Source organism: Geodermatophilus sp. SYSU D00710 (genome assembly GCF_054050195.1).
The window spans coordinates 1-44,721 of sequence record NZ_JBJGYX010000037.1; the positions used below are offsets into that span (position 1 = coordinate 1).

The 44,721-nt window shown below is 76.7% G+C and carries 44 protein-coding genes; 23 read left to right on the forward strand and 21 right to left on the reverse strand.

The features are described from left to right. Nucleotides 1–29 precede the first annotated feature (29 nt). From ACI78U_RS16385 to ACI78U_RS16395, 3 genes are all read right to left on the reverse strand, one after another. Nucleotides 30–2,240, reverse strand: coding sequence for a BTAD domain-containing putative transcriptional regulator (locus tag ACI78U_RS16385; protein WP_456876401.1), 2,211 nt, complete (start codon nucleotides 2,238–2,240; stop codon nucleotides 30–32). Nucleotides 2,241–2,362: 122 nt separating this feature from the next. Continuing rightward, the gene (gene mftD / locus ACI78U_RS16390) at nucleotides 2,363–3,637 is read right to left on the reverse strand and encodes a pre-mycofactocin synthase MftD (RefSeq protein WP_456876402.1); all 1,275 of its coding nucleotides are present in this window, start codon (nucleotides 3,635–3,637) and stop codon (nucleotides 2,363–2,365) included. A gap of 149 nt (nucleotides 3,638–3,786) precedes the next feature. After that, nucleotides 3,787–3,930, reverse strand: coding sequence for a hypothetical protein (locus tag ACI78U_RS16395; RefSeq protein ID WP_456876403.1), 144 nt, complete (start codon nucleotides 3,928–3,930; stop codon nucleotides 3,787–3,789). 293 nt (nucleotides 3,931–4,223) lie between these two features. On the opposite strand from ACI78U_RS16395, the gene ACI78U_RS16400 reads away from it, so the two are divergent. Genes ACI78U_RS16400 through ACI78U_RS16410 form a run of 3 tightly spaced genes read left to right on the forward strand, consistent with a single transcriptional unit; the run spans nucleotide 4,224 to nucleotide 6,801 of the window. Next, nucleotides 4,224–4,910, forward strand: coding sequence for a dienelactone hydrolase family protein (locus ACI78U_RS16400; RefSeq protein ID WP_456876404.1), 687 nt, complete (start codon nucleotides 4,224–4,226; stop codon nucleotides 4,908–4,910). Further along, nucleotides 4,907–6,007 (forward strand): CaiB/BaiF CoA transferase family protein, encoded by a 1,101-nt coding sequence (locus ACI78U_RS16405; RefSeq protein ID WP_456876405.1) that lies wholly within the window; start codon nucleotides 4,907–4,909, stop codon nucleotides 6,005–6,007. Before ACI78U_RS16400 ends, ACI78U_RS16405 begins: the two co-directional genes overlap by 4 nt. A gap of 29 nt (nucleotides 6,008–6,036) precedes the next feature. Then, entirely contained in the window at nucleotides 6,037–6,801 is a 765-nt protein-coding gene (locus ACI78U_RS16410; RefSeq protein WP_456876406.1) for a crotonase/enoyl-CoA hydratase family protein, read from the forward strand. Here ACI78U_RS16410 and ACI78U_RS16415 read toward each other — a convergent pair. Continuing rightward, entirely contained in the window at nucleotides 6,798–7,898 is a 1,101-nt protein-coding gene (locus ACI78U_RS16415; protein WP_456876407.1) for a LacI family DNA-binding transcriptional regulator, read from the reverse strand. The two genes, ACI78U_RS16410 and ACI78U_RS16415, sit on opposite strands and share 4 nt — an antisense overlap. Nucleotides 7,899–7,949: 51 nt before the next feature. Between ACI78U_RS16415 and ACI78U_RS16420 the strand changes: the two genes are divergently transcribed. From ACI78U_RS16420 to ACI78U_RS16435, 4 genes are all read left to right on the forward strand, one after another. Next, nucleotides 7,950–9,329, forward strand: a complete 1,380-nt coding sequence (locus ACI78U_RS16420; RefSeq protein ID WP_456876408.1) for an MFS transporter — start codon at nucleotides 7,950–7,952, stop codon at nucleotides 9,327–9,329. Between the two features lie 35 nt (nucleotides 9,330–9,364). Further along, nucleotides 9,365–10,507, forward strand: a complete 1,143-nt coding sequence (locus tag ACI78U_RS16425) for a thiolase family protein (protein WP_456876409.1) — start codon at nucleotides 9,365–9,367, stop codon at nucleotides 10,505–10,507. Nucleotides 10,508–10,566: 59 nt separating this feature from the next. Continuing rightward, nucleotides 10,567–11,376, forward strand: a complete 810-nt coding sequence (locus tag ACI78U_RS16430; protein ID WP_456876410.1) for an acyl-CoA thioesterase — start codon at nucleotides 10,567–10,569, stop codon at nucleotides 11,374–11,376. 79 nt (nucleotides 11,377–11,455) lie between these two features. Next, nucleotides 11,456–12,055 carry a YceI family protein gene (locus ACI78U_RS16435; protein ID WP_456876411.1) on the forward strand — a complete coding sequence of 200 codons (600 nt, stop codon included), beginning with the start codon at nucleotides 11,456–11,458 and terminating at the stop codon, nucleotides 12,053–12,055. A gap of 7 nt (nucleotides 12,056–12,062) precedes the next feature. On the opposite strand, the gene ACI78U_RS16440 is transcribed toward ACI78U_RS16435, so the two are convergent. Both ACI78U_RS16440 and ACI78U_RS16445 read right to left on the reverse strand, forming a co-directional pair. Next, nucleotides 12,063–12,605, reverse strand: a complete 543-nt coding sequence (locus tag ACI78U_RS16440) for a dihydrofolate reductase family protein (protein WP_456876412.1) — start codon at nucleotides 12,603–12,605, stop codon at nucleotides 12,063–12,065. Continuing rightward, nucleotides 12,602–13,534: a helix-turn-helix domain-containing protein gene (locus tag ACI78U_RS16445; protein WP_456876413.1), complete on the reverse strand. Its 933-nt coding sequence runs from the start codon at nucleotides 13,532–13,534 to the stop codon at nucleotides 12,602–12,604. The genes ACI78U_RS16440 and ACI78U_RS16445 overlap by 4 nt, the downstream gene beginning before the upstream one ends. Nucleotides 13,535–13,648: 114 nt before the next feature. On the opposite strand from ACI78U_RS16445, the gene ACI78U_RS16450 reads away from it, so the two are divergent. Continuing rightward, nucleotides 13,649–15,172 (forward strand): MFS transporter, encoded by a 1,524-nt coding sequence (locus ACI78U_RS16450; protein WP_456876414.1) that lies wholly within the window; start codon nucleotides 13,649–13,651, stop codon nucleotides 15,170–15,172. A 31-nt stretch (nucleotides 15,173–15,203) separates the two neighbouring features. On the opposite strand, the gene ACI78U_RS16455 is transcribed toward ACI78U_RS16450, so the two are convergent. The 4 genes from ACI78U_RS16455 to ACI78U_RS16470 form a co-directional block, all read right to left on the reverse strand. After that, entirely contained in the window at nucleotides 15,204–16,655 is a 1,452-nt protein-coding gene (locus ACI78U_RS16455; RefSeq protein WP_456876415.1) for a dihydrolipoyl dehydrogenase family protein, read from the reverse strand. A 96-nt stretch (nucleotides 16,656–16,751) separates the two neighbouring features. Further along, on the reverse strand, nucleotides 16,752–17,399 hold the full coding sequence (locus ACI78U_RS16460; protein WP_456876416.1) for an endonuclease V: 648 nt from the start codon (nucleotides 17,397–17,399) through the stop codon (nucleotides 16,752–16,754). A gap of 22 nt (nucleotides 17,400–17,421) precedes the next feature. After that, on the reverse strand, nucleotides 17,422–18,129 hold the full coding sequence (locus ACI78U_RS16465; protein WP_456876417.1) for a GAF and ANTAR domain-containing protein: 708 nt from the start codon (nucleotides 18,127–18,129) through the stop codon (nucleotides 17,422–17,424). Between the two features lie 159 nt (nucleotides 18,130–18,288). Next, nucleotides 18,289–19,173, reverse strand: coding sequence for a helix-turn-helix domain-containing protein (locus ACI78U_RS16470; protein ID WP_456876418.1), 885 nt, complete (start codon nucleotides 19,171–19,173; stop codon nucleotides 18,289–18,291). A 73-nt stretch (nucleotides 19,174–19,246) separates the two neighbouring features. On the opposite strand from ACI78U_RS16470, the gene ACI78U_RS16475 reads away from it, so the two are divergent. Genes ACI78U_RS16475 through ACI78U_RS16490 form a run of 4 tightly spaced genes read left to right on the forward strand, consistent with a single transcriptional unit; the run spans nucleotide 19,247 to nucleotide 21,727 of the window. Beyond that, entirely contained in the window at nucleotides 19,247–20,134 is an 888-nt protein-coding gene (locus ACI78U_RS16475) for an alpha/beta fold hydrolase (protein WP_456876419.1), read from the forward strand. Between the two features lie 29 nt (nucleotides 20,135–20,163). Next, entirely contained in the window at nucleotides 20,164–20,796 is a 633-nt protein-coding gene (locus ACI78U_RS16480) for a class I SAM-dependent methyltransferase (protein WP_456876420.1), read from the forward strand. Continuing rightward, on the forward strand, nucleotides 20,793–21,350 hold the full coding sequence (locus ACI78U_RS16485) for a hypothetical protein (RefSeq protein WP_456876421.1): 558 nt from the start codon (nucleotides 20,793–20,795) through the stop codon (nucleotides 21,348–21,350). Before ACI78U_RS16480 ends, ACI78U_RS16485 begins: the two co-directional genes overlap by 4 nt. Further along, nucleotides 21,347–21,727, forward strand: coding sequence for a DUF4267 domain-containing protein (locus ACI78U_RS16490; protein WP_456876422.1), 381 nt, complete (start codon nucleotides 21,347–21,349; stop codon nucleotides 21,725–21,727). The genes ACI78U_RS16485 and ACI78U_RS16490 overlap by 4 nt, the downstream gene beginning before the upstream one ends. A 43-nt stretch (nucleotides 21,728–21,770) precedes the next feature. On the opposite strand, the gene ACI78U_RS16495 is transcribed toward ACI78U_RS16490, so the two are convergent. Together ACI78U_RS16495 and ACI78U_RS16500 are read right to left on the reverse strand one after the other, a co-directional pair. After that, a complete protein-coding gene (locus tag ACI78U_RS16495; protein ID WP_456876444.1) occupies nucleotides 21,771–22,376 on the reverse strand; it encodes an NUDIX hydrolase in 606 nt (201 codons plus the stop codon). Next, nucleotides 22,367–23,146 (reverse strand): sporulation protein, encoded by a 780-nt coding sequence (locus tag ACI78U_RS16500; protein WP_456876423.1) that lies wholly within the window; start codon nucleotides 23,144–23,146, stop codon nucleotides 22,367–22,369. Before ACI78U_RS16500 ends, ACI78U_RS16495 begins: the two co-directional genes overlap by 10 nt. Nucleotides 23,147–23,301: 155 nt before the next feature. Here ACI78U_RS16500 and icmF point away from each other — a divergent pair, with 155 nt between their 5' ends. The 3 genes from icmF to ACI78U_RS16515 all read left to right on the forward strand — a co-directional run bounded on the left by icmF (nucleotide 23,302) and on the right by ACI78U_RS16515 (nucleotide 28,503). Next, complete coding sequence (gene icmF / locus ACI78U_RS16505) at nucleotides 23,302–26,538, forward strand: fused isobutyryl-CoA mutase/GTPase IcmF (RefSeq protein ID WP_456876424.1); 3,237 nt, start codon at nucleotides 23,302–23,304, stop codon at nucleotides 26,536–26,538. Further along, a complete protein-coding gene (locus tag ACI78U_RS16510; protein ID WP_456876425.1) occupies nucleotides 26,538–27,293 on the forward strand; it encodes a helical backbone metal receptor in 756 nt (251 codons plus the stop codon). Before icmF ends, ACI78U_RS16510 begins: the two co-directional genes overlap by 1 nt. A gap of 88 nt (nucleotides 27,294–27,381) precedes the next feature. Next, nucleotides 27,382–28,503: an NDMA-dependent alcohol dehydrogenase gene (locus ACI78U_RS16515; RefSeq protein WP_456876426.1), complete on the forward strand. Its 1,122-nt coding sequence runs from the start codon at nucleotides 27,382–27,384 to the stop codon at nucleotides 28,501–28,503. A gap of 89 nt (nucleotides 28,504–28,592) precedes the next feature. Here ACI78U_RS16515 and ACI78U_RS16520 read toward each other — a convergent pair whose 3' ends face one another. Next, nucleotides 28,593–29,291 (reverse strand): enoyl-CoA hydratase-related protein, encoded by a 699-nt coding sequence (locus tag ACI78U_RS16520; protein WP_456876427.1) that lies wholly within the window; start codon nucleotides 29,289–29,291, stop codon nucleotides 28,593–28,595. Nucleotides 29,292–29,312: 21 nt separating this feature from the next. Then, the gene (locus ACI78U_RS16525) at nucleotides 29,313–29,915 is read right to left on the reverse strand and encodes a TetR/AcrR family transcriptional regulator (protein ID WP_456876428.1); all 603 of its coding nucleotides are present in this window, start codon (nucleotides 29,913–29,915) and stop codon (nucleotides 29,313–29,315) included. Nucleotides 29,916–30,019: 104 nt separating this feature from the next. Here ACI78U_RS16525 and ACI78U_RS16530 point away from each other — a divergent pair, with 104 nt between their 5' ends. The 3 genes from ACI78U_RS16530 (at nucleotide 30,020) to ACI78U_RS16540 (ending at nucleotide 32,693) form a co-directional block, all read left to right on the forward strand. Beyond that, a complete protein-coding gene (locus ACI78U_RS16530; RefSeq protein WP_456876429.1) occupies nucleotides 30,020–30,346 on the forward strand; it encodes a hypothetical protein in 327 nt (108 codons plus the stop codon). Nucleotides 30,347–30,536: 190 nt separating this feature from the next. Next, entirely contained in the window at nucleotides 30,537–31,910 is a 1,374-nt protein-coding gene (locus tag ACI78U_RS16535; RefSeq protein WP_456876430.1) for a vanadium-dependent haloperoxidase, read from the forward strand. A gap of 87 nt (nucleotides 31,911–31,997) precedes the next feature. Continuing rightward, complete coding sequence (locus ACI78U_RS16540; protein WP_456876431.1) at nucleotides 31,998–32,693, forward strand: hypothetical protein; 696 nt, start codon at nucleotides 31,998–32,000, stop codon at nucleotides 32,691–32,693. A gap of 70 nt (nucleotides 32,694–32,763) precedes the next feature. On the opposite strand, the gene ACI78U_RS16545 is transcribed toward ACI78U_RS16540, so the two are convergent. The 3 genes from ACI78U_RS16545 to ACI78U_RS16555 form a co-directional block, all read right to left on the reverse strand. Beyond that, a complete protein-coding gene (locus ACI78U_RS16545; protein ID WP_456876432.1) occupies nucleotides 32,764–33,663 on the reverse strand; it encodes an SDR family NAD(P)-dependent oxidoreductase in 900 nt (299 codons plus the stop codon). A gap of 188 nt (nucleotides 33,664–33,851) precedes the next feature. After that, a complete protein-coding gene (locus tag ACI78U_RS16550) occupies nucleotides 33,852–34,421 on the reverse strand; it encodes a hypothetical protein (RefSeq protein WP_456876433.1) in 570 nt (189 codons plus the stop codon). A 140-nt stretch (nucleotides 34,422–34,561) separates the two neighbouring features. Further along, complete coding sequence (locus ACI78U_RS16555; RefSeq protein ID WP_456876434.1) at nucleotides 34,562–34,921, reverse strand: VOC family protein; 360 nt, start codon at nucleotides 34,919–34,921, stop codon at nucleotides 34,562–34,564. Between the two features lie 57 nt (nucleotides 34,922–34,978). On the opposite strand from ACI78U_RS16555, the gene ACI78U_RS16560 reads away from it, so the two are divergent. Both ACI78U_RS16560 and ACI78U_RS16565 read left to right on the forward strand, forming a co-directional pair. Further along, nucleotides 34,979–35,419 (forward strand): flavodoxin family protein, encoded by a 441-nt coding sequence (locus ACI78U_RS16560; protein ID WP_456876435.1) that lies wholly within the window; start codon nucleotides 34,979–34,981, stop codon nucleotides 35,417–35,419. 25 nt (nucleotides 35,420–35,444) lie between these two features. Beyond that, entirely contained in the window at nucleotides 35,445–36,821 is a 1,377-nt protein-coding gene (locus ACI78U_RS16565; RefSeq protein ID WP_456876436.1) for an FAD-dependent oxidoreductase, read from the forward strand. A 27-nt stretch (nucleotides 36,822–36,848) separates the two neighbouring features. Here the strand turns inward: ACI78U_RS16565 and ACI78U_RS16570 are convergent, their stop codons facing one another. Both ACI78U_RS16570 and ACI78U_RS16575 read right to left on the reverse strand, forming a co-directional pair. After that, nucleotides 36,849–37,268: an ester cyclase gene (locus ACI78U_RS16570; RefSeq protein WP_456876437.1), complete on the reverse strand. Its 420-nt coding sequence runs from the start codon at nucleotides 37,266–37,268 to the stop codon at nucleotides 36,849–36,851. A gap of 102 nt (nucleotides 37,269–37,370) precedes the next feature. Beyond that, nucleotides 37,371–38,513: a MalY/PatB family protein gene (locus tag ACI78U_RS16575; protein ID WP_456876438.1), complete on the reverse strand. Its 1,143-nt coding sequence runs from the start codon at nucleotides 38,511–38,513 to the stop codon at nucleotides 37,371–37,373. 57 nt (nucleotides 38,514–38,570) lie between these two features. On the opposite strand from ACI78U_RS16575, the gene ACI78U_RS16580 reads away from it, so the two are divergent. Continuing rightward, entirely contained in the window at nucleotides 38,571–39,494 is a 924-nt protein-coding gene (locus tag ACI78U_RS16580; protein ID WP_456876439.1) for a diacylglycerol/lipid kinase family protein, read from the forward strand. Here ACI78U_RS16580 and ACI78U_RS16585 read toward each other — a convergent pair. Both ACI78U_RS16585 and ACI78U_RS16590 read right to left on the reverse strand, forming a co-directional pair. Next, the gene (locus ACI78U_RS16585) at nucleotides 39,480–40,496 is read right to left on the reverse strand and encodes an LLM class flavin-dependent oxidoreductase (RefSeq protein ID WP_456876440.1); all 1,017 of its coding nucleotides are present in this window, start codon (nucleotides 40,494–40,496) and stop codon (nucleotides 39,480–39,482) included. The two genes, ACI78U_RS16580 and ACI78U_RS16585, sit on opposite strands and share 15 nt — an antisense overlap. 32 nt (nucleotides 40,497–40,528) lie before the next feature. Then, nucleotides 40,529–41,986 (reverse strand): M1 family metallopeptidase, encoded by a 1,458-nt coding sequence (locus ACI78U_RS16590; protein ID WP_456876441.1) that lies wholly within the window; start codon nucleotides 41,984–41,986, stop codon nucleotides 40,529–40,531. Between the two features lie 219 nt (nucleotides 41,987–42,205). Here ACI78U_RS16590 and ACI78U_RS16595 point away from each other — a divergent pair, with 219 nt between their 5' ends. Both ACI78U_RS16595 and ACI78U_RS16600 read left to right on the forward strand, forming a co-directional pair. Next, nucleotides 42,206–43,321 (forward strand): alpha/beta hydrolase fold domain-containing protein, encoded by a 1,116-nt coding sequence (locus ACI78U_RS16595; RefSeq protein WP_456876442.1) that lies wholly within the window; start codon nucleotides 42,206–42,208, stop codon nucleotides 43,319–43,321. A 120-nt stretch (nucleotides 43,322–43,441) separates the two neighbouring features. Continuing rightward, entirely contained in the window at nucleotides 43,442–44,620 is a 1,179-nt protein-coding gene (locus ACI78U_RS16600; RefSeq protein ID WP_456876443.1) for a glycerophosphodiester phosphodiesterase, read from the forward strand. Nucleotides 44,621–44,721 lie beyond the last annotated feature (101 nt).

Here is a 44,721-nt window from a genome sequence, read left to right on the forward strand (position 1 = left end):
GACCACGCCGACCGGCTCGCGGCGGCGGGCTACCTCGCCGTCGCGCCCGACCTGTTCAGCGCGGGCGGGATCCGGCGCTGCCTGCGCTCGACCTTCCGGTCGCTGTCCCGGGGCGAGGGCCCGGCGTTAGGCGACCACGTCGCCCCCCCCCCCCCCCAACGCGGCCCCGCCCGGCCGGGTGGCCGGCCCCGCCCGGGGCCGCGCGCGCCCCCCCCCCCCCCCCCCCCCCCCCCCCCCGCGGCCGACCCCGGTCCGGCCGCGGCGGTGTGGTGGGCGAGCGCCGTGACGTCGTCGGGCCGCAGCCGCTCGAGGACGGCGGCCACCCGGCCGTGCAGCCGGGTGCGGCGCAGCGAGGACAGGTCCTCGTAGAGCGTGTCGCGGACCAGCGCGTGCACGAAGCGCAGCCGGCCCGGACCGGGCTCGACCAGCAGGCCGCTGACCAGCGCGGTCTCCAGCGCCTCGACCAGCGCGTCCTCGTCGTCGTCCGCGCCGCCGGCCGGGGCGGCCGCGGCCAGCAGCACCTCGGCGTCGACGTCGCGCCCGACGACCGCGGCGAGCCGCAGCAGGGTGCCGGTGCGGGCGGGCAGCGAGGCCAGCCGGTGCCGCACCACGTCGCGCACGGTGCCGGGGACGGCGTCGACGTCGGCGCCGGCGTCGACCAGCCGCAGCAGCTCGCGCACGTAGAACGGGTTGCCGTCCGCGCGGGCGGCGATCGCGGCACGGGTGCGGCCGTCGACCGGCGTGAGCGCCCAGTCCTCCACCAGCGCGTCGACGGCGCGACGCTCGAGGCCGCGCAACCGCAGGCCGAGGGGGGATCGGCGGGCGAGGGCGGCCAGGACGTCGGCCAGCCCGGAGCTCTCCTCGGGCCGGTGCCCGGTGACCACCAGCACCGGGCACCCGGCCAGGGCCGGCAGCAGGTCCAGCAGGAGCGCGGTGCTCTCGCGGTCGGCGCGGTGCAGGTCGTCGACGGTGACCAGCAGCGGCGTCGCCGCGGCGACGGCGGCCAGCCAGCCGGCCACCGCGCGGTGCAGCCGGAACCGGTTGCCGGTCGGGTCACCGCCGGTCTCGGCGGGCACGTCGTCGGTCAGCAGCGGGGTCAGCGGCGCGGGGTCCTCCGGCGGGGCGGTGGCGGCCAGCGCGCGCAGCGCCGCGGCCCACGGCCAGGCGGGCGGGGCGCCGTCGGTCTCGGGGCAGGACACCGCGAGCGTGGTCCAGCCGCGGCCGGCGTACTCGGCGCGCAGGTGCTCGAGCACCGTGGTCTTGCCGCTGCCGGCCTCCCCGGCGAGCACGGCGACCTCGAGCCGGCCCTCCGCGGCGCGGCCGGCGGCCGCCTCGAGCGCGGCGAGCTCGGCGTCCCGGCCGACCGGCCGCGGCGCCGGCGGCACGGGCGCCGCGGCCGCGGGAGCCACCGCCGGGCGGGCCGCGGCGACGACGGCGGGCGCGGGCGGGCGGGCCGGGAGCAGGGAGGGCGCCTGGGCCAGCACGGCCTCCTCGAGCGCCCGGAGCTCCGGACCGGGGTCGACGCCGAGCTCGTCGGCGAGCCGGGTGCGGACCTCGCGCAGCGCGGCCAGGGCCTCGCCCTGCCGGCCCGCGCGGTAGAGGCCGAGGGCCAGCAGCCGCCAGCCCTCCTCCCTCAGCGGGTGCTCGGCCACGTGCGCGCGCAGCAGCGGCAGGGGGTCGCGTCCGCCGGGGGCGTCGAGGGCCACCGCGGCGCGCCGCTCGACCGCGGTCAGCCGCAGCTCGTCGAGGCGGGCGGCCTCCGGGGCGGCCCACGGCTCGTCGGCGTACTCGGCGTAGGCCGGGCCGCGCCAGAGGTCGATGGCGGCGGTGTAGCGCTCCCGGGCGGTGGCCGGGTCGGTCGCGGCCAGCCGGTCGCCCTCGTCGAGCAGCCGCAGCGCCTGGAGCACGTCGACGGCGTCCTCGGCCGGCCGCAGCGCGTACCCCGGGGGGACGGTGACCAGCAGCGCGGCCGGCGTCCGGGGTGCGCGGCCGGGCTCGAGGATGCGGCGCAGGTGGCTGACGTGGGCCTGCAGCGAACCCATCGCGTCGGCGGGGGAGGAGGCCCGCCACAGGTCGGCCACCAGCACGTCGGCGGGGACCATCCGGCCGCCGGCGACCAGCAGCCGGGCGACCACCGACCGCTGCCGGCGACCACCGAGGTCGAGGGGCACGCCGTCCCGGACGGCGCCGACCTCGCCCAACACCCGGAACGCGACGGTTCCGGCACCCCCCGTGCCCATGACGGCGCGAGCATAGGTCGGCCGGCGCCCGCGATCAGCCTCCTGTGGCCGACACCACCCCGATCTGGGCACCGGGCGCCCCAGGCGCCCCGCCCGGCATGACCGTCGCTACCGGGCCGTCGCTACGAGGCGGTGCGGGGCCGCCGTGCACGCTTGGGCGCCGACGCCACCGGCGCCGCCTCGACCGGGGCCGCCTCGACCGGGGCATCGGGTCCGGCCACACCGAGGCGCCGCTCGAAGCCGGGCGGGACGACGACGTCCTCGCGGGTCAGCTCGGCGGTCGACTCCCGGGCCAGGCCGGTCAGTGCGGAGCCGAGGCCGTCGCGCAGCAGGTCGAGCACGTTCTCCACCCCGGCCTGCCCGTTGGCCGCCAGCCCCCACAGGTAGGCGCGGCCGATCATGACCGCCTTCGCGCCCAGGGCCAGGGACTTGGCGACGTCGGAGCCGCGCCGGATGCCGCCGTCGAGCAGCACCTCCACCTGGTCGCCGACCGCCTCGGCGATCGCCGGCAGCGCGCGGATCGAGGCGGGCGTGCCGTCGAGGTTGTTGCCGCCGTGGTTGGACACCGAGATGGCGGTGACGCCGGCGTCCACGGCGCGCTTCGCGTCGTCGACGCGCATGACGCCCTTGAGCATGAAGGGGCGGTCCGCGCCCCACAGGTCGCGCAACCAGGCGACGTCCTCCCAGGTCGGCATGGGCGACTGCATCCAGGCGCCGTAGGCGCCGAAGAAGGTCGGCGGGGTCTCGGCGGGGTCGCCGACCATGTTGGGCACGGACAGGTCGGGCAGCTTCCTCGTGCGGGCGAACTGCAGCAGCCAGCGCGGCCGGAGCACGACCTGGGGGGCGTAGCGGCGGACCGCCTCGAGGTCGATCTTCTCCGGGATGAACGGGGAGCCCCAGTCGCGGCCGTAGGCGAACGACCAGTCCAGCGTGGCGATCAGCCCGGCGGCGCCGGCCCGCCGGGCGCGCTCCACCTTGGCGGCCATGGTGTCGCGGTCGCCCACCCAGTACAGCTGGAAGAAGGTCCTCGGGTTGGCCGCGATGACCTCCTCCATCGGCTTGCTGGCCATCGACGACAGGCCCATCGCCACGTTCCGGGCGGCCGCGGCCCGGGCGACGGCGACCTCGCCGTCGGGGTGCACCGCCTGCACGCCGGTGGGGCTGATCAGCACCGGCATGGACACGTCCTGGCCCATCACGGTGGTGGCCATCCCGCGCGTGTTCGACAGGCCGGCGGTGTGCGGCGCGAAGCCCAGCTCGTCGAACGCCCGCAGGTTGTCGTCGACGGTCAGGCCCTTCTCCGACCCCGCGACCAGCGCGCCGTAGACGCCCTTGGGCAGCCGCCGCTCCGCCCGCCGCTGCGCCTCGGCCACCGTCTCGAACCACGCGCCCGCCATGTCGTCTCCCGCTGTCGTCGGACCGGGGGGTCCGGTGCTGGCACCGGGTGCCACCGTAACGGCGGGGTGTTGCCCGGACCACACGTGTCCGGGAACGGGCCGGCCCCGGAGCCGCGGGGCTCCGGGGCCGGGAGGAGGGCCGGGACCGCTCAGCGGCGGGCGGCCAGCGCGGCGATCTCGTGCGCCGACTCCTGGGTGGGCGCGGTGGCGAGGGCGCGCTGCAGCTCGCGCTCGTCGCGGCGGCGGGCGCGGGTGGCGCGGGCGGAGGTGAGGGCGGAGCGCAGGCGGGACATGGTGGTTCCTCTCGAGCGACGGTCGGCGGCGACGGTCGCTCCCGGCCGTCACCGGCGGGCCCACCACGTGCGGTGTCGGTCACAGGACAACGGCTCCGACCTGCTGGGTCTGCAATTCCAACTGTCCGCCTCCGGGGTCCCGGGTGCCACCTCCGCGGCCGTGATCCGCACTGCACCCGGCCCGGTGAGACGGGCGCCACACAGGCGGGCTAGCGTCGGGCGCGCCGCACCGGTCCGCACCGCCGTCCGAGATCCCGGAGGCCGTCCTGCCCAGCACCGTCGTCCCCGGTGGCGTGAGCACGCCGCAGCTGTCCGCCCACCTCGCTGTCCCGCCGGTGGGGGAGGGGCCCTGGCCCGGCGTGGTCGTCGTGCACGAGGCCTTCGGGCTGACCGAGGACGTCCGCGACCACGCCGACCGGCTCGCGGCGGCGGGCTACCTCGCCGTCGCGCCCGACCTGTTCAGCGCGGGCGGGATCCGGCGCTGCCTGCGCTCGACCTTCCGGTCGCTGTCCCGCGGCGAGGGCCCGGCGTTCGGCGACCTGGAGGCCGCCCGCCGCTTCCTCGCCGACCGCGACGACTGCACCGGCCGGATCGGCGTCCTCGGGTTCTGCCTGGGCGGCGGGTTCGCGCTCGTCGCCGCCACCCGGGGGTTCGACGTCGCCGCGCCCAACTACGGCTTCCTGCCCCGGGACGCCGAGCGGGTGCTGGCGGGGGCGTGCCCGGTCGTGGCGAGCTACGGCGGCCGCGACCCGGCGCTGCGCGGTGCCGCCGACCGGCTGGACCGGGTGCTCACCGACCTCGACGTCGAGCACGACGTGCGGGAGTACCCCGGCGCCGGGCACTCCTTCCTCAACCGGCACCCCGGCCCGGTCACGGCGCTGGAGCGGGTGCTCGGCGGCGGCTACCACCGGCCCTCGGCCGAGGACGCCTGGGCGCGCATCCTCCGCTTCCTCGACCGGCACCTGCGGACCGCGGCGTGACCGGGCCGCTCGCCGGGCTGCGGGTGGTCGAGCTCGGCGGCATCGGCCCCGGCCCGCACGCGGCGATGGTGCTGGCCGACCTCGGCGCCGACGTCGTCCGGGTGGAGCGGCCCGCCGGCGCGCTGCGGGTGGGTGGCACCGGGCGCGACGTCGTGCTGCGCGGCCGGCGCCCGGTCGCCGCCGACGTCAAGACCGCCGGGGGCCGCGAGCTCGTGCTCGACCTCGTCGCACGCGCCGACGTGCTGATCGACGTGTTCCGGCCCGGTGTCGCCGAGCGGCTGGGTCTGGGGCCCGACGTCTGCCTGGAGCGGGCGCCCGGGCTGGTCTACGCGCGGATGACCGGCTGGGGCCAGGACGGGCCGTGGGCCGACCGCGCCGGCCACGACGTCAACTACCTCTCGGTCACCGGGACGCTGGCGGCGCTCGGCCACCCCGGGGAGCGGCCGCGGGCGCCGATGAACCTGGTCGCCGACTACGCCGGCGGCTCGATGCTGGTGCTCGTCGGGATCCTCGCCGCGCTGCACGAGCGGTCGCGGTCCGGGCGCGGGCAGGTCGTCGACGCCGCGATGGTCGACGGCGTCGCGCTGGTCTCGCAGCTGATGTGGTCGATGCGGGCGATGGGCGTCTGGTCGGACCGGCCCGGCACCAACCTGCTCGACGGCGGCGCGCCGTTCTACGACGTCTACCCCTGCGCCGACGGCCGGCACGTCGCCGTGGGGGCGCTGGAGCCGCAGTTCTACGCCGAGTTGCTCGCCGGCCTCGGGCTCGCCGACGCCGGCCTGCCCCCGCAGTCCGACCCGGCCGGCTGGCCGCGGCTGCGGGAGGCGTTCACCGCGGCGTTCGCCGCCCACTCGCGTGAGCACTGGGAGCGGGTGTTCGAGGGCACCGACGCCTGCGTCACGCCGGTGCTGGAGCCGCGCGAGGCGCCGGCGCACCCGCACCTGGCCGCGCGCGGCACGTTCGCCGAGGTCGACGGGGTGGTGCAGGCGGCGCCGGCGCCGCGGTTCTCCCGGACCCCGGCCGGCCCCGCCGCGTCCGTCCCGCCGGGCCCGGCCGACGCCGCAGCCGTGCTCGAGGAGTGGTCGCGCCCCCGCTGACCGGGGCGCCGAGAAGAGGAGGTCGACGGGTGCCCGATCCCGTGCTGGTGGAGCGCCGCGGCGCCGTGCAGGTCATCACGATCAACCGGCCGGAGGCGAAGAACGCCCTCGACGCCGCCGTGGCGCGGGGGGTGGCCGCCGCCGTCGACGAGCTCGACGCCGACGGCGACCTGCGGGCCGGAGTGCTCACCGGCGCCGGGAGCACGTTCTCGGCCGGCATGGACCTCAAGGCGTTCCTGCGCGGCGAGCGCCCGGCGATCGAGGGCCGCGGGCTGTGCGGCATCACGCAGACCCCGCCGCGCAAGCCGCTGGTCGCCGCCGTCGAGGGGTGGGCCCTGGCCGGCGGGTTCGAGCTGGTGCTCGCCTGTGACCTGGTCGTCGCCGCGCGGACGGCGCGCTTCGGCGTCCCCGAGGTCAGCCGCTCGCTGGTGGCCGCGGCCGGCGCCGCGCTGTTCCTGCCGCGGCGGATCCCGCGGGCCGTGGCGATGGAGATGCTGCTGACCGGGCAGCCGGTCGACGCCGAGCGGGCCGCCGCGGTCGGGCTGGTCAACCGGGTGGTCGACGAAGGCGGCGCGCTCGAGGCGGCCGTCGAGCTGGCCGGCGTCGTCGCCGCCAACGGCCCGCTGGCCGTCGCGGCCACCAAGGAGATCGCCACCGGCACCGCCGACTGGACCGCCGAGGAGGGCTGGACCCGGCAGCAGCAGCTCATCGAGCCGGTGTTCGCCTCCGAGGACGCCCGCGAGGGCGCCACCGCATTCGCCGAGCGCCGCCCGCCGGTCTGGCGCGGCCGTTAGTCCCGCGGCGCCGGGCCGGTCGAGGTCCGCACCACCAGCTCGGTCGGCAGCACCCGCGGCGGCGGCGCCGGCCGGCCGGCGATGCGCTCGAGCAGGCCCCGCGCCGCGGTGCTGCCCTTCTCCCGGGTCGGCTGGCGCACCGTCGTGAGACCCAGCGCGGCCGCGGTGGCCGCGTCGTCGAAGCCAGTGACCGACAGGTCGTCGGGCACGCGCAGGCCGCGGCGGGCGGCGACCGCGAGCGCACCCTCGGCGAGCCGGTCGCTCAGGCAGACCAGGGCCGTGGGGCGGGGATCGGTGTCCAGCACGGCCGCCGCGCCGGCCGCGCCGACCGCGGGCGTGCTGTCCTCGCCGTGGAACACCGGGACGGCCGACCAGTCCAGCCCGGCGCGCTCGACGGCGTCGCGGTAGCCGGCGAGCCGGTCGCGGGTGACGGCGTAGGTGGCCGCGGCCTGCAGCTCCAGGTCGGCGAGCCCGCGCCGGACCGGCTCCTGGTGCATCCCGAACGACACGACGGCCAGCCGCCGGTGCCCGAGGTCCAGCAGGTGTTCGGCGACTGCCGCCGCGGCCGAGCGGTCGTCGACGCCCACCCACGGGGTCCCGGGCGCGCCGAGCGCGGCCAGCCGCTCCGGGCGGGGCTGGTCGACGACGGCGAGCGGCAGCCCGCGGGCGACGGCGGCGGCCAGCAGCGGGTCGTCGTCGCCGAGCGAGCAGACGACCAGCCCGTCGACGACGGCGTCGTTGACCGCGGCCAGCCGGCGGTGCGTGTCGGTCGACCCGGGCACCAGCAGCAGCCCGGCGCCGGCGGGCTCGGCCACCGTGGAGGCGCCGGCCAGGAGCGCCACGGCCACCGGGTCGTCGAAGGCGTAGGACAGCCCGTTGTCGTAGGCGACGCCGATCGCGCCGACCCGGCCGCGGCGCAGCCCGGCGGCGAGCGGGTTGGGGCCGGGGTAGCCCAGCCGCCGGGCGGTGGCCAGGACCTGCTCGCGCAGGCCCGCGGAGAGCTGGTCGGGGCGGGAGAACGCGTTGGACACCGTCTTGGCCGAGACGCCGAGCTCGGCGGCGACGTCCCGCAGTGTCTTCGGCCGGTCGTCGGGCACGGACCCATCCTGCGTGCTTCATCGATGAAGAAGCGGGGTACCCGCCGATCCGTGACCCCGGTGAGCAGCGCCGCTGCCGTCCGGACCGCACGCGGCGCGGTGCCGGTGCTGTGCGCGGTCCAGTTCGTCGACGTCCTCGGCACCACGCTGGTCGTGGCCGCGCTCCCGGCGATGCTGGCCGACCTGGGCGCGCCGGCGTCGGCGGCGGCCCCGGTGGTGACCGTCTACGCGGTCCTCTTCGGCGCGCTGCTGGTGCTCGGCGCACGGCTGGGTGACCGGTACGGGCACGCGCGCGTCCTGCAGGCCGGGCTGGTGGCCTTCGGCGCCGCGTCGCTGGCGGCGGCCACCGCGCCGTCGGTGGGCGTACTGGTGGCTGCCCGCGGCGCCCTGGGCGCGGCGGCCGCGCTGTCGGTGCCGACCGCCCTGCGCCTGCTCACCGCCGCGTCCGCGGACGAGGCCGGACGCCGCCGCGCGCTGGCCGCCTGGAGCGCGGCCGGCGCCGCGGCGGGGGCCACTGGCCTGGTCCTCGGCGGCGTGCTCACCGACCTGGCCGGCTGGCGGGTGCTGTTCTGGCTCACCGTGCCGCTGTCGGCCGTGCTGCTCGCCGCGGTGCGCCGCACGGCGCCGCCGGTCCCGCGCCGGGCCGAGGGCGCGCTCGACCTGGCCGGCGCGGCGCTGCTCGCCGCCGCGGTGGCCGCCGTCGTCAGCGGCGCCTCGGCGCTGGAGGACGGCGGGCACCGTGTCCTCGGGGTCCTGCTGGTCGCGGCCGGCCTGGCCGGTGCCGCGGCGCTCCCGGCGGTGGAGCGCCGCGCCGCCGACCCGCTGCTGCCGGCGGCCGCCGTGCGGGACCCCGGGCTGCGCGCCGGCGTGCTCGCCTCGGCGGCCAACACCGCCGGCACCAGCTCCGCGGTCACCCTCGCCGCCCTGCACCTGCAGGAGGCCGAGGGCTTCGGCGCCGCGGCCGCGGGCCTGGCGCTGGTGCCGTTCAGCCTGTGCGTGGTGGGCGGCGCCGCCCTCGCCGCGCGCGTCCTGCGCCGGGTGCCGGCGCGCACCGCCGCGGCGGCGGGCCTGGCCGTCGTCGCCGCCGGTGACCTCGCGCTGCTCGCCTCGGCCGCCGGGGTGTGGGTGGTCCCGGCCGCCGTCGCCGTCTCGGGCCTGGGCATCGGCGTGTCCTCGGTGGCGGCGACGGCGCTGGGCACCGCCGTCGCGCCCGGGCTGCAGGGGACCGCCGCCGGCGTGCTGAACACCGCCGCGCAGCTGGGCACCGCGCTGGGGGTGGCTGTCGTGCTGCTCGTCGCCGGCGTCACCGAGGGGACGGCCCTGCCGCTGGCCGGCGCGCCGCTGGGGTGGCTGACGGCGGCCGCGCTCGCCGCCGCCGCGGCGGCGGCGCTCCTGCGACGTCCCGGCCGGGTCCCCGGCGGCGCGGGTTAGTGTGCCGGTGACCACACCTGTCGAGGGGAGCGACCATGCGTGACGCGGTGATCGTCGAGGCGGTGCGCACGCCGGTGGGCAAGCGCAACGGCGGGCTGTCGGGGGTGCACCCGGTCGACCTGTCGGCGCACGTGCTGACCTCGCTGGCCGAGCGGGCCGGCGTCGCCCCGGCGCAGATCGAGGACGTCATCTGGGGCTGCGTCTCCCAGGTCGGCGAGCAGACCTTCGACATCGCCCGCACGGCGGCGCTCGCGGCCGGCTGGCCCGAGACGGTGACCGGCGTGACCGTCGACCGGCAGTGCGGGTCCTCGCAGCAGTCGGTGCACTTCGCCGCCGCCGGGCTGGTGGCCGGGCACTACGACGTCGTCATCGCCGGCGGCGTCGAGTCGATGTCGCGGGTGCCGATGGGCAGCGCGCGGCAGGACGCCAACCCGTTTGGCACCCGGTTCCTCGAGCGCTACGCCGGCGCGAAGATCAACCAGGGGCTGGGCGCGGAGACGATCGCGCAGCGGTGGGGCCTCTCCCGTCAGCAGTGCGACGAGTTCTCCGTCGCCTCGCACGAGAAGGCCGCCACCGCGCGCGCCGAGGGCCGCTTCGACGCCCAGATCGCGCCGGTGACCACGCCGGACGGCACCGTCGTCAGCCAGGACGAGGGCATCCGCGAGTCGACGGTGGAGAAGCTCGGCACCCTCAAGACCGCGTTCCGCGAGGACGGCGTCATCACCGCCGGGAACTCCTCGCAGATCTCCGACGGTGCCGCGGCGTTGCTCATGACGACGTCGGAGAAGGCCGCCGAGCTCGGCCTGCGCCCGGTCGCGCGGGTGCACACCGCGGTGCTCGCCGGCGCCGACCCGGTGGTCATGCTGACCGCGCCGATCCCGGCGACGCAGAAGGCGCTGGCCAAGTCGCGGCTGAGCATCGACGAGATCGGCGCGTTCGAGGTCAACGAGGCCTTCGCGCCGGTGCCGCTGGCCTGGCTGGCCGACATCGGCGCCGACGCCAAGGCGCTCAACCCCAACGGCGGCGCCATCGCCCTGGGGCACCCGCTGGGCGGGTCCGGGGCGCGGATCATGACCACGCTGGTGCACCACATGCGCGACAACGGCATCCGCTACGGCCTGCAGACGATGTGCGAGGGCGGCGGCCAGGCCAACGCGACCATCCTCGAGCTGCTGTGACACCCGGCGCCGGGGCCGCCCCGCGAGGCGGCCCCGGCGCCCGGTTACGGTCGGCGGCCGTGAGCGCGACCGCCCCGGAGCCCACGCTGCTCGACGTCCTGCGGCTCGAGGAGATCGACCGCGACCTCTACCGCAGCACGCTGCTGTTCACCGACCCGCTGCCGCTCTACGGCGGCCAGGTCGCCGCACAGGCGCTGCTGGCGGCCGGCCGCACCGTGGCGCCCGAGCGGCTGCCGCACTCCCTGCACGGCTACTTCCTCCGCAGCGGCGACGCCGCCCGCCCGACCGTCTTCCGGGTCGACCGCGACCGTGACGGCGGCTCGTTCTCCGCCCGCCGGGTGGTCGCCGTGCAGGGCGGTGAGGTGGTGCTGTCGATGTCGGCGTCCTTCCAGGCGCCGACCGCCGGCCCCGACCTCCAGGTGGCGGCGGCGCCGGCGGCCGAGCCACCGCAGGACAGCGAGCCGTTCACCCTGCCGCGGCTGTTCACGATGGAGAGCCGGCGTCCCGCCCAGCCGCACCCCGGCGCGTCGATGCCCACCCGGTTCTGGGCCCGGGCCACCGTGCCGCTGCCGGGCGACCCGCTGCTGCAGGCCTGCGCGCTGACCTACCTCTCCGACATCGGCACCGGCCTGTCGGCGCTGCCGGAGGACGAGGCGGCGCCGGGGCCCACGCTCGACCACGCCGTCTGGTTCCACCGCCCGGCCCGGCTCGACGACTGGGTGCTGGTCGACCTCGTCCCGCACACCGTCTCCGGCGGGCGCGGCTGGTACACCGGCTCGGTCACCACCGGCGACGGCGTCCTGGCCGCCAGCCTCGCGCAGGAGACGCTGTTCCGGCCCGGGCGCAACCCCTTCCGCCCCGGCCGCTGAGCCGCCTCCGGAGCCCGGCGGTGTCATCGGCGGGCGCATCGGAGAGGATGGGCCCGCTGACTGGGGGAAGGACGGACACGTGGCCAAGCACCGGGCACCCGAGGGTGACCCCATCGACTTCGACGCGGCGACGGCTGCGCTGGCCGACGTCTCGGGCGACTACACGATCGACGTCGCGCACACCCGGATCGGCATCCGGGCGCGGCACGCCATGGTGACCACGGTCCGCGGCGCGTTCACCGACTTCGAGGGGGAGGCGCACCTCGACGTCGTCAAGCCCGGGGCGAGCACGGTGGGCATCCGCATCCGGACCGCGAGCATCGACACCGGCCAGGCCGACCGCGACGCCCACCTGCGCTCACCGGACTTCCTCGACGTCGAGCGGTACCCGGAGATCGTGTTCACCTCCACCGACGTCGAGCAGGTCGACGAGCAGGCCTACGAGGTGACCGGCGACCTCACCATCCGCGACGTCACCCGGCCGGTGACCGTGGAGTTCGCCCTCACCGGCTCGGCGCAGGACCCCTTCGGCAACACCCGGGTCGGCTTCGAGGGCGCGCTGGCCATCAAGCGCAGCGACTGGGGGCTGACCTGGAACACGCCGCTGGACACCGGCGGCGTGCTGGTCAGCGACCGGATCCAGATCGAGTTCGACGTCTCGGTGATCCGCGCCGCCTGACGAGGACCTAGCGCACGACGTCGTAGCGGACGCACACGAACTCGCCGTTCTGCGCGACCTCGCGGGTCACCAGCTCCACCCGGGCCGGCAGCAGCGGCGCCCCGCCGCCCAGCGTGACCGGCGCAACCGCGACGACGACCTCGTCGAGCAGGCCCGCCTCGGCCAGCTGCGCGGCCACCGGCCCGCCGCCGACCACCCAGAGGTCGAGGTCCCCGGCCGCCGCGACCATCTCCGCGTGCAGCGCCCGCAGCTCCTCCGGCGTGCCCGGGGCGGCGAACCGGATGTCGGCGCCGGGGAAGGGCTCGAGCTCGCGGTGGGTCAGCACCCACGCCGGCTGGGTGTAGGACCAGGGGTCCGGGCCGCCGTTGTCCCGGATCCACCGGTAGCTGGTGGCGCCCATGACCATGGCGCCGAGCGACTTCTCGAACGTCGAGAAGCCCATCGGCCCCTCCTGGTCGACCTGGCGGGACAGCAGCCAGGACAGCGAGTTGTCGGCGTCGGCGATGAAGCCGTCCAGCGACGTGGCGGTGTAGTAGACGGTGCGGGTCATCGGTTCCTCCGGGAGAGCCACTCGATGGGGTCGCCGGCGTCGACCTCGACGCCGGCCGCGCGCAGCCAGTGCCGGGCCAGCAGCCGGCGGTGCGCGGAGAAGGTGAGGACGTGTGCGACGACGCTGCCGAGGACGAAGCTCTCCGGCGGCTCGCACAGCGCGTCGACCAGCCGGTCGTTCCAGGCGCCGCGCCGCGCGATGTCACGCACCGCGGCCAGCCACCGGGGGGCGACGGCGTCGTGCCGGTCCAGCAGCGCCGCGGCGTCGTCGGGGCCGCGCGCGGGGGTGTCCCCGCCCTCGATCGACGCCACCCACACCTCGAGGGCCCACACGACGTGGTCGAGGACGGCGGCCAACGTCTCCTCGGGCCCGTCCCAGGACAGCACCGACAGGCCGGCCGAGCGCACCCGCCGGTACTCCTCCTCGGGCAGGCCCTTGGCCAGCTCCAGCAGCACGCGGGTGTCCTCGACGCCGTGGTGCACGAGCAGCGCGGTCACCTCGTCGCCGCCGCGGCGCACCGGCTCGTCGGACACCCACAGCGACGACGGCGGGTGGAAGTGCAGCCCGTTGGGCGCTGGCAGCCAGTGCTCGTCGCGGGTCCGCGGCGGCGTCCCGTCGGTGGCCAGGCTGCCCGGCGTGCGGCCGTAGGCGCGGGCGAAGGCCCGGCTGAACCCCTCCACCGACTCATAGCCCGCCGCGAGGGCCACCTCGGTCACGCTGGTGCCCTGCCGCAGCTGCCAGGCCGCGCGCTCGAGGACCACCCGGCGGCGCAGCGCCACCGGTGACTCGCCGGCGCCGACCGACACCTGCCGGCTGAAGTGGAACGGGGAGGCGTAGGCGTCGCCGGCCATGTCGGAGAGGGTGCGGTTGTCCTCGTCGAGGACGGCGTCGAGCAGCTCGCGCAGCCGGTCGCGTGCGGGTGGCGTCACCCGCCCAGTCTGGCGAGCCGGGCGTCCGCGGCGCCCGACCGTTCTTGCGCTGTCCCGGCCGTCGGCACGGGCCGGCGGGTGTCGGTCGCGCACCACCGGGTAGGGCACCCCGTCGTGCCACCCCGCTCCCCGGCCGAGGCCGCCTCCCGTCCCGCGGCCGGTGCGGACGAGGGGTACCGGCCCGACCCGAGGCGCTGGCAGGCGCTGTCGGTCACCCTCGTCGTCGGCTTCATGAGCCTGCTCGACGTCAGCATCGTCTCGGTGGCGCTGCCCTCGCTGCAGGCCGACCTGGGCGCCACCCCGGCCACGGTGCAGTGGGTGGTGTCGGGCTACGCGCTCACCTTCGGGCTGGCGCTGGTCCCCGCCGGCCGGCTCGGGGACGCCCTCGGCCGGCGGCGGCTGTTCCTCGCCGGCCTGGCCGGCTTCGTGCTGGCCAGCGCGGCCGCGGGGGCGGCGCCGTCGGTCGGCTGGCTGGTCGCCGCGCGGCTGGTGCAGGGGCTCGCGGCCGGCTGCCTCGCCCCGCAGAACTCCGCGTTCATCCAGCAGCTGTTCCGCGGCGCCGAGCGCGGGCGGGCCTTCGGCCTGTTCGGTGCCACGGTCGGCGTCTCCACCGCCGTCGGGCCGGTCGTCGGCGGGGCGATCCTGGGCCTGGCGTCGGGGCCGGACGGCTGGCGGTGGCTGTTCTACGTCAACGTGCCGATCGGCGTCGTCGCGTTCCTGCTGGCCCTGCGGCTGCTGCCGCGCGGGACGTCCGGCGGGCGCGGCCGGATCGACGTCGTCGGCGTGCTGCTGCTCGGCGCCGGTGCGCTGGCGGTCCTCTTCCCGCTGGTGCAGGCCGAGGCCGGCGGGCTGTCGCGGCTGTGGTGGCTGTTCCTCGCCGGCGCGGCGCTGCTGGCGGCGTTCGCGGCCTGGGAGCGGCGGGTGGTGGCCCGCGACGGCCAGCCGGTGTTCGACCCGCGGCTGGTGACGCAGACCCGGGGCTACGGTATCGGGGCGGCGCTGGGGACGGTCTACTTCGTCGGGTTCAGCGGCATCTGGCTGGTGCTGGCGCTGTTCTTCCAGACCGGCCTGGGCTACACGCCGCTGCAGTCGGGCCTGGCGGTGACCCCGTTCGCGCTCGGGTCGGCGACGTCGGCGGTGGTCGCCGGACGGCTGGTCGAGCGGTACGGGCGGGTGCTCACCGTGGTCGGGCTCGCCGGGGTGATCACCGGCCTGGCCGCGGCCGCGGTGGTGCTGCTGGTGGTCCCGCCGTCGGCGGCCGGGTGGGCGATCGCCCCGGCGCTGCTGCTGGGCGGCCTCGGCGGCGGCCTGGTCATCTCGCCCAACATCACGATGACGCTGCGCGACGTGCCGGTGGCCATGGCCGGCTCGGCCGGGGGCGGCCTGCAGACCGCGCAGCGCTTCGGCGCCGCCGTCGGCACCGCGGCCCTGCCGGGCCTGTTCTACCTGGTCCTCGGCGCGACCGGCGACCACCCGACGGCCGCGGCGGCGGGGCTGGCCGTGTCGGTGCTCGGCGCCGTCGCGGCGCTCGTGCTGGGCGTGGTCGACCTCCGGCGGAGCCGCACCGAGGACCGCGGGGACGCCGGCAGCGCGGACGTCGACGGTGCGGACGACCGCGACCACGCCTGGCACGGGTGACCCGGGGGGACCGGGCGGCGCGACCCGACGGCTACCGGGCGCGGTCGAGCAGCCGGCGCAGTCGGACCACGGTGCCGGTGGCCAGCCGCGCCGGGCGGGCGGCCAGCCGGGCCCAGACGTCGTCGAGCGCGGCGTTCCACGGCCCGTCGGCGTGCGTCGGGTAGGGGTGGATCGTGGCCGCGAGGTCGGTGGTGCGCAGCCCGGTGCGGACGGCGAGGGTGAGCTCGGCCAGCGCCTCGCCGGCCCGCGGCCCCACGACGGTGGCGCCCTCGATCCGCGACCGCGGTCCGAGCGCCAGGCGGGTGAACCCGGCGGTGTCCCCCTCGGCGACGGCGCGGTCCACCCGGTCCGCGCGGCGGGTCACCGTGCGCGGGGCCCGGGCGCCGTCGCGGGCCCACGTCGGCGCCCCGACCGCGGCCACCTCGGGGTCGGTGAAGGTCACCCGGGGGACGGCGCGGGTGTCGATCGAGCGGCGCAGGCCGAGGACGGCGTGGACGGCGGCGGTGGCACCGTGCACGCCGGCGGTGTGCGTCCACCGGGAGACCGCGGTCAGGTCGCCGGCGGCCCAGATCCGCGGGTTGGTCGTGCGCAGGGTCGCGTCGACCCGGACGAACCCGTCGTCGTCGAGCGCGACGCCGGCCGCCGCGGGGTCGAGCGCCGCGGTGTCGGGGCGGCGGCCCACGGCGACCAGCAGCCGGTCGACGGGGAGGCCGCGCTCCCCGCCGGGGCTCCGCACGCGCAGCTCGCCGGCCCCGCCCGGGGTGCCGGCGACGGCGGTCACCCGGGTGCCGGTCAGCAGGCGCACGCCGTCGGCCTCGAGCGCCGCGGCCACCAGCGCCGAGGCGTCGGGGTCCTCGTCCGGCAGCACCCGGGGCTGCTCCTCGACCAGCGTGACCTCGGCGCCGAGCCGGGCGAACGCCTGGCCCAGCTCGCAGCCGATGCCCCCGCCGCCCAGGACGGCCAGCCGGCGGGGGAGCACCTCGAGGTCCCACACCGTCTCGCTGGTCAGCGGAGCCGCCTCCCGCAGCCCGGGCACCGGCGGCAGCGCCGGCACCGCGCCGGTGGCCAGCAGCGCCGCCTGGAAGGACGTCGACCTCCCGTCGACGTCGAGGGTCCGGGCGCCGGTCAGCCGGGCGGTGCCGGGCAGCACGGTCACCCCGGCGGCCTCCAGCGACTCCCGGGAGTCCTCGGGCTCGATCGCCGCGACCGCCCCGTGCACGTGCCTCATCACGGCGGCGAGGTCGACCGCGACCTCGCCGACCCGCACGCCGAGGTCACCGGCGGTGCGGGCCCCGGCCGCCCGGGCGGCGGCCGCGAGCAGGGCCTTGCTCGGCACGCAGCCGGTCCACAGGCAGTCACCGCCGGGCCGGTCCCGCTCCACCAGGGCGACGCGGGCCCCGAGCGCCGCCGCCGTCCGGGCGCCGACCAGCCCGGCGGTGCCGCCGCCGACCACCAGCAGGTCCCAGGCCCGGTCGCGCGGCACGGCACTCCTCCCGTCGGCGCGCCGACGCGGGGTGCACCGGCGCGAGTCCGGGGCGAACGTCCCACGGGGCGGCCGGCTGCGCGACGCGGCCCCCGGTCAGCGCCCCTCCCGCGCCCGGCGGCGCGCCTCGCGCAGCGGCTCGGGGGTGCGGACGCCGGCGGTCGTCGCGAGGACGAGGGCGGCCGCGGTGGCCGGGTCGGTGCGCCACCCGGCCGACGCCACCAGCGGCCGCACGCCGGACACCGTCCGCACCGCCCGGGCCACCTCCTCGCCGCCGGCCAGCAGCGCCGCGGTGTCCCCGCGGGCCGGCCCCGGCGCCGGGCCGCCGGCGACCAGCGGCCGGTCGGTGACCCCGGCGCTGGGCAGGTCCAGCACCGCCCCGAGGTGCAGCGCGAGCCCGGCCCGGCGCGGGTGGTCGCGTCCGGCGGCGGGCACGAGCAGGACGTCGGGACGGCCCCCGAGCGCGGTCACGGCGGTGGCCAGCAACGGGCCCTCCCGCAGCGCGAGCAGCGCCGGTTCGTACGGACCCGTCGCCGGGCCGGTCACCGTCGTCCCGGCCACGACCCGCGGCCCGCGGGCGAGGACGGCGGTGGCCACCAGCCCGGCGCCGCCACCGACGGCCGCGACCGCGGCGACGAGCGGTTCCCCGGCGGGTCGCCACGGCGGCGGGCGGAGCGCGGCCAGCCGCTCCTGCAGGACCTCGAGTGCGGCGGCGTCGCCCGGCCAACCGGGTCCGGCGGTCATGGCGTCCCAGGTTCCGCCCGGCTCAGCGCGGCGGGAACTCCCCGGTGTCCACCAGGCGGGCCGCGACGTCCCGGAGCTTGGTGTTGGTCTCGTTGGAGACGCGGGCCAGCACGTCGAAGGCCTGGGTCGCGGTGAACCGGAAGCGCTCCATGAGGATGCCCTTGGCCTGGTCGATGACGGCCCGCGACGCCAGCGCCGTCTGCAGGTGGTGCACCTGCTGCACGGTGCGGGCGTGCAGGTGGGTGTTGGCCACGGGGACCGCGGCGTGCCGGGCGAACCGCTCGGCGCGCTCGCGGAGGCCGTCGTCGGCGGCGAGGCTCGACTGGAGGTAGAGGTTGAGGCCCGCCGGTACGGGCCGGGGGGCCGGGAAGGGCATCGACACCACGCTCCGCAGCCCGGCCGCGGCGGCGGCCGCGGTCAGCCCGGGCCAGCGCCGGTCGCCCTCGGTGTCGGCGACGACCCGCGGCTCCCCGGTGGTCGCGGCCTCCAGACAGGGGCCCTCGCCCACGCGGTACTGCTCCTCGTCCAGGGAGGCCGCCACCTGGGAGCTGGTCCCGACCGTGGTGCCACCCTCGGGGCCGACGACCGTGACCGAGAACGCCGGCTGCCCGCCGAGCACCTCGGCGGCGAGGCCGGCGGCCCGGTCGAGCAGCAGCGGCAGCGGCCGGTCCAGGGGCACCAGGCCGAGGTCGAGGAGCGCGGCCGCGAAGCGGTCGTCGGGGCGGGTCACGAGTGGAACTCCGGAGGCCGGGGTGGCCGGCGGTCGCGTGCCGGCTGCAGGAACGGGGCCCCGGTTGCTCCAGGGACCCGTGTCGGTGAGGGGAGACCCCTCCGGCACGCCGGCTGTGTGACGCGCGTCAGCAGGATACCGGGGCCGGAACGAACCGGGTCAGCAACCCGGGCCCGGCGCCCGGGACGGCGCAGCGCCGTCGCCGGGGCAGTCGCGGTAGCGGGCGGCGAACACGCCCGGCGTCATGCCGGTGACCCGGGCGAAGTCGCGGGTGAGGTGCGGCTGGTCGGCGTAGCCGAGCTCGGCGGCGACCTCGGCGAGGGTCACCGTCCGCTCCCGCAGCCGGCCGGCCGCCTCCTGCAGCCGGCGCCGCTGCACCAGCCACCGGGGGGTGAGCCCCAGCCGGCGGTGCACCAGCCGCTGCAGCGCCCGCTCCGACAGCCCGGTCTCGGCGCACAGCCGGTCCACCCGGGTGGTGTCCGGGCGCGACTCCACCAGCCCCACCACCCGGTCGACCAGCCGCCCCTCCTCGTCCAGCGGCAGGAACCGGGACAGCACCTCGCCGTAGGCGGCGGTCACGGCGGCGTGCGCGCCGGGGGAGGAGGGGTCGGCGGCCATCGCCTGCCGCACCCGGGCCGCCAGGCGGTCGCCGTCGTTCCCGAGCACCTCGGCGAGGTCGACGTGCCGGTCGGTGTAGGGGGCCACCGGCCCGCCGGCGACCAGCGCCCCCGCGCCCGGGGTGAGCATCACGCCGGCCGCCCAGCCCTCCCCGGTGAGCGTCGTCGTCGACAGGCCGGTGACCACGCCGTGGAACCGGGCGGAGTCCGCGGAGACGACCAGCAGGCAGGCCGGGTGCTGCAGCACCCGCTGCACCGACGCGCGCCCGGGCGGCACCGACCACACCGGGATCCAGAACCGCTGCACCAGCGCGGCCACCGGCCCCTCGGCCGCGTAGCGGTGCACGACGGCGGTGGCGTCGCGCGGGTCGCGCAGGTGGGCGGGTTCGTCGAGGTCGAGCCGGCGGAGGGCGCTGTCGGGGTCCATCGGGGGCCAGGCTGCCGCACGCCCGCCCCGGCCGGGGTGCCTGACCCGCCGGGCGGCCGGGTAGCCCGGGGACGTGCACACCCCCAGCGACCCCGCCGACGGGCCCCGCGAGGGCCGCCTGCAGCTGCGCGACGGGCGCACCATGGCCTACGCCGAGTGGGGCGACCCCGAGGGCCGGCCGGTGCTCGGCTGCCACGGCTCCCCGAGCTCGCGCCTCGAGCGGCACGTCGACGACCCCGGCGCCTACCGCCGCTGGGGCGTGCGGCTGGTCGTCCCCGACCGGCCCGGCTTCGGCCGCTCCGACCCGCAGCCGGGCCGGCGGGTCACCGACTGGCCCGGCGACGTCGTCCAGCTGGCCGACGCCCTGGGCATCGACCGGTTCGCGACGCTGAGCCTGTCCGGCGGCGCGGCCTACGCGCTGGCCTGCGCCCACGCGCTGCCCGACCGGGTGTCCGCGGTGGGCGTCCTCGGCGGCGCCCCGCCCCCGGACGTGCCCTGGCCCTGGCCGGGCTGGCTGCCGCCGACGGTGCGCGCCGCCGCCCACCGGCCGTCCCCGGCGACGTCGGCGCTGCTGCGGCCGGTGTTCGCGCCGTTGACCGTGCGGCCGGCGTTGCTGCCGCGGTACCTGCAGCTGCGGCTCAACCCGGCCGACCGCCGGGTGATCGGCCGGCCGGCCGTCCGCCGGGTCCTGGCCGCGACGTTCACCGAGGGGCTGCGCCAGGGCGCCGGGTCGCTGGCCGAGGACCGCGCCCTGCTGTTCCGGCCGTGGGGCTTCCCGGTCGGCGAGGTGCGCCAGCAGGTGCACGTCTGGCACGGCACCCAGGACTGGCAGGTCCCCGTCGGGCTGGGCCGGGTGCTGGCGGCGATGCTGCCCCGCTGCTCGGCCCACTGGTACGCCGGGGAGGGGCACTTCCTCGTCTTCGACCACGCGCGGGACGTCTACCGCGCGCTGGTGGGGTGACCGCGCGGCGGACGGGGTAGCCGCGCGGCATGCTCCCCGACCAGCGCGGCAGCCGCGCCGTGCCGCCGACCTACGTGGACGCGAACCGGCTGTGGGTGGACTCCCGCCTCCGGTACGAGATCGGGTACCGGGTGGAGGGCGCGGTCCTGCGCCGGCTCGGCGCGCGCGGCGCCCGCGCGGTGGAGATCGGCACCGGCCGCCGCGGCCTGGGCGCCCGGGTGGCCGTCGAGCGGCTCGGCGCGACCGAGGTGACGGCGTTCGACCTGTACCCGGCCAGCGTCGGCCGCGCCCGGCTGCGCTGCGCCGACCTCGCCGACCGGGTGACCTTCCGGGTGGGCGACGCCACCGCGCTGCCGGTCGACGACGCGAGCGTCGACCTCGTCGTCGACTTCCACGCGCTGCACCACATCCCCGACTGGCGGGCCGCCGTGGCGGAGGCCGCCCGGGTGCTGCGCCCCGGCGGGCAGCTGGCGCTCACCGAGATGACCGCCCGCTTCGTCGACGCGCCCGCGCTGCGCGCGGTCTCCCGGCACCCGGCCGACCGGTTCTCCACCGACCAGCTGCTGGCGGAGCTGCGGTCGCGTGGTCTCGAGGTGCCGCCCGCCCGGGTGCGGCGGGCGGCCGGCGACCGCTGGATCCAGGCCGTCGCGACGAAGGCGTGAGCGTCGGCGGCACCGTCCGGGAGGCCCTGGCGCTGCTGCGCCGGCACGCGGGCCCGGTCTACGCGCTGTCCCTGGCGGTCACACTGGTCAACACCGTGCCCGACGTGCTCCGCCAGTTGCTGGTGTACCGCGACCCGAGCGCCGGGCACGCGCTGCTGGTCGACGTCGTCGGCTTCGGCACCGGGCTGCTCGCCCAGCTGTGGCTGACCGGCGCGCTGACCGGGCTGCCCACCGACGGCCGGGTGCGCCCGCGCGGGGCGCTGGGCCGGGGGACGGCGACGGCGGTGCGGGCGGTGCGCAGCTCGCCGGCCACGGTGCTCGCGGGCGTCGTCCTCGGCGGTGCGGTCTCGGCGCTGCTCACGGTGCCGGCGTCGGTGGCGGCACTGGGGGTCGACGGCGTGCTCGGCCCGCTCGACGCGCCGTCGGCGGCGGCGTTCACCGTGGCGACGGTCAGCGACGTCGTGGCCAGCTGGGCCACGCTGCCCTTCCTCGCCCTCGTGCTCGTGCTCGTCGCCGGTTCGACCAGGCGGTTCGCGGGCAAGGGCACGGCGTGAGCGGTCGGGACTGGGACGTCACCCGCACGGCGGTCGGGTCGCTGTCGATCTGGGTCGGGACGGCGGCGCTGTTCGCGCCGCGGTGGATCGCCGGCAGCCTCGGCGTGCGGCCCGACGCCGCCCGCGGGGACGTCGCGCTGCCCCTGCTGGTGCGGCTGGGCGCGGCCCGCAACATCGCGATGGGCGCCGCGCTGCTGGTGACCCCGGCCCCGCAGGCGCGGCGGACCACCGAGGTCGCGTTGCTGCTGACCGCCCTGGACGCCGCGGCGGTGTGGACCTCGCGGGCGACCGGCGACGTGCGCCCGCGCAGCGCTATCCTGTCGGGGCTCGTGCTGGGGCTGGCCTCCTACGGCGCCGCCCGCTGGCACCGCCGCTGAGGTCCCACCCGGGCACTCCCGCGGCAGTGCCCGCCGCATCGGCTCACCGCCAGGCGAACGGCGGGGCCTCCAGGTGGGCGACGCGGGTGTGCCGGCCCCGGCAGGCGACCTGGCAGAACTGGTGCACCACCGCCGCGGTGGGGGCGTGCAGCCACCCGCCCAGCAGCGGCAGCCGGATCACCGGCGCGTCGGACTCGGGGATGGCCACCAGCACCGGGTCGACGTCGAGGTCGGCCAGCGGCACCTGGTGCACCGCGGCGACCTCGGCCTCGGCGGGGGACAGCTCGCCCACCTCGCCCGCCCAGACGACCACCGGCGTCATCACGTAGCCCGAGCGGGTCACGTAGTCGTCGAGCAGGCCCAGCACGTCACCCGGGCCGCGGTGCAGGCCGACCTCCTCGGCCAGCTCGCGCAGCGCACCCTCGACGGGGGTCTCGCCGTCGTCGAGCCGGCCGCCGGGCAGCGCCCACTGGCCGGCGTGCGCGCGCAGGCCGGCCGCGCGGCGGGTCAGCAGCAGCGCCGGCCGCTCCGGCGGCCCGGTGACGCAGACGGCGACCGCGGCCTGGCGCAGCTCGGGACGGCCGGCCGCGCGGCGGGGGAACCCCTCCAGCCGCGCGGCCGCCGTCCCGCGGTCGAGCGTCAGAACCAGCCGCGCCGGCCGCCGAGCTGGCGCACCGCGGCGTCGAGCTGCGCGGCCACCGCGGAGACGTCGGTGTCGTGGTGGCCGAAGTGCAGCCGGCCGCCGACGTCGCGGCCCTCGGTGAGCAGCCCGCCGCGGCGGTCGACCTCGAGGACGACCTCGACGCCGTGCGGCGAGGCCAGGAAGGTCACCTCGAGCTCGTTGACCCGGCCGCGCAGCGACGACGGCGGGGCGAACTCGACCTCCTGGTAGAAGGGCAGGTCGCTGCCGGCGAGGCGGCCCTTCTCGACGTCGGCGCCGCGGAAGGTGAAGCCGAGACCGGCGAGGGCCTGGATCACGGTGCGCTGGACCGGCAGCGGCTCGACGGTGACCGGGTCGAGGTCACCGGGGTCGACCCCGCCGGGGACGTCGACCTTGGTGCGCAGGCCGATCTTCACCCCGCGCAGCGTCCAGCCGTCGAGCGTGGTGAAGGGGCACTGCCAGGGCACCGGGAAGCTGAACGGGATCGCGGCCTTGGCGCCCGCCTCGATCCGGCCGGCGCCGGCGATCACCGCGGTGCCGAAGGTGACGTTCTCCCGCCACTCGTTGTCGCCGCTCTCCACCTCCACGGTGGCCTGCAGCGACACCCGGAGCTCGTTGATCTCCTGGGCGACCTGGCCGCCGGTGAGGTGCACGGTGCCGGTGACGGTGCCGCCGGGGGTGGTGACCGGGGTGTCGACGACGGCGTCGACGGTGGCGTTGCCGGCGCCGAGCTTCGCCATCAGGTTGCGGAAGGCCATGGGGGAGGTGCTCCGTTCGGTTCGGGGACGGCGGGCACTCTGACACCACGCCCGGGTGCTGGCGAGGGGTTCCCGCGCGGCGCGTCCCCGGCGACGCGCGGAGCGCTACCGACGAGTAGTTGGACGTCCTACTAAATCGCGCCTACCGTTCGGGCATGGCGTCCGCGGAGCTGCACGTGCCCGTCCACCCCGTCCGGTTCGTCACGGCGGCCAGCCTCTTCGACGGCCACGACGCGGCGATCAACGTCATGCGCCGGCTGCTGCAGAGCCAGGGCGCCGAGGTGGTGCACCTCGGCCACGACCGCGGGGTCGACGAGGTGGTGCGGGCCGCCGTCGAGGAGGACGTGCAGGGCGTCGCCATCTCCAGCTACCAGGGCGGGCACGTCGAGTACTTCACCTACCTCGAGGAGCGGCTGGCCGAGGTCGGCGCGGGGCACGTGCAGGTGTTCGGCGGCGGCGGGGGCGTGATCGTGCCCGAGGAGATCGCGCTGCTCGCCGAGCGCGGCGTGCGGGTGTTCAGCCCCGAGGACGGCGCCCGGCTGGGCCTGCCCGGGATGATCAACGAGCTGATCCGCGCCTGCGACGTCGACCTCACCGCGCAGCGGCCCGACGTCGACGCGCTGCTCACCGGCGACCCCCGCGCACTGGCCCGCGCGATCAGCGTGCTGGAGGCCGGCGCCGACGCCGACCTCGCCGCCCGCGTCCGCGAGGCCGCCGCGGGCCGCACCGTGCCGGTCCTGGGCATCACCGGCACCGGCGGGTCGGGCAAGTCCTCGCTCACCGACGAGCTGCTGCGCCGGCTGCGCCGCGACCAGGAGGACAAGCTGCGGGTCGCGGTCATCGCGATCGACCCCACCCGCCGCCGCGGCGGGGGAGCGCTGCTCGGCGACCGGATCCGGATGAACGCGCTGGAGTCCGGCGAGGGCTCGCACACCTTCTTCCGCTCGATGGCCACCCGCACCGCCGGCGCGCAGGTCCCCGAGCACCTCGACGACGTCGTCGCCGCGGTCCGGGCCGCCGCGTTCGACCTGGTGGTCGTGGAGACGCCGGGCATCGGGCAGGGCGACGCGGCGATCGTGCCGTTCAGCGACGTCTCGCTCTACGTCATGACGCCGGAGTTCGGCGCCGCGTCCCAGCTCGAGAAGATCGACATGCTCGACCTCGCCGACGTCGTGGCGATCAACAAGTTCGAGCGGCGCGGTGCCGAGGACGCCCGCCGCGACGTCGCCCGGCAGATGGTGCGCAACCGCGAGGCGTTCGGCACCCCGTGGGAGCAGATGCCGGTGTTCGGCACCAGCGCCGCCCGGTTCGACGACGACGGCGTCACCGCGCTCTACCAGCACCTGCTCGGCCTGCTCGTGGAGAAGGGGCTGCCCGCGGGCGCCGGCGTGCTGCCGCGGGTCGACGTGCGCGCCTCGACCGGGCTGTCCAGCGTCGTCCCGTCGTCGCGGGCGCGGTACCTGGCCGAGGTCGCCGACGCCGTCCGCGCACACCACCGGGTCACCGAGGAGCAGGCCGCGCTCGTGCGCCGCCGGCAACACCTGACCACCGCCACGGAGGTGCTCGAGGGGGACGCCGCCGAGGCCGCGCGCGAGGCGGCGGCCGCCGCCGACCGCGACCTGCTGCCCGAGGTGCGCACGCTGCTGGAGGAGTGGCCGGCGCGGGTCGAGCAGTACTCCGGCGACGAGTACGTCTACACGGTGCGCGGCAAGGAGATCCGCACGCCGCTGACCCGCGAGACGCTGAGCGGGACGAAGGTGCAGCGGGTGGCGCTGCCGCGCACCACCGACCACGGCGACCTGCTGCGCTTCCTGCGGCGGGAGAACCTGCCCGGCGCCTTCCCGTACACGGCCGGCGTCTTTCCCTTCAAGCGGTCGGGGGAGGCCCCGGCGCGGATGTTCGCCGGCGAGGGCGACGCGTTCCGCACCAACCGGCGGTTCCGGGTGCTGTCGGCCGGCAACGAGGCCACCCGGCTGTCCACGGCGTTCGACTCGGTCACCCTCTACGGCCGCGACCCCGACCCGCGGCCCGACGTCTACGGCAAGGTCGGCACGTCGGGGGTCTCGATCGCCACGCTCGACGACATGCGGGTGCTCTACGACGGGTTCGACCTGTGCGCCCCGACGACGTCGGTGTCGATGACCATCAACGGCCCGGCGCCGGCGGTGCTGGCGATGTTCCTCACCACCGCGATCGAGCAGCGGCTGGACGCCTTCCGCGAGGAGGAGGGCCGCGAGCCCGACGCCGCCGAGGCCGAGGAGATCCGCGCCTGGGTGCTGTCGACCGTCCGCGGCACGGTGCAGGCCGACATCCTCAAGGAGGACCAGGGCCAGAACACCTGCATCTTCTCGACCGAGTTCGCGCTGCGCTGCATGGCCGACATCCAGGAGTGGTTCATCGCCCACCAGGTGCGCAACTTCTACTCGGTGTCGATCTCGGGCTACCACATCGCCGAGGCCGGGGCGAACCCCATCAGCCAGCTGGCGTTCACGCTGGCCAACGGGTTCACCTACGTCGAGGCCTACCTGGCCCGCGGGATGTCGATCGACGACTTCGCGCCGAACCTGAGCTTCTTCTTCTCCAACGGCATGGACGCCGAGTACACGGTGATCGGCCGGGTGGCGCGGCGGATCTGGGCCGTGGCCATGCGCGACCGCTACGGCGCCAACGCCCGCTCGCAGCAGCTGAAGTACCACGTGCAGACGTCAGGCCGGTCGCTGCACGCGCAGGAGATGGACTTCAACGACATCCGCACCACCCTGCAGGCGCTGTGCGCGATCTACGACAACGCCAACAGCCTGCACACCAACGCCTACGACGAGGCCGTGACGACGCCGTCGGAGCACTCGGTGCGCCGGGCGCTGGCGATCCAGATGATCATCGACAGGGAGTGGGGCCTCGCCGGCAACGAGAACCCGCTGCAGGGGTCGGCGGTCGTCGAGGAGCTCACCGACCTGGTCGAGGAGGCGGTGCTGGCCGAGTTCGACCGGATCGCCGAGCGCGGCGGCGTGCTGGGCGCGATGGAGACCGGTTACCAGCGCGGCCGGATCCAGGACGAGTCGATGCTCTACGAGCACCGCAAGCACGACGGGTCACTGCCGATCGTCGGCGTCAACACCTTCCTCGACCCGAACCGCGACGAGGCCCCGCCGAAGCCGCTGGAGCTGGCCCGGGCCACCGAGGAGGAGAAGCGGTCGCAGCTGCGCCGGCTGGCCGACTTCCAGGCCCGGCACGCCGACGAGGCGCCCGCCGCGCTGGCCGCGCTGCAGGAGGCGGCGACGTCGGGGGGCAACGTGTTCACCGCGCTGATGGACGCCGTCCGGGTGTGCTCGCTCGGCCAGATCAGCGACGCGTTCTTCGAGGTGGGCGGGCAGTACCGGCGCAACGTCTAGTGCTGCGCGACGACCTGGGGGAGCCGGTCCCGCTGACCGGGCCCGCCCGGCGGGTGGTGTCGCTGGTGCCCTCGCTGACCGAGGCGCTGGCGGTGACCGTGCCCGACCGGCTGGTCGGCGCCACCGACTGGTGCTCCCACCCGGCCGGCCTCGACGTCGCCCGCGTCCGGGGCACCAAGAACCCGGACCGGGCGGCGATCGCGGCGCTGGCCCCCGACCTGGTCGTGTGCAACCGGGAGGAGAACCGGCGGCTCGACGTCGACCGGCTGCGGGCGGCCGGGATCCCGGTGTGGGTGACGGTGATCGAGTCGGTGGAGGAGGCGCTGGCGTCGATGCGCCGGCTGTTCGCCGAGGCGCTGGACGTGCCGGAGCCCGCGTGGCTGACGGACGCCGCGCGCGCGTGGGCGGAGCCGGCGCCCGAGCCTCCGCTGCGGTGCGCGGTCCCGGTCTGGCGGGACCCGTGGATGGTCGTCGGCCCGCGGACCTTCACCGGCGACGTGCTGGCACGGCTCGGGCTGGTCAACGTCTTCGGCGCGGGGGAGGACCGCTACCCGCACGTGGACGTCGCCGACGTCCTGGCCGCCCGACCCGACGTCGTCCTGCTGCCCGACGAGCCCTACCTGTTCACCGTCGACGACGGTCCCGAGGCCTTACCCGGCGTGCGGTCGGCGCTGGTCTCCGGGCGAGCGCTGACCTGGTACGGCCCCTCGCTGGCCAACGCCCGCGCCGAGCTGCTCGCTGCTGTGCGTGGCTGACCACTCCCCTGTCCGGGTGTCCGTCGATACTCTCCGGTTCCTCAGTGTGGCCCTCCCCATCCCCCCGGATGCCCAGCAAGGAGCAGCCGTGAAGACACGCAGTGCCCTACTCCACACGCAGCCCGGCCGGTACGAGGTCGGCGAGGTCGACCTCGACGAACCCCGCGAGGGCGAGCTGCTGATCAGGATGGCCGCCGTCGGGCTGTGCCACACCGACGACCACGACGTCCCGCCCGGGAGCGCCCCGCCCATGCGGCTGCCCCTCGCCGGCGGTCACGAGGGCGCCGGCGTCGTCGTCGGCGTCGGCCCCAACACCCGCGGCTGGGCCGAGGGTGACCACGTGGTGCTCACCTTCATCGCGGTCTGCGGGCGGTGCCGGATGTGCTCCACCGGCCACCAGAACCTCTGCGACCTCGGCGGGCGGCTGTTCTCCGGCGCGCGGATCGAGGACCCCAGCAGCTTCCGGATGTCCTACCAGGGCAGGCCGGTGGCCCAGGCCTACGGCCTCGCCGCGCTGAGCGAGCACACCGTCGTCGACGCCCGGTCGGTGGTGAAGATCGACCCCGACCTGCCCCTCGACAAGGCCGCGCTCGTCGCCTGCGGCGTCCCCACCGGGTGGGGGTCGGTCACCAACATGTCCGACGCCCGGAACGGCGACGTGGTCATCGTCATGGGTGTCGGCGGGGTCGGGATCAACAGCGTGCAGGCCGCCCGGGCCATCGGCGCCCGCGCGGTGATCGCCGTCGACCCGGTCGAGTTCAAGCTCGAGACCGCCAAGCAGCTGGGCGCGACCCACACGGCCGCGACCATGGCCGAGGCCACGGAGCTCGCCCGGTCCCTGACCAACGGCCAGGGGGCCGACGCCACGGTGGTGGCGGTCGGCGTGACCACCGGCGACCACATCGCCGAGGCCGCGATGTCCATCCGGAAGGCCGGCACGGTCGTCCTCACCGGCACCGGGAGCATGCGCAACTCGGGCATCCCGATCAGCCCCACGATGTTCACGGTGTTCCAGAAGCGAATGCAGGGCGCCCTCTTCGGCGGGTGCAACCCGCGGTGGGACATCCCCAACCTGCTGTCCCAGTACGTGGCGGGCACCCTCAAGCTCGACGAGCTCGTCACGCGGACCTACACGCTGGACCAGGTCGCCGAGGGCTACGACGACATGAAGGCCGGCAAGAACATCCGAGGAGTCGTCGTCTTCGACTGAGTCACCCGCACCGAGCCGCCGCCGCGGCGTCCTGGGGCGCTGCCCACCACGGCGCCGTGGCGGGGCGCGGGGAGCCTGGTCCCGCCCGGTCAGGTGCCCGCCGGTGCACCGCGGCGGGGGGCTTGGCCCGCCGGCGGCGGCCGCAGTGCCGCCAGGGCCGGCGCGTACAGGCGGGACTTGATCGTGCCGAGGACGGGGCCGGCCTTCCCGGCGTGCGCGGCGGCGATCTCGACGGCGGAGGAGCGGACGGCGTCCTCGCCGACGGCACCGTCGACGATCGCCGCGGCGAGGGCGTCGGTGCCGCCGTAGCGGCGGCCGGTGGTCATCGCCACGTGCGCCGTCTGCGGGGTCAGCCGGGCCTGGACCAGCGCCGACATGCCGGGGCTGAACGGGAGATCGATGTCGATCTCCGGCAGGCACCAGAAGCCGCGGTCGGACCGCATGACCCGCTGGTCGTGCGCCAGGGACAGCATCGCCCCGGCGGCGAAGGCGTGGCCCTGGATCGCCGCGACCCCGAACACCGGCAGGACCAGCACCCGGGCGAACAGCCGCTCCACCCTGGCCACGTAGGCGTCGCGCTGGTCGGCGTGCTCGGCCAGCCAGGCGAGGTCCAGGCCGTTGGAGAAGAACTTGCCCGTGGCGGCGGTGACCAGCGCACGGGGCCCCGCGGTGCCCTCGACCTCGTCGAGGGCCGCGTCGAGCTCGTCGAGCCAGCCGGGGGAGAAGCGGTTCTCGTCGTCGCCGAGGTCGAGCACGAAGACGTCGTCGTGGCGGTCGAGCGTGGGCACCGGGGGCTCCTCGGGTCGGGGTCAGGCGGGCGGGCCGCAGTCGACGACGGCGGCGACGGCGGCGGCGAGCTGCGCGCGGGTGTGCGGGCGCACCCGGCCCGCGCGGATCTCGGGGAGCAGCAGGGCGGTCGGCAGCCGCACGACGCAGGCGGTGACGACGCCGACCGCGGCGCCGTCGTCGCGGCCCCACACGCCGCGGGCCAGCAGGCGCAGCGTGTCGAGCAGCGCGGCGTCCAGGGCGCGCAGCGCGTCGGCGACCTCCGGCGCGACCGCGTCGGTGAGCAGGTCGTCGCGCTGCAGGCGGAACAGCAGCTGTGCCGCCCGCAGGTCCAGTCCGGCGAGACGGGCCGGGGCGTCGGCGGCGGCCTGCACCGCCCGCCGGCCGTCCCCGCCGGCCTCGGCCACCGCCGTCCGCTGCAGCTCGAGGAACTGCTGCGCGCGGCGCAGCCAGGCCGCGGCGACGACCGTCTCGAGCGAGCCGAAGGCGTGGTAGATGCTGCCGTTCGACGCTCCCGACCGGGCGGTCAGACCGCGGACGGTGAGCTGCGCGCGGCCCTCCGCCACGAGCAGCTCCTCGGCGGCGTCGAGCACCGCCTCGGACGCGTGGACGCGGGGCCGGGGCACCCCGGCAGCATAGTGGAGCGCTCGCTCCACAAGCGCTCACAGGGTCCACGGGCGGCGCGACGGCAACGCCGCCACGGGCGGCACGGCCGCACTACCGTTCGCGGATGGACGTCGTCGTCCGGGGACTGCGGCAGGCACTGGTGGCGCTGCTGGCCACCACCGGGATGGCGCTGGTCGTCGCGGGGCTGTGGTCGGCGCTCCAGGGGAGCGGGTTCGTGCGGACGCTGGCCGTCACGCTGATGGTCGCCGCCGGCGCCCTCGGCCTGTCCAGCGGTGCGGTGTTCACCCGGGCGCACGGCTACGAGTACGGCCACGGGCCCGCCCTCGACGACCACGGCTCCGAGGGCGGGGTGCTGACCGGGGTCGGGGTCTTCCTCTTCGTGTCACTGCCCCTGTTCGCCGCCGGCGCGCTGCTGTTCGGCGTCGCCTGAGGCGCCGGCCCCTCCTCCGGACCGGGGCCGATTCGCGCTGCCTGCCGCCATGACCGTCCGTGGTCACAGGATCACGGATCGATAACGTCGGGACGCCGCAGTTCCCCAATCTGTGTGCTCTCCGTCACGATTCGATCACGGAGGAGCACACCGGAGGAACCGGGAGAGCTCGCCTCCGCGGAGGAGTGCCATGCCCGGTCAGGTGTCCCGACGACAGGTGCTCCTCGCGGCGCTCGGCACCGGAGCGGCCGCGGTCGCGCTCCCGCGGACCGCCGCCGCGGCGCCGGCCGGTGTCCCCGGTCCCGGCGGCGCGACGGTCGCCGGGCACGCGGCCGACGAGGCGCTGAGCTGGCTGCAGACCACCTACGACCTGGTGCTGGCCGAGAACCTCAGCCCGCCGGCCGCCGCCCGCACCTACGCGCACACGGCGATCGCCATGTACGAGGCCGGGGTCCGGGGGATGCCCGCCCACCGGTCCCTGGGCGGTCAGCTGCGGGACCTGCCGGTGCCCGCACCGCGCCCCCTGGCCGCGCCGGTCGACTGGCCGGCCGCCGTGGTGACGTCGGCCGCGGCCGTGCTCCGTCAGGTGCTGCCCTTCACCGGCACCGGCACCCGGGAGCGGCTGGACGCGGCCGAGGCGGACGCACTGGCCCGGCGGCGCGCCACCGGGGTGCCCGAGCGGGCGCTCGACGCGTCCACGGCGCACGGGCGGGCGGTCGCGGGACACCTGGCGCCGTGGATCGCGGCCGACGGCCACGCCGGGACCCTCGGCCGGCTCTACACGCCTCCCGCCACCGAGCCCTGGCACTGGGTCTCGACGCCGCCCAACTTCCGTCCGGCGGTCGAGCCCTACTGGTCCGAGGTGCGCCCGATGGTCCTCACCAGCGCCGACGAGGTCGAGCCCGAGCCGCCCCTGCCCTTCTCCACCGAGCCGGGATCGGCGTTCCACGCCCAGGCGGCGGCGGTCCACCGTCAGTCGGCCGCGAACACCGACGAGCACCGGGCCATCGCCCGCTTCTGGACCGACAACCCCGGCTCGTCCACACCGCCCCGCGGCACGCCGACCGGTCTGCCCTCCGGCCACTGGATGCTCATCGCCACGCAGGCCCTCGCGCTGCGCGGCGCACGGCTCGACGTCGCCCTGGACACGCTCGCCATGACCGGCATCGCGCTGCACGAGGCGTTCCTCAACTGCTGGACGTGGAAGTACCGGTACCAGCTGCTGCGGCCGGTCACCTACGTGAACCGGTACATCGACCCGGGCTGGAGCACGTACGTCAACAGCCCGCAGTTCCCGGAGCACACGTCGGGGCACAGCGTCGCGTCCCCGGCGGCGGCCGCCGTGCTCACCGACCGGCTGGGCACCTTCCCCTTCACGGACCGGTCGCACGACGTCCGTGGGCACGCCCCGCGCACCTTCGCGTCCTTCGGCGACGCCGCCCGCGAGGCCGCGGACTCCCGGCTCTACGGCGGCATCCACCTCCCACACGCCATCGAGGCGGGCCTCGTCCAGGGCGAGCAGGTCGGCGCCCTGGTCCTGCGGCGGATCCGCACCCGCCGCTGACTCCCCCTCGTCCCGATCCGGGGGCGCCCGCCGGGCGTCCCGCCCTCCCCGCACGGCCCGGCCGTGCGCTACCGAGAGAAGGTCTGCGTGTCCGCCTCCACCCTGCGCCGTCTGGGGACGGTCGCCGTCTCCGCGGCGGCCCTCGCCGTCGTCGTCGCCCCGTCGCCCGCGCTGGCCGGTGACCTCTTCTTCTCCAAGACCTCGGGCACCACGGCCTCGGTCACGTGGCTCGAGGTGGGGGAGCTCCCGCCGGCCGCCGGCGCCCCGGGCAACGCCCACTTCGGCGACCTGTTCGTCGACGACCTGGGCAACGGCCGGGCGTCGGTGTTCGGCTCCGTGTCCGACGTCGAGTGCGACGACGGTGTGACCCCCTACCTGCCCGGCGGCGGGCACGGCGAGCCGGCGCCCGAGGACGGCCCCTGCCGGCTCCTCGGCGTCCGCTTCGTCGAGGGCGGCCAGGTGACCTTCACCATGGACCGGAAGTACACGACGGCGACCCTCACCGGGACGCTCGCGGTGGGCAGCGGGCACGGGGAGACCTCGACCTCGGCACCGCCGGTGTCGATCACGTGGACCGGCGTGGGGGACACCTACAGCGAGCGTCGGAGCGGCACGATCGTCGACGAGTTCGGGACCTGGACGTACCGGTACGACTTCACCGGCCGGGAGGCCGTCGTGGCCCCCGGCAGCCGGATCGGGCCGATGGTCTTCGACGACGAGGCCGGCGAGTACTCCGAGTCGCAGCTCGGCAGGTACCGCTCGTCGGACCGCCAGCGCTCCTGAGCCGGCCGGCCTGCCGGGCCGTTCACGGGCGGCCCGGCAGGACGGCACGGTCCTCCTGACGTCGTGGGCGTCAGCCGGCTGTCGGGGCACTCCCCGCCGGATCGGTCGTGGACGTGGGCACCGCCCCGCAGATGGCCGCCCGGAGGTCCGCGTCACGGGTGACCAGCACCTGCCCGAGCCGCATGAACGACGACGGGGAGAGGCGCATCAGGCGCCACGCGACCCGGGCGTACCGGGGCGCGACGATGATCGCCCGGTCGCGGTCGACCCCGCGCAGGACGTGGGCGGCCAGGGCGTCCGCGTCGTACAGGTGGCCTCCGTTCAGCTTGGTGATCACCGTCCGGGGGTCGACCGCCTCGACGGTGGGCACCCGCGGGAGGTCGCGCGGCATGCCCTTGTCGAGGAGCGGGGTGTCCACCCCACCGGGGCAGACCACGCTCACCCGCACCCCGCGGCAGACGGCCTCGCCGCGGAGGGCCAGCGAGAGCCCGACCACCGCCCACTTCGTCGTGGCGTAGGGCGCGAAGCCGGGGTTGGGCAGCAGCCCGGAGACGGACGCGACGTTGACGATGTGCCCGTGTCCCTGCCGCACCATCAGCGGATAGGCGGCCTGCACGCCGTGCACCACACCGCGCAGGTTGACGTCGATGGCCCGCTCCCAGTGGGCGAGGGACAGTTCCTCGACGGGCCCGGCGATCGCCACGCCGGCGTTGTTGACCAGCAGGTCCAGCCCGCCGTGCCGCGCCGCGGTGTCGGTCACCAGGGCGTCGACCGCCGCCGCGTCCCGCACGTCCACGGCGGCCGCCGAGGCCGCTCCCGGCCCGCTCGCGGTGAGCTGCTCCGCCACCCGCGCCGCGGCCGCACCGTCGGTGCCCGTGAGGACCACCTCGTCACCCCGGCGCACCAGGGCCGCGCTCAGGGCCCGCCCGATCCCCGAGCTCCCGCCGGTCACGATCGCCACTCGGGGCACGGCCCACCTCCGGCTGCCCGGATCCGTCGACGTCCGCAGTGCCGACGAGCCTGGCGCGTCGCTCGGCGCCGGACCACGTCCGGGGTCGCCGGTGCGGCTCCCCGGCCACCGGGAGGGCCGCGCGACGGCGTGGGCCGCCGGGACGTGCTCCGGACGTGACGACCGGTGACGACCACTCGACGCGCCGCTCAGCGGCCCGGCCGCACCCCCGTCAGGAACCGTTCGAGGACCGCCGTCCAGCGCTCGCGCGCCGCGTCGTTCGCCTCGAGGGTCGGCAGCCCGACCTGGGTCGCCACGAGCGACGCCGTCCCGTGCTCCTTCGGCTCGCTGGTGACCACGACCGACGAGCCGTCCGCGGCCCTCGTCCGCCACGTGGTGCGCCGGTCGGTGCCGCTGACCCTCACGTCCGCGCCGGCGACGACCTCCTGCACGGCCGCGTCCCCGTCGGCGAACGCACGCCACCGCTCCATCAGCTCGGCCATGCCCAGCGGCGTCGACCGGCTGACGCTGGTCTGGAACGTGCCGTCGGACCGCTGCCCCGGGATCCGGCGACCGATGTGCTGCTCGTAGGCGACGGTCACCGACTGGGTCCACCAGCCGCGCTGCTCGACGGTGTCGCCGAGCTCCTCGTAGACCCGCAGCGCGATCTGCCGGTGGTCGAGCTGCGGCGCGCCGATCGCGTCCATGAAGCGGAGCCACTCGTCCCAGGTCCGCTTCGTGGCCCGCTCGACCGGGCCGATCCGGGGGTTGGTCGCCATGACCGCGATCCTGCCCTCCCGTCGGTCGACCGGGGCGTCGCCGAGGCCGCCCGACGGGCGCCGGATGTCGACCTGGTGCGGTCTCCGGAGGGCTGAGACCGCCGCAGGTCGACACGGGGGCGACCTCGCGGCGCCGGCCCTCACTCCGGCTGCAGGAACTCCAGCCGGTTGCCGAAGGGGTCGTGCGCGTACACCCGGCGGAAGCCCGGGAAGTCGGCGTCCCAGGTGACGTCCTGCCCGGCCGACGCCAGCCGCCGGACCACCTCGTCGAGGTCGGCGACCAGGATCCCCGGGTGGGCCTTGCGGGCCGGGCCGACGTCGTCCTCGACGCCGAGGTGCAGCTCGAGCCCGCCCGAGCGGAACCACGCCCCGCCGCGGGCGGCGAGCACCGGCGGCTCGTCCACCTCGGTCATCCCGAGCACGCCGGCGAAGAAGGCGCGGGCGGCCGCCTCCTCGCCGCGCGGCATGGCCAGCTGCACGTGGTGGAGTCCCTCGAACACGGCCCCGACCCTGCCGCACCCCCGGGCGGGGCGCGCACCGGGGGCACGATGGCGGGCATGCCGCGGTTGCTCGTCGTCCACCACACTCCCTCGCCGAACCTGCAGGCGGTGCTGGAGGCGGTGCGCGAGGGCGCGGCGCTGGTCGAGGAGGTCGAGCTCGAGGTGCGCCCGGCGCTCTCGGCCGGGCCGGCCGACCTGCTCGCCGCCGACGGCGTGCTGCTGGGCACCCCGGCCAACATCGGCTACATGAGCGGGGCGCTCAAGCACTTCTTCGACACCGTCTACTACCCGTGCCTCGACGCCACGGTCGGCCTGCCCTACGGGGTCTACGTGCACGGCGGCGACGACACCGCCGGCGCGCTCAAGGCCATCGGCACGGTCACCGGGGCGCTGCGGTGGAAGCAGGTGGCCGCGCCGCTGTCGCTCACCGGACCGCCCACCGCGGACGACCTCGAGGCCGCGCGGGAACTCGCCGCCACCGTCGCGGTGAGCCTGTAGCCGCCCACCGTCCTAGCCTGCGGGGGTGAGCACCCGACTGGTCGTCATCGGTGGCGACGCCGCCGGAGGCAGCGCGGCGTCGCAGGCCAAGAAGCGGCGTCCCGACCTCGACGTCGTCCTGTTCGAGCGCGGCCGCGCGACCTCCTACTCCGCCTGCGGCATCCCGTACTGGATCTCCGGCGCCGTCGAGCGCGAGGCCGACCTGGTCGCCCGCACGCCCGAGCAGCACCGCGCCAACGGTCTCGACGTCCGCATGCGCACCGAGGTCGTCGGCATCGACACCGACAAGGGCGTCGTGCACTGGCGCGACCTCGACGCCGGCACCGAGGGCACCGAGCCCTACGACGACCTGGTGTACGCCACCGGCAGCGTGCCGATGCGCCCGCCGGTCGAGGGCATCGACGCCGAGGGCGTCTACGGCGTCCAGGTGCTCGACGACGGCGTCGCGCTGCGGGCCGAGCTCGACAGCGGCCGGGTGCGGCGGGTGGTCGTCGTCGGCGGCGGCTACATCGGCCTGGAGATCGCCGAGGCGTGCAGGGAGCGCGGCCTCGACGTCACCGTCGTCGACCGGTCGGCCACGCCGGTGGGCACCTTCGACCCCGACGTCGGCCGGTACATCGCCGACGCCGTCCGGGAGGAGGGCGTGGAGCTGGTGCTCTCCGACGGCGTCGCGGCGATCGACGTCGGCCCCGACGGGCGGGCCCGGGCGGTGGTGACCGGCAGCGGCCGGGAACTGCCCGCCGACCTGGTCGTCCTCGGCCTGGGCGTGCGCCCCAACGTGCGGCTGGCGGAGGAGGCCGGCATCCCGCTGGGCACCTCCGGCGGCATCGCCGTCGACGCGCAGATGCGCACCCAGACGCCGGGCGTGTGGGCGGCCGGCGACTGCGTGGAGTCGGTGCACCGGCTCTCCGGGCAGCGGGTCGTCGTCGCGCTGGGCACGCACGCGAACAAGCAGGGCCGGGTGGCCGGCATCAACATCGGCGGCGGCTACGCCACCTTCCCGGGCGTCATCGGGACGGCGATCACCCGCACCTGCTCGATCGAGGCCGCGCGGACCGGGCTGGCCGAGGAGGAGGCGCGCGAGGCCGGGTACGAGTTCGTGACCGCCGCCGTCGACTCCACCACCAAGGCCGGCTACTTCCCGGGTGCCAAGCCCATCCGGGTCAAGATGACCGCGGAGCGGCGCACCGGACGGCTGCTCGGCGCCCAGATCGTCGGCAAGGAGGCCGCCGGCAAGCGGATCGACGCCCTCGCCATCTGCATCTGGAACGAGATGACCGTCGACGAGATCCTGTCGCTGGACCTGTCCTACGCGCCGCCGTTCGCCCCGGTCTGGGACCCGGTGCTCATCGCCGCCCGCAAGGCGTCCGAGGCGGTGGAGGCCGACCTGCGCTCCTGCTGACGACCGGCCCGGGGGCGGGGACGCGCGTCAGGCCGGGGCGGGGACGGCACCCAGCTGCACCATGAGGCCGAGGAAGTCGGCGGCCGTCCACCGCTCGACCACCTGGTCACCGCGGAACCGCATGATCGTGATGCCCGAGAGCTCGTAGGGCCGGCCCGTGGCGGGCACGCCCATGAAGTCGCCCCGGTGCTCGCCGGACACCGTGAAGCGGCAGCTGAACAGGTCGCCGTCGACGAGGCGCTCGTGGAGGTCGAACTGCGGGTTCGGCCGCCCAGGTGCCCCCAGAGCCGACCAGAACTGCTGGTAGAAGCCGGCCAGGGTCGGCTTGTCCATCGGGTCGGGCTCCATGCCGTGGAGTCGCAGGTCCTCGGCGTACACCTCGAGGTAGCCCGGCAGGTCCCCGGCGTTCCACCGCTGTCGGGCCCGCTCCACCCGTTCGTCGATCACGGTCGCGACCCCTCCCGTGTGAAGTGGTCCCTGCGGGACCCTGGCAGCCGACCCCCGGCCGCCACCAGAGCACTTCGTCACGCGACCCCGCCGGTGAGCACCTCAGCCCAGTGCGGCGGCCATCCGCTCGACGACCGCGGCCAGCACCGGCTCGGGCGTGGCCAGGTCCATCCGCACCGCGCCCCGGCCGGCGGCGCCGCACCGGGCGCCGTCGACCACCGCCACGCCGGCCTCCGCGAGCAGCAGGTCACCGGGCGCGTCGACGGGGAACCCCTCCAGCCAGGCCAGGTAGGTGCCCTCCGGCGGGCGGTACCGGATCCCGGGCAGGTGCGCGGCCACGAGGTCGGCGAGCAGCCGGCGGTGCCGGTCGAGGACGGCGAGGGTGTCGTCGAGCCAGGCGACGCCGTCGCGGTAGGCGGCGGCGTTGGCCACCGCGCCCAGCGTCGAGGCGCCGTGCTCGACGGGGTGGCCCACCCGCGCCCAGGTCGCCGCGTCGGCGTCGTTGGAGAGCACGAGCTGCGCGCACTTGAGCCCGGCGAGGTCCCACGCCTTCGACGCGCTGGTGGCGGTGACCGCGTGCGCGGCCGGGACGTCGCCGAGCGAGGCGTAGGGCACGTGCCGGTGGCCGGGGAAGACCAGCGGCGCGTGCACCTCGTCGGAGAAGACGCGCCCGCCGTGCCGGTCGACGACCTCGGCCACGGCGAGCATCTCGGCGGGCTCGAGCACCCGGCCGATCGGGTTGTGCGGGTTGCACAGCACCAGCAGGTGCCCTCCGGCGCGGAAGGCGGCGTCGAGCGCGTCGAGGTCGTAGACGTACCGGTCGCCGTCGCGGGCCATCGGCACCTCGAGCACCTCCCGGCCCAGCGCCGGCGGCACCTCGAGGAAGGGCATGTAGGCCGGCGTCGGCAGCACCACCGGCGAGCCCGGCCGGGACAGGTGGGTGATCGCCGCGGCCAGCCCGGCCAGCACGTCGGGCAGGGGCCGTACCCGCTCCGGCGGCACCGCCCAGCCGTAGCGGTCGCGGGCGAAGCCGCACCAGGCCCCGGCCACGTCGTCGGCCAGCCAGTCGGGCAGGTAGCCGAACAGGCCCCGGCCGACCGCCTCCTGCAGGGCCCGGGTCACCGCCGGCGCCGTCCCGAGGTCGGACTCGGCCACCCACGCGCCCAGCGCCTCCGGGTGGCGGGTCCACTTGAGGCTCCCGCGCCGCCGCAGGCCGGCCACCACGTCGTCGACGTCGCTCGTCACGGTGGCGATCCTGCCCGGGCGCACCGGGGCGGCGCGCGGGCTGGGAGGGTGCCTGTCGTGGACCTGCTGGTGGTGGCCAACCGCAGCGCCGGGAGCGCCGACGAGGAGCGCCTGGCCCGGGCGCTGGAGGTGCTGCGCGCCGGTGCCGACGTCGAGGTCGCGGCGACCGCCGACGCCGCCGACCTCGACCGGGTCGTCGCCGGCCGCGCGGGCCGCCGGCTGGTGGTGGCCGGTGGCGACGGGTCGGTGCACGCGGTCGTGGCCGCGCTCGACCGGGCCGGCGCGCTCGACCCGGCCGATCCCCTCGGCATCGTCCCTCTCGGCACCGGCAACGACCTCGCCGGCGCACTCGGGCTGCCCGACGACCCGGCCGGCGCCGCGCGGTGCGTCCTCGGCGGCGACCCGCGGCGGCTGGACCTGCTCCGCGACGACGCCGGTGGCGTGGTGGTCAACGCCGTGCACGCCGGCATCGGGGTGCGCGCCGCGGACGAGGCCGCCGGGCTCAAGGAGCGGTTCGGCGCGCTGGCCTACCCCATCGGGGCCGCCGTCGCCGGGCTCGCCGGCGCCGAGCACCGGCTGCGGGTCACCGTCGACGGCGCCGTGGTCACCGCGCCGGACGGCTGGGCGGCCGACGGCCGCACGCCCCTGCTCGTGGTCGGCGTCTGCAACGGGCCGACGATCGGCGGCGGGACGGCGCTGGCGCCCAGGGCCGACCCCGGCGACGGGCTGGCCGACGTCGTGGTCAGCGCGGCCACCGGCCCCGCCGCCCGCGCCGCCTACGCGCTGGCGCTGACCGCGGGGCGGCACCTCGACCGCGACGACGTCGTCCGCGTCCGCGGGCGCGAGGTGGCCGTGTCCGGCGAGCCGGTCGCCCTCGACGCCGACGGCGACCTGCTGCCGCCGGTGCCGGCGCGCACCTGGCGGGTGGCGGCCGGCGCCTGGTCGGTGCCCGTCCCGCGCGCGGGGTCAGGTCGCGGGTGACCAGCCCAGCAGTGGGCCCAGGCGGGTGGCGAGGGCGGTGAGGATCTGCTCGTAGTCGGCCTCCGCGAAGCTGAACGGCAGCGCGAAGACCACCTCGGTGACCTCCCGGAACCCCTCGTGCGCGTACAGCGCCTCGGCGACCTGCTCGGCGGTGCCCAGCAGGTCGGCGGCGAACAGCAGCCGCGCCGGGCCCTGCGGGCTCCGGGTGCGCGGGGTGCGGGCCGCGACGTAGGCGGCGTAGCGCTCCCGCTGCTCGGGCGTCGCGCCGTCGGTCGGGATGACGACCAGGCCCTGGGACACCCGGCCGGTGCCGCCGGCGTCCCGGTAGGCGCGGATCTGCCCGGCCTGGATGGCGGCGAAGTCGGTGCGGTCGTCCTCGGCCTTCACCACGCTGCTGGTCAGCAGGTTCGTGCCGGCCCGCCCGGCCCACCGTGCTGAGCGGGTGCTGGCGCCGCCGTACCAGATCCGGCCCCGCAGGCCGGGGGAGTGGGGCTGCACCCGGTCCGACCACTCCTCGACGACCCCCTCGCGCCCGGAGAACGAGGCGGCCGGCTCGCCCGCCACGAGCCGCAGCAGCCGCTCGACCCGGGTGTGGGTGAAGTCCTCGACGTCGGCGGTGTCGGGGTAGAGCGCGGCCTTGACGTCGTCCCAGTGCATCGGCGGTCCGACGCTGACCCCGGGCTGGAGCCGGCCGCCGGAGAGCACGTCGACGGTGGCGAGGTCCTCGGCCAGGCGCAGCGGGTTCTCCCAGCCCAGCGGGGTGACGGCGGTGCCGAGCGCGATCCGCGACGTCCGCTGGGTCAGCGCCGCCAGGACGGCGACCGGCGAGGAGATGCCGTACTGCAGGTGGCGGTGGCGCAGCCACGCGCTGTCGAACCCGAGCCGCTCGCCGAGCTCGACCATCCGCAGCGTGGCCTCGTGGCCGGCGCGGGGCTCGGCCGGGTCGAAGGAGCCGATGGTGAGGACGCCGAGGTGCTCGAGCGGGGTGCCGGGGGCGGGCATGACGCCGATCCTGCCCGCCCCCGGCGGTCGGCTCAGTAGCCGACGGGCCTCTCGGGGGTGACCACCCAGTCGGTGAAGAAGCCGTCGAGCTGCTGCCCGCTGACCTCCTCGGCCAGCGCGACGAAGTCGGCCGTGGTCACCGTGCTGTCGGCGTTCTCGGTCGCCCACCGCTCCAGCAGGACGAAGAAGGCGTCGTCGCCGATCTCGTTCCGCAGGGCGTGCAGGGTGGCCGCGCCGCGGTCGTACACCGCAGCGGCGAACAGGCCGGTGGGGCCCGGGTCGCTGACGACGACCGACCAGAACTCGTCGTCGGCCGGGATGGCGTACACGCCCTCGTACAGCTCCTGGGCGGTCTCGCGGCCCTGCTCCTCGGACCACAGCCACTCGGCGTAGGTGGCGAAGCCCTCGTTGAGCCAGATGTCGGCCCACCGCTCGGGGCTGACGCTGTTGCCCAGCCACTGGTGGGCCAGCTCGTGCGCCACGGTGCTCTCCGAGGCCTGGCGGGAGTAGACCGGCCGGGTCTGGGTCTCCAGCGCGTAGCCGACGGTGTCGTCGTCGACGATGGCCCCGAACGAGGTGAACGGGTAGGGCCCGAACAGGTCGTCGAAGTAGTCGATCATCGACGGCTGCAGCGCGAGGCTCGCCTCGGTGGTGGCCCGCCGGGTCGGGGTCAGCCCGGTCTCGACGTAGTTCAGGATCGGCAGCCCGCCGGGCCCGACCTGGGTGCTCGCGGTGTAGTCGCCGATCGACGCCGTCGCCAGGTAGCTGGCCATCGGGTCGGAGGCGCGCCACGTGAACGTGGTGCGGCCGTCCACGGTCACCGGCTGCCCCACCGGCTCACCGTTGGCGATCGCCGTCTTGCCCTGGGGCACGGTGATCCGGAAGTCGTAGGTGGCCTTGTCCGTCGGGACGTCGTTGACCGGGAACCAGGTCGGTGCACCGTCGGGCTGGTTGGCGACCAGGACGCCGTCGGCGAAGGTCACCCAGCCGTAGAGCGAGCCCTCGAGGTCGGTGGGGCGCCCCGGGTTGCCGCTGTAGACGACGGTGACCTCGTGCGTCGTGCCCGCCTTGAGCTTCGGCGCCGCCTGCACGACCAGCTCGCCGCCGAGGCCGTTCTCGTCCGGTGGCAGCTGCTCGTAGCGGGCGGGCTTGCCGTCGACCTGCACCGAGGACACCGCCAGGCGGCGCAGGTCCAGCGAGAAGCTCGCCAGGTCGGCCGTGGCGGTCAGGGTGATCACGGCGGTGCCGTCGAGCCGGCCCTCCGCGGGCGTCGCCCCGGGGAACCAGGACAGCCCGAGGTCGTAGTGCTGGACGTCGTACCCACCGTTGCCCGCCGCCGGGAAGTACGGGTCCCCGCCGGAGGTGCTGCCGTCGGTGTAGCGCGGCTCGCCCGGCGCACCGGGGGCGGCGGCGGCCGGGGCGGCTCCGGCGACGAGGGCGGTCGTGGCGACGAGCGCGGCGGTGGTCAGGGCTGTCCGGGGTGTGCGCACGTATCTCCTCCTCGAGGGCCCGCGGCGGGCCGGTCCGGACACCGTAGGGCCACATAACGGGTCCGTCACGGGCCGGTTCCGTCGCGATCCGCCGACGGAGACCTGGCACCGGTGTGATCCACACCACTACGGTCGCCGGCACGACGGCTGCCCCACCCCGGGTGCTCCCCGACGGCGCCCGCGGCCGCGGCCGGTCCCCGGAACCGCCCAGGAGGAACCGTGACGACGACGTCCGACCCGACGACCCGCACCCCGCTGCCCGGCCGGCTGGGGGACCCCGCCGCCGAGTACCGCACCGACGACCGCGCCGACCGCCGGCTGCGCGAGGCCCTCGCGCGGTACGGCCTCGACGCCCAGGCCGCGCCGCCGCCCCTCCCACGCGACGCGCCGCTGGAGGACCGGCTGGCCTTCGTCCGGGGTGCCCACGACGCCTTCGAGCAGCTCTACGCCGCGGTCGCGCAGGAGGAGACCCACCGCGACGACGTCACCCGCACCACGCACACCGCCCCGGGCCGCGGGGGCAACGCGATCCCGCTGTACGTCTTCCGGCCGGCCGGCACCGAGGGGCAGCCGCTGCCCGGGCTGGTGTACCTCCACGGCGGCGGCATGACGATCCTCGACTGCGACAACCGGCTGCACACCCGCTGGTGCGAGGACCTCGCCGCCACCGGCCTGGTCGTCGTCGCCGTCGACTTCCGCAACGCCGTGAGCACCGACGGCCACGCCCCGTTCCCGACGGGGCTGCACGACTGCGCCGACGCGCTCACCTGGCTCGACGCCCACCGCGGCGAGCTCGGCATGACCTCGCTGGTGCTGCAGGGGGAGTCCGGCGGGGCGAACCTGTGCCTGGCGTCGGCGCTGCTGGCCAAGCGGGAGGGCCGCCTGGACGCGATCGCCGGCGTCTACGCGACGGTCCCCTACATCTCCGGCGGCTACGGCTGGGACGACGACGCCAAGCGCGCCGAGCTGCCCTCGCTGGTGGAGAACGAGGGCTGGTTCCTCAACACCGCGATGATGGACGTCCTGGTGTCGACCTACGACCCCGCCGACGGGCACCGCCGCGACCCGCTGGCCTGGCCCTACTTCGCCACCGTCGAGGACCTGACCGGGATGCCGCCGCACGTGGTCACCGTCAACGAGCTCGACCCGCTGCGGGACGAGGGCATCGCCTACTACCGCCGGCTCCAGGCCGCCGGCGTGCCGACGATCGGCCGGGTGAACCTGGGGCTCACCCACGCCGGCGAGCTGGTCTTCAAGACCGCCGTCGGGGACGTCTACGACGCGACCGTCGCGGACATCGCGCGGTTCGCCCGGAGCCTGGCGCCGGCCGGGTAGCCCGCGGCCCCGGCTTCACCGGGTGTTCGCCGGGCCGTCGGCGGGCCGTCCACCTCGACCGGGTGGGGTCCCTGACGGGCCGCCGGCGAGGGGCGCCGGTGCGAGCCCGCGGAGGCAACCGTGCCCGTCCCGTCGCGTCGCCGCACCGGCGCCGTCGTCGCGCTGACCGCCGTCCTGCTCGCGCCGGCCGCGCCGGCCGCGGCGGCACCGCCGTCCACCCCGCCGGGGCAGTCCGAGGGCAGACCCGCCGACGGCGGGCGCGCCGACGGTGCCGGCGACCTGCTCGTCATCGGCCACCGGGGAGCGTCGGGGTACCGCCCCGAGCACACGCTGGCCGCCTACGAGCTGGCCGCCCGCACGGGTGCGGACTACATCGAGCCCGACGTGGTCAGCACCCGCGACGGCGTCCTGGTCGCCCGGCACGAGAACGAGATCTCGGGCACCACCGACGTCGCCGAGCGCCCGGAGTACGCCGACCGGCGCACCACCAAGGTGATCGACGGCATCGAGCTGACCGGCTGGTTCACCGAGGACTTCACCCTCGAGGAGCTGCGCGGCCTGCGCGCGGTGGAGCGGCTGCCGGAGCTGCGCGAGGAGAACACCCTCTACGACGGGCTGTACCAGGTGCCCACCCTCGACGAGGTCCTCGCACTGCGCGAGCGGCTGAGCCGGGAGCTGCGGCGGGAGATCGGCGTGTACATCGAGACCAAGCACCCGACCTACTTCGACTCCATCGACCTGTCGCTGGAGGAGCCGCTGGTCGCCGACCTGGACGAGGCCGGCCTGGACCGGCGCCGCTCGCCGGTGTTCGTGCAGTCGTTCGAGACGGCGCACCTGCGCGAGCTCGACGAGGTCGTCGACGTGCCGCTGGTGCAGCTGCTCTCGGCCAGCGGCGCGCCCTACGACCTGGTGGCCGCCGGTGACCCGCGCACCTACGCCGACCTGTCCACCGCCGAGGGCCTCGCGGAGATCGGGAGCTACGCCGACGGGGTCGGGCCGGAGAAGAACCAGGTCGTCCCGCGGCTGCCCGACGGCAGCCTGGGCGAGCCCACGTCCCTGGTCGACGACGCGCACGCCGCCGAGCTCCTCGTCCACCCCTACACCTTCCGCAACGAGAACCAGTTCCTGCCCACGGACCTGCGCGAGGGTGACGACCCGGCCGACTACGGCCGCGCCATCGAGGAGCACCTGGCGTTCTGGGCGACCGGGATCGACGGGATGTTCACCGACAACCCCGACACCGGCGTGGTGTCCCGGCAGCTGTTCGCCGACGGCGTCCGGGCCGACGACGCCGCCTGAGCCGCCGCCGCCCCGGTGGCGGCGGGGGGGGGGGGGTGGGGGGGGGGGGGGCGGGGGGGGGGGGGGGGGGGGGGGGGGGCGGGGGGGGGGGGCGTGGTGGG

What these genes read in the sequence shown, in the direction of transcription:
- ACI78U_RS16385 (WP_456876401.1), bottom strand. Translation starts at nt 2,240, where the DNA reads ATGGGCACGGGGGGTGCCGGAACCGTCGCGTTCCGGGTGTTGGGCGAG.
- mftD (WP_456876402.1), bottom strand. Translation starts at nt 3,637, where the DNA reads ATGGCGGGCGCGTGGTTCGAGACGGTGGCCGAGGCGCAGCGGCGGGCG.
- ACI78U_RS16395 (WP_456876403.1), bottom strand. Translation starts at nt 3,930, where the DNA reads ATGTCCCGCCTGCGCTCCGCCCTCACCTCCGCCCGCGCCACCCGCGCC.
- ACI78U_RS16425 (WP_456876409.1), top strand. Translation starts at nt 9,365, where the DNA reads ATGCGTGACGCGGTGATCGTCGAGGCGGTGCGCACGCCGGTGGGCAAG.
- ACI78U_RS16440 (WP_456876412.1), bottom strand. Translation starts at nt 12,605, where the DNA reads ATGACCCGCACCGTCTACTACACCGCCACGTCGCTGGACGGCTTCATC.
- ACI78U_RS16460 (WP_456876416.1), bottom strand. Translation starts at nt 17,399, where the DNA reads ATGACCGCCGGACCCGGTTGGCCGGGCGACGCCGCCGCACTCGAGGTC.
- ACI78U_RS16470 (WP_456876418.1), bottom strand. Translation starts at nt 19,173, where the DNA reads ATGGACCCCGACAGCGCCCTCCGCCGGCTCGACCTCGACGAACCCGCC.
- ACI78U_RS16480 (WP_456876420.1), top strand. Translation starts at nt 20,164, where the DNA reads ATGCTCCCCGACCAGCGCGGCAGCCGCGCCGTGCCGCCGACCTACGTG.
- ACI78U_RS16500 (WP_456876423.1), bottom strand. Translation starts at nt 23,146, where the DNA reads ATGGCCTTCCGCAACCTGATGGCGAAGCTCGGCGCCGGCAACGCCACC.
- icmF (WP_456876424.1), top strand. Translation starts at nt 23,302, where the DNA reads ATGGCGTCCGCGGAGCTGCACGTGCCCGTCCACCCCGTCCGGTTCGTC.
- ACI78U_RS16530 (WP_456876429.1), top strand. Translation starts at nt 30,020, where the DNA reads ATGGACGTCGTCGTCCGGGGACTGCGGCAGGCACTGGTGGCGCTGCTG.
- ACI78U_RS16535 (WP_456876430.1), top strand. Translation starts at nt 30,537, where the DNA reads ATGCCCGGTCAGGTGTCCCGACGACAGGTGCTCCTCGCGGCGCTCGGC.
- ACI78U_RS16550 (WP_456876433.1), bottom strand. Translation starts at nt 34,421, where the DNA reads ATGGCGACCAACCCCCGGATCGGCCCGGTCGAGCGGGCCACGAAGCGG.
- ACI78U_RS16560 (WP_456876435.1), top strand. Translation starts at nt 34,979, where the DNA reads ATGCCGCGGTTGCTCGTCGTCCACCACACTCCCTCGCCGAACCTGCAG.
- ACI78U_RS16585 (WP_456876440.1), bottom strand. Translation starts at nt 40,496, where the DNA reads ATGCCCGCCCCCGGCACCCCGCTCGAGCACCTCGGCGTCCTCACCATC.